Annotated in this window: 43 protein-coding genes; 18 read left to right on the top strand and 25 right to left on the bottom strand. The window is 67.1% G+C overall.

The annotated features are described in order from the left end of the window. Positions 1-187 precede the first annotated feature (187 nt). Both B1964_RS16525 and B1964_RS16530 read right to left on the bottom strand, forming a co-directional pair. Positions 188-418, bottom strand: a complete 231-nt coding sequence (locus B1964_RS16525) for a DUF3107 domain-containing protein (protein ID WP_006368653.1) — start codon at positions 416-418, stop codon at positions 188-190. A gap of 153 nt (positions 419-571) precedes the next feature. Then, on the bottom strand, positions 572-1,261 hold the full coding sequence (locus B1964_RS16530) for a ferritin-like fold-containing protein (RefSeq protein ID WP_006368654.1): 690 nt from the start codon (positions 1,259-1,261) through the stop codon (positions 572-574). Between the two features lie 365 nt (positions 1,262-1,626). Between B1964_RS16530 and B1964_RS16535 the strand changes: the two genes are divergently transcribed. Both B1964_RS16535 and B1964_RS16540 read left to right on the top strand, forming a co-directional pair. After that, positions 1,627-3,288 (top strand): DEAD/DEAH box helicase, encoded by a 1,662-nt coding sequence (locus B1964_RS16535; protein ID WP_079930550.1) that lies wholly within the window; start codon positions 1,627-1,629, stop codon positions 3,286-3,288. Positions 3,289-3,413: 125 nt separating this feature from the next. Continuing rightward, positions 3,414-4,637, top strand: a complete 1,224-nt coding sequence (locus B1964_RS16540; RefSeq protein ID WP_079930551.1) for a PQQ-binding-like beta-propeller repeat protein — start codon at positions 3,414-3,416, stop codon at positions 4,635-4,637. Between the two features lie 28 nt (positions 4,638-4,665). On the opposite strand, the gene B1964_RS16545 is transcribed toward B1964_RS16540, so the two are convergent. Both B1964_RS16545 and B1964_RS16550 read right to left on the bottom strand, forming a co-directional pair. Then, entirely contained in the window at positions 4,666-5,457 is a 792-nt protein-coding gene (locus B1964_RS16545; RefSeq protein ID WP_006368657.1) for an AAA family ATPase, read from the bottom strand. 108 nt (positions 5,458-5,565) lie between these two features. Continuing rightward, a complete protein-coding gene (locus B1964_RS16550; RefSeq protein ID WP_346348429.1) occupies positions 5,566-6,141 on the bottom strand; it encodes a hypothetical protein in 576 nt (191 codons plus the stop codon). An 87-nt stretch (positions 6,142-6,228) separates the two neighbouring features. On the opposite strand from B1964_RS16550, the gene B1964_RS16555 reads away from it, so the two are divergent. Together B1964_RS16555 and B1964_RS16560 are read left to right on the top strand one after the other, a co-directional pair. After that, positions 6,229-7,176 (top strand): diacylglycerol kinase family protein, encoded by a 948-nt coding sequence (locus B1964_RS16555; RefSeq protein ID WP_079930552.1) that lies wholly within the window; start codon positions 6,229-6,231, stop codon positions 7,174-7,176. Between the two features lie 444 nt (positions 7,177-7,620). Beyond that, positions 7,621-7,875 carry a WhiB family transcriptional regulator gene (locus B1964_RS16560; protein ID WP_006330074.1) on the top strand — a complete coding sequence of 85 codons (255 nt, stop codon included), beginning with the start codon at positions 7,621-7,623 and terminating at the stop codon, positions 7,873-7,875. Positions 7,876-7,969: 94 nt separating this feature from the next. Here B1964_RS16560 and B1964_RS16565 read toward each other — a convergent pair whose 3' ends face one another. The 9 genes from B1964_RS16565 to B1964_RS16610 form a co-directional block, all read right to left on the bottom strand. Beyond that, positions 7,970-9,496 carry a sensor histidine kinase gene (locus B1964_RS16565; RefSeq protein ID WP_079930553.1) on the bottom strand — a complete coding sequence of 509 codons (1,527 nt, stop codon included), beginning with the start codon at positions 9,494-9,496 and terminating at the stop codon, positions 7,970-7,972. Positions 9,497-9,532: 36 nt separating this feature from the next. Continuing rightward, the gene (locus tag B1964_RS16570) at positions 9,533-9,754 is read right to left on the bottom strand and encodes a biotin/lipoyl-binding carrier protein (protein WP_020170567.1); all 222 of its coding nucleotides are present in this window, start codon (positions 9,752-9,754) and stop codon (positions 9,533-9,535) included. A 304-nt stretch (positions 9,755-10,058) separates the two neighbouring features. Then, positions 10,059-10,370 carry a mycothiol system anti-sigma-R factor gene (rsrA, locus tag B1964_RS16575; RefSeq protein WP_020170566.1) on the bottom strand — a complete coding sequence of 104 codons (312 nt, stop codon included), beginning with the start codon at positions 10,368-10,370 and terminating at the stop codon, positions 10,059-10,061. After that, complete coding sequence (locus tag B1964_RS16580) at positions 10,367-11,104, bottom strand: sigma-70 family RNA polymerase sigma factor (RefSeq protein ID WP_231386948.1); 738 nt, start codon at positions 11,102-11,104, stop codon at positions 10,367-10,369. The genes rsrA and B1964_RS16580 overlap by 4 nt, the downstream gene beginning before the upstream one ends. Before the next feature lie 408 nt (positions 11,105-11,512). After that, on the bottom strand, positions 11,513-12,580 hold the full coding sequence (locus B1964_RS31085; RefSeq protein WP_253194036.1) for an AraC family transcriptional regulator: 1,068 nt from the start codon (positions 12,578-12,580) through the stop codon (positions 11,513-11,515). Between the two features lie 16 nt (positions 12,581-12,596). Continuing rightward, a complete protein-coding gene (locus tag B1964_RS16595) occupies positions 12,597-13,283 on the bottom strand; it encodes a hypothetical protein (protein WP_253194037.1) in 687 nt (228 codons plus the stop codon). After that, entirely contained in the window at positions 13,283-14,692 is a 1,410-nt protein-coding gene (locus B1964_RS16600) for a glutamate decarboxylase (protein WP_079930555.1), read from the bottom strand. Before B1964_RS16600 ends, B1964_RS16595 begins: the two co-directional genes overlap by 1 nt. A gap of 80 nt (positions 14,693-14,772) precedes the next feature. Next, the gene (locus tag B1964_RS16605) at positions 14,773-16,734 is read right to left on the bottom strand and encodes a YhgE/Pip domain-containing protein (protein ID WP_079930556.1); all 1,962 of its coding nucleotides are present in this window, start codon (positions 16,732-16,734) and stop codon (positions 14,773-14,775) included. Between the two features lie 3 nt (positions 16,735-16,737). Continuing rightward, complete coding sequence (locus B1964_RS16610; RefSeq protein ID WP_172398872.1) at positions 16,738-17,424, bottom strand: ATP-binding cassette domain-containing protein; 687 nt, start codon at positions 17,422-17,424, stop codon at positions 16,738-16,740. A gap of 875 nt (positions 17,425-18,299) precedes the next feature. Here B1964_RS16610 and B1964_RS16615 point away from each other — a divergent pair. From B1964_RS16615 to B1964_RS16625, 3 genes are all read left to right on the top strand, one after another. Beyond that, complete coding sequence (locus tag B1964_RS16615) at positions 18,300-19,334, top strand: linear amide C-N hydrolase (RefSeq protein ID WP_079930557.1); 1,035 nt, start codon at positions 18,300-18,302, stop codon at positions 19,332-19,334. A 125-nt stretch (positions 19,335-19,459) separates the two neighbouring features. Further along, positions 19,460-19,960, top strand: a complete 501-nt coding sequence (locus B1964_RS16620) for an aminoacyl-tRNA deacylase (protein ID WP_079930578.1) — start codon at positions 19,460-19,462, stop codon at positions 19,958-19,960. A 46-nt stretch (positions 19,961-20,006) separates the two neighbouring features. Then, entirely contained in the window at positions 20,007-20,753 is a 747-nt protein-coding gene (locus B1964_RS16625; protein ID WP_079930558.1) for an SOS response-associated peptidase, read from the top strand. A gap of 18 nt (positions 20,754-20,771) precedes the next feature. Here B1964_RS16625 and B1964_RS16630 read toward each other — a convergent pair whose 3' ends face one another. The 3 genes from B1964_RS16630 to B1964_RS16640 form a co-directional block, all read right to left on the bottom strand. Beyond that, complete coding sequence (locus tag B1964_RS16630; protein ID WP_172398869.1) at positions 20,772-21,806, bottom strand: zinc-binding alcohol dehydrogenase family protein; 1,035 nt, start codon at positions 21,804-21,806, stop codon at positions 20,772-20,774. A 2-nt stretch (positions 21,807-21,808) separates the two neighbouring features. Continuing rightward, a complete protein-coding gene (locus tag B1964_RS16635) occupies positions 21,809-23,305 on the bottom strand; it encodes an NAD(P)/FAD-dependent oxidoreductase (protein WP_079930560.1) in 1,497 nt (498 codons plus the stop codon). A gap of 94 nt (positions 23,306-23,399) precedes the next feature. Beyond that, entirely contained in the window at positions 23,400-24,587 is a 1,188-nt protein-coding gene (locus tag B1964_RS16640; protein WP_172398870.1) for an ATP-grasp domain-containing protein, read from the bottom strand. 108 nt (positions 24,588-24,695) lie between these two features. Between B1964_RS16640 and B1964_RS16645 the strand changes: the two genes are divergently transcribed. Further along, positions 24,696-25,961 carry an MFS transporter gene (locus tag B1964_RS16645; protein WP_079930562.1) on the top strand — a complete coding sequence of 422 codons (1,266 nt, stop codon included), beginning with the start codon at positions 24,696-24,698 and terminating at the stop codon, positions 25,959-25,961. 38 nt (positions 25,962-25,999) lie between these two features. Here the strand turns inward: B1964_RS16645 and malQ are convergent, their stop codons facing one another. Beyond that, positions 26,000-28,165, bottom strand: a complete 2,166-nt coding sequence (malQ, locus tag B1964_RS16650) for a 4-alpha-glucanotransferase (RefSeq protein WP_079930563.1) — start codon at positions 28,163-28,165, stop codon at positions 26,000-26,002. Positions 28,166-28,297: 132 nt separating this feature from the next. Here malQ and B1964_RS16655 point away from each other — a divergent pair, with 132 nt between their 5' ends. Then, positions 28,298-28,912, top strand: coding sequence for a cysteine hydrolase (locus B1964_RS16655; RefSeq protein WP_006368674.1), 615 nt, complete (start codon positions 28,298-28,300; stop codon positions 28,910-28,912). 13 nt (positions 28,913-28,925) lie between these two features. Here B1964_RS16655 and B1964_RS16660 read toward each other — a convergent pair whose 3' ends face one another. From B1964_RS16660 to B1964_RS16670, 3 genes are all read right to left on the bottom strand, one after another. Next, positions 28,926-30,251, bottom strand: a complete 1,326-nt coding sequence (locus tag B1964_RS16660; RefSeq protein ID WP_172398871.1) for an MFS transporter — start codon at positions 30,249-30,251, stop codon at positions 28,926-28,928. A gap of 91 nt (positions 30,252-30,342) precedes the next feature. Continuing rightward, positions 30,343-31,713, bottom strand: a complete 1,371-nt coding sequence (locus B1964_RS16665; RefSeq protein WP_079930565.1) for an FAD-binding oxidoreductase — start codon at positions 31,711-31,713, stop codon at positions 30,343-30,345. Positions 31,714-31,728: 15 nt separating this feature from the next. Continuing rightward, on the bottom strand, positions 31,729-32,409 hold the full coding sequence (locus B1964_RS16670; protein WP_079930566.1) for an NAD(P)H-binding protein: 681 nt from the start codon (positions 32,407-32,409) through the stop codon (positions 31,729-31,731). Between the two features lie 225 nt (positions 32,410-32,634). On the opposite strand from B1964_RS16670, the gene B1964_RS16675 reads away from it, so the two are divergent. Beyond that, entirely contained in the window at positions 32,635-33,111 is a 477-nt protein-coding gene (locus tag B1964_RS16675) for a MarR family transcriptional regulator (RefSeq protein ID WP_079930567.1), read from the top strand. Between the two features lie 33 nt (positions 33,112-33,144). On the opposite strand, the gene B1964_RS16680 is transcribed toward B1964_RS16675, so the two are convergent. Then, positions 33,145-33,996, bottom strand: a complete 852-nt coding sequence (locus tag B1964_RS16680; protein ID WP_079930568.1) for a helix-turn-helix transcriptional regulator — start codon at positions 33,994-33,996, stop codon at positions 33,145-33,147. Between the two features lie 103 nt (positions 33,997-34,099). Between B1964_RS16680 and B1964_RS16685 the strand changes: the two genes are divergently transcribed. Continuing rightward, positions 34,100-34,843 carry an SDR family NAD(P)-dependent oxidoreductase gene (locus B1964_RS16685; RefSeq protein ID WP_079930569.1) on the top strand — a complete coding sequence of 248 codons (744 nt, stop codon included), beginning with the start codon at positions 34,100-34,102 and terminating at the stop codon, positions 34,841-34,843. A gap of 29 nt (positions 34,844-34,872) precedes the next feature. On the opposite strand, the gene B1964_RS16690 is transcribed toward B1964_RS16685, so the two are convergent. From B1964_RS16690 to B1964_RS16700, 3 genes are all read right to left on the bottom strand, one after another. After that, entirely contained in the window at positions 34,873-35,730 is an 858-nt protein-coding gene (locus B1964_RS16690) for a ParA family protein (protein WP_079930570.1), read from the bottom strand. Between the two features lie 96 nt (positions 35,731-35,826). Further along, a complete protein-coding gene (locus tag B1964_RS16695) occupies positions 35,827-36,060 on the bottom strand; it encodes a hypothetical protein (protein WP_014360855.1) in 234 nt (77 codons plus the stop codon). Positions 36,061-36,122: 62 nt separating this feature from the next. Continuing rightward, positions 36,123-36,668: a hypothetical protein gene (locus B1964_RS16700; protein WP_014360856.1), complete on the bottom strand. Its 546-nt coding sequence runs from the start codon at positions 36,666-36,668 to the stop codon at positions 36,123-36,125. 183 nt (positions 36,669-36,851) lie between these two features. Here B1964_RS16700 and B1964_RS16705 point away from each other — a divergent pair, with 183 nt between their 5' ends. The 5 genes from B1964_RS16705 to B1964_RS16725 all read left to right on the top strand — a co-directional run bounded on the left by B1964_RS16705 (position 36,852) and on the right by B1964_RS16725 (position 41,797). Continuing rightward, complete coding sequence (locus tag B1964_RS16705; RefSeq protein WP_079930579.1) at positions 36,852-37,325, top strand: NUDIX domain-containing protein; 474 nt, start codon at positions 36,852-36,854, stop codon at positions 37,323-37,325. 96 nt (positions 37,326-37,421) lie between these two features. Next, a complete protein-coding gene (locus B1964_RS16710) occupies positions 37,422-38,423 on the top strand; it encodes a zinc-binding dehydrogenase (RefSeq protein WP_079930571.1) in 1,002 nt (333 codons plus the stop codon). A gap of 61 nt (positions 38,424-38,484) precedes the next feature. Next, the gene (locus B1964_RS16715; RefSeq protein WP_079930572.1) at positions 38,485-39,315 is read left to right on the top strand and encodes an aldo/keto reductase; all 831 of its coding nucleotides are present in this window, start codon (positions 38,485-38,487) and stop codon (positions 39,313-39,315) included. Positions 39,316-39,398: 83 nt separating this feature from the next. Continuing rightward, positions 39,399-40,586, top strand: a complete 1,188-nt coding sequence (locus B1964_RS16720) for an aminotransferase class I/II-fold pyridoxal phosphate-dependent enzyme (RefSeq protein WP_079930573.1) — start codon at positions 39,399-39,401, stop codon at positions 40,584-40,586. 5 nt (positions 40,587-40,591) lie between these two features. Next, entirely contained in the window at positions 40,592-41,797 is a 1,206-nt protein-coding gene (locus B1964_RS16725) for a serine hydrolase domain-containing protein (RefSeq protein WP_079930574.1), read from the top strand. Positions 41,798-41,904: 107 nt separating this feature from the next. On the opposite strand, the gene B1964_RS16730 is transcribed toward B1964_RS16725, so the two are convergent. Beyond that, positions 41,905-42,819, bottom strand: coding sequence for a hypothetical protein (locus tag B1964_RS16730; RefSeq protein WP_079930575.1), 915 nt, complete (start codon positions 42,817-42,819; stop codon positions 41,905-41,907). Positions 42,820-43,105: 286 nt separating this feature from the next. Here B1964_RS16730 and B1964_RS16735 point away from each other — a divergent pair, with 286 nt between their 5' ends. Together B1964_RS16735 and B1964_RS16740 are read left to right on the top strand one after the other, a co-directional pair. Continuing rightward, positions 43,106-44,743 (top strand): aromatic/alkene/methane monooxygenase hydroxylase/oxygenase subunit alpha, encoded by a 1,638-nt coding sequence (locus B1964_RS16735; RefSeq protein ID WP_006370700.1) that lies wholly within the window; start codon positions 43,106-43,108, stop codon positions 44,741-44,743. A 136-nt stretch (positions 44,744-44,879) separates the two neighbouring features. Next, positions 44,880-45,546 (top strand): 2Fe-2S iron-sulfur cluster-binding protein (locus B1964_RS16740; RefSeq protein ID WP_139765765.1); only part of this gene is annotated, 667 nt, incomplete at its 3' end.

A 45,546-nucleotide genomic window follows, 5' to 3' on the forward strand; every position in this document is an offset into this window, starting at 1 on the left:
CTCTGGGGTGGCCTGTCCCATGTGCCGCGTCAGGTCGAGATCGACGCCGCGGCGTCGGCCCGCGCCGCCGCAGGCCCGGATCCGGAGTCGGCCGCCGACGACATGGAGCAGTCGGCCGGTTGAGACGAAAGAACGCACCGAGCCGACCTGCTCGATGCGTTCTTCTCGGGTTGTGCGCGGTAACCGGTCAGGAACCGAAGCCGACCCGTCGGTTCTCCGCGGCGCCGACCTCGACGTAGGCGATTTTGGCAGCCGGCACGAGGTAGCGCGCACCGCGATCGTCGGTGAGCGAGAGCAGCGGCTCCTTGCCGGTCAGCACGGCCTCGACGGCCGCGAACGCCTTGTCACTCTCCAGCGGAGACTGGATCGACAGTTCGCGAGGGCTGTCGGTGATACCGATCTTCACTTCAATGGTCATGGCCACCCTTCTGTGTGGAAACCTCGTGCGTCCACGCCGGCGGAGGAGACGCCGAGTGCCTGCCGCACAAGGCTAGTCCAGCGATCGCGGTGACCCACACCGGCTCCGCTCATAGCGAAAAGCGCCGATCTCCACCTTCGAACCCGAGCCCGATCAGCCCAACCCCATGTCGGACATCCGCTCGGCGTGCCGAGCGGTGATCGAGTCGAAGAAGTCGGCGACACCGTTGAGTGAGGTGGCCCCGGAGAACAGCAGGTCGGTCACGCCCTCCTCGGCCGCGAGCACCCACTGGGCGTGCGTGACGGCCTCACCGAGCAGGCGTCGGCCCCACAGGGTCAACGGCGAACGCAGCGCCGGATCGGCGGCGATCGCCGCCTTGACCTGCTCCCGCGCGAACTGGGAGTTCCCGGTCTCGGCCATCACCTGGGCGACCACCTGCTGGGCGACCGGCGGCATCATCTCGGAGAGCTCGGTGTAGAAGTCGGCGGCCAGCCCGTCGCCGACATAGGCCTTCACCAGGGCCTCGAGCCAGGTCCGTGGGGTGGTTGCGCGGTGGTACTGGTCGAACACGGCGCGATAACGCTCGACCGACTCGGCGGGATCGAGTCCGCGGCGCGACACCTGCTCGGCAAGCAGTTCGAAGTGCGCGATCTCCGAGGCCGCCATCCGCGCGATGGCGATCCCGCTGGGAATGTCGGGGGCCATCGAGGATTCGTCGATCAGCCGGTAGAACGCGGCGTACTCGCCGGCGAGGAGCACCGCGAAGAGCTTGCCGACGGCCCTGTCCTCCTCGTCGTCGGGGGTTGCCGGGAGGGGTTCGGGCGAGGCGGTGGGCGACGACATGCCCCGATGGTAACGGTCGCGCGTGCAGGCGGCCGGTGAGCACCACGTACACTTGTGGACGGTGTGGTCGGCGAACGCCGGTCGTCCATGCACGTGGAGGCAGCCTTCCGGCGCCCTGCGCGCGTGCGACGCCGAGGGGTTCTCACACTCGGAGCCCGTCGGAATTCACCGACTCCTCGCAGACCACCCGGACATTGCGCGCGCACTGCCGAGCCCACCCGCTCGCCCGACGCGACCATGGCGGTCGCGCGGCGAACGCGAACCACCGGGGAGTTCCGAGAACCACTCGACCCGGTGCCACTCGCAGGATTCGTGGAGCCTTTCGTGCGCGCTCGAGCGACACACGAAAGGCACACGCACCACCCATGAGCACTCCCGAACTCCAGACCGACGAGGTCCAGACGACCATCGTCGACGAAGAGCACACCTCGCCGACCTTCGCCGACCTCGGCGTGGACGAGCACATCGTGTCGGCACTCGCCGACGACGGCAAGACCCGCACCTTCGCCATCCAGGAACTGACGTTGCCGCTCGCCCTCGGCGGCAGCGATCTGATCGGTCAGGCCCGCACCGGCATGGGCAAGACCCTCGGTTTCGGCGTTCCGCTGCTCCATCGCCTCGTCCACCCCGAGCAGTCGGGTGTGCGACCCCTGGACAACACCCCGCGCGCGCTGGTGATCGTGCCGACCCGCGAGTTGTGCCTGCAGGTGACCGGCGATCTGGAGGTGGCCGCCAAGAAACTCGTCGTCACCCTGCCGAGCCCTGATCCGGTCGAGGGCGACGACGCGCCCGCCGCGAAGCCACGGCGTCGGCCGCTGAAGATCACCTCGATCTACGGCGGACGCCCGTACGAGTCGCAGATCGCGGATCTACGTGCCGGCGTCGACGTGGTCGTCGGCACCCCGGGTCGTCTGCTCGACCTCGCCCAGCAGGGTCACCTCATTCTCGGCAAGGTCGCGGTACTGGTACTCGACGAGGCCGACGAGATGTTGGATCTTGGCTTCTTGCCCGACATCGAACGCATCATGGCCACGCTGCCCGACCAGAAGCAGACCATGTTGTTCTCGGCGACGATGCCGGGGCCGATCGTGACCCTCGCGCGCACGTTCCTCAAGCAGCCCACCCACATCCGCGCCGAGCACGCCAACGACTCCGCCGTCCACGAGCGGACCACCCAGTACGTCTACCGGGCGCACGCACTCGACAAGGCCGAACTCGTCGCACGCATCCTGCAGGCGGAGGGTCGCGGGGCGACCATGATCTTCACGCGCACCAAGCGGACCGCGCAGAAGGTCGCCGACGACCTCGCCGAGCGCGGGTTCTCCGTCGGCGCGGTCCACGGTGACCTCGGCCAGGTGGCCCGCGAGAAGGCACTGAAGAAGTTCCGCACCGGTGAGATCGACGTGCTCGTCGCCACCGACGTCGCCGCGCGCGGCATCGACATCGACGATGTCACCCACGTCATCAACTATCAGTGCCCCGAGGACGACAAGACCTACGTGCACCGCATCGGCCGGACCGGTCGCGCCGGACGCACCGGGATCGCGGTCACCCTCGTCGACTGGGACGAACTGCACCGGTGGGAGCTGATCAACGCCGCCCTACAACTCGGTGTGCCCGAACCGGCCGAGACCTACTCGACCTCCGAGCACCTGCGCGACGAACTGTCCATCCCGGAGTCGGCGACCGGACGGATCACCGCTCCCCGACGCAGCTCGGCCGACGGCGAGGGCGAACGCACCGAGCGACGCGAGCGCCGGGAGCGACCCACCCGCAGTTCCCGCACGCGCCGCCGGACCCGCGGCGGTCAGGCGGTCGACGCGGACGGCGAGCAGAACACGATTGCCGATGCCGCGACGACGGCCGACACCGACGAGCGCCCGGCCGACAGCAAGGGTTCGGCCAACGCGGAGTCGGCCAACGACGCCGGCGACGCTCCCCGCAAGCGCCGGCGCCGCCGTGGCGGCGCCCGACGTCGTGGTGGGCAGAACGCGCCGGCCACCTCGGACACCGGCGCCTCGGAGTAAAGTCCACCGGACCTGCCGACGCGCAGCCGCGACGAGGAGTATTCGAGATCAGCACGTCGACCCCATCCCGGAAGCCGCCTGCGCGTCGGGTACGCCCGGAGCGACGCACCCGCGTCGACCTCCTGGTGAGCCTGTTCATCGTCGTCGTGCTCGTGGTGGCGGGGGCGATCGTCTGGTGGATCAGTCCCGCCCGGACCACCGACAGCGTCACGGCGAGTACAACTCCCCCGGCGATCACACCGGCCACCGGCGTGCCCGAAGCCTTCGCCTCACGGTGGTCTGCCGAGTCCGCGGCCACCGACGTACCGGCGCTCACGGCGTCGACGATCGTCACCGCCGACGGCGGGACGGTCGCCGGTCACGACCCCACCACCGGCCGGGTCCTGTGGCGATACTCGCGTGACTCCGCACTCTGTACCGCTGCGGCCGCATGGCCCAGCAGCGTCAACGAGGTCCTTGCGGTGTACCGCAATTCGCGCGGCTGCTCGGAGGTGACCGCGCTCGACGGGTCCACCGGTGCCCGCAAGAGCGCCCGCACCAGCGATGCCGACGACACCCTGCACCTGATCACCGACTCCGGCTACGTCCTGGCACAGGGGCCCGGCCGTCTGGAGACGTGGGGATCGAACATGGTGCGCGGCATCGAATACGGACGCGTGACCGCACCGGTCAAACCCGGCGTGCAGCCCGGCCGCACCGACTGCCACCTGTATTCGTCGGCGATCTCGGGCGATCGGGTCGCGGTCATCGAACGATGTGCGGGCGATCCCGGATACCGGCTGACGGTGCTCGGTGCGCTACTCGACAGCAACGAACAGGTCACCCAGTACGGATCGTCACTCATCACCGATCGGGCGTCAGCCGACCCACCCGCACTGATCGCGATGAGCACCTCCGGGATCGCGGTCTACGACGGCGGCACCAACGGCAACGGTCCCACGCCTGCCACCCCGAGGATCCGCCTGTTCACCGCCGACGGCGCCGCCGGCGCATCGAGTGAGGTCAAGGGGTCACCGCAACCCCCGGTCGACAGCGTCGCCACGTTCTCGTCGGGGCTGATCACCTACTACACCGGCCAGGCCACCGTCGTCTTGGACGCGCAGTCGCTGCGCCCGCGCTATCAGATCCCGGCGGCCCTCGGTCCCGGTGAGGTGATGGCCGGTCAGTTGTTGCTGCCGAGTCCGTCGGGGATCACCGTCCGCGATCCCGCCGACGGCGCTGACATCCGCACCATCACCCTGCCGCGGCGCTCTCCGGCCGACGGCACGACGGTGATCCTGCGTGTTCTCGGCGATCTCGTCGTCGAGCAGCGCGGAGCCCAGCTGGAGGTCTTCGGGCCGCAGGCGTGACGCCCGGACCCCGGCGCGGAACGACGGATCAGGCGAGGTCGGCGGTACGCACGTCCCCGCCGCCGTCCCAGTACTTCCAGAGATTCTCGGCGAGCTCGCGATATGCGGTGGCGCCCTTGTTCTTTCGGCCCCGCATCACCGATGCACCGGACGCCGACGCCTCGGCGAAACGCACCGTGCGCGGGATCGGCGGATCGAGGACGGGAAGGCCGTAGCGGTCGGAGACATCCGAGAGCACGTCACGACTGTGGGTGGTGCGCGCGTCGTAGAGGGTCGCCACCGCGCCCAGCATCGTCAGCCCCGGGTTGGTGATCTGCTGGACCTCGGTGACGGTGCGCATCAGTTGACCGACGCCCCGGTGCGCGAGCGTCTCGCACTGCAGGGGCACGATCACCTCGTCGGCGGCAGTGAGCCCGTTGAGGGTCAGCACACCCAGCGACGGCGGGCAATCTATCAGGATCACGTCGAAATCCTCGGCGACCTCCGCGAGCGCCCGTTTCAACGCGTACTCCCGGCCAGGCCGCATCAGCAACAGTGCCTCCGCCCCGGCGAGATCGATCGTCGCGGGCAGCAGGGTGACGTTGTCCTCCGTGTCGAGCAGGACGTCAGCGATCTCCTCGTCGCCGAGCAGCACGTCGTGCACCGACGACTGCACCTGATCCGGATCGTGACCGAGCGAAAACGTAAGGCACCCTTGCGGATCCAGATCCACAACGAGAACCGACGAGTCCAGGTCCGCCAGCGCCGCCCCCAACGACGCGACCGTCGTGGTCTTGGCCACCCCACCCTTTTGGTTCGCAACCGCAAGCAAGCGCGTCATGGGTCCACTGTAAGGCTTTACCCAGGCAAATACTGTGCGCCGACCCGTACCCCACCGCGACGCCCAACCGTGGGCCACTGCGATGCGAGGGGCCGCTGCGATGCGCAGCTACTGATTGCGCCCTCGTTGACGTCGCGTCGTGCGCTCGGCCCGCCGTGCGGGTGCGGGCGTCGGCTCGTCGATCTCCAGATCGCCGGCCAGCCAGCGGATCGACGCCGGCGTGAACAAGCCCACCAGTGTGATGAGTGCGAGGACGGCCAGCGGGACGGCGAACCACGGTTGGTGACTGGTGAACAGGTAATACGACACCGGTAGCAGCAGGATCTGCGCGACCAGCGAGATCGCGCGTCCCCACCGGCGGCCGACGAGTAGCGCCACCCCGCCGGCCAGCACCCCACCGAAGATTATGGCGAGCCACAACGCGGTACCGATGCCGTTGAACGCGTCGTGCCGGTCCTCGGTCAGACCGCGCACCACGAGGACGACGGCGATGACCAGGGCCACCACGCCCTCGAGGGTCGTCAGCGCTCCCGCCACCCGAATGGCGGTCGGCGGCCCATCGGTGTCCGCCGGATCGCGATGGGACACCGACGCGTCCGACTCGCCCGGTTCGGTGACTCGCGGCTGGTCATCGCCGGATCGCCGGCCGCGCTGCCCACCCCCCGGCTCACTGCGTTTGCTCACCTTTCCAGGGTAAGCGGACCGGCCGCGGGGCTCACAGCGCCCGCCCGGCCGACCACGTCGGGCATCGACCCCATATCCTCGGGTGTCGTGCGCGTCATGCTCATCGTCAATCCGTTCGCCACCGCGACCAGCCCCGCGGGCCGCGACGCTCTCGTCAACACCCTGAGCGCGCACTTCCCGGTCGACGTCGAGCACACCACCCATCGCGGACACGCAGGTGAACTCGGTGCGCGAGCGGTGGCCGAGAATTACGACGCGGTGATAGTGCACGGTGGCGACGGGTCGGTCAACGAGACGGTCAACGGACTGCTCGGACCCCCCACACACACCCCGCCGGCCCACCTGCCCGCCCTGGCCGTGATCCCCGGTGGCAGCGCCAATGTATTCTCACGCACACTCGGTATCGATCCCGATCCGTTGCAGGCGACCCGTCAGATCATCGATCTGCTCGACCGTGACAGTCACCGGCGAATCGGCCTGGGCCACTCCGCCGATCGATGGTTCCTGTTCAACGCGGGTATGGGGATGGACGCGATCATCGTGCACGCGATGGAGGACAAGCGGCACGCGGGCAAGCCCGCCACCCCCGGTCGCTACCTCTGGACGACCATCGCCAGCTTCCTTCGAAATGCCGGTGGCACAGCCAGTTTCACGGTCACCGCAGCGGGTCACGACCCGAGGACCGGCGTGCGGTTCGCCTTCGTCTCCAACACCAGCCCGTGGACCTACCTCGGCCGGCGTGAGATCCGGATCAATCCGAGCACCGGCTTCGACACCCGGCTCGGCGTCTTCGCCGCGACGTCGACCGGCGTGCTGCGCAATCTGCCGCTGGCAACGCGTCTACTCACGCAACGCAATCCCAAGGCGCATCACCTCTTCCGCGACGACGACGTGGCGTGGGTCACGTTCGCAGCCACCGAACCGGTGGATGTGCAGATGGACGGCGACTACATCGGGGCCTACACGGACATCCGATTCGATCATCGACGTGACGCGCTCGACGTGGTCGCACCCGTGCCGTCCCCGACGACCTGACGCAACATCCCCGTCACCGTGTCAACACCTGGCCGCAGCACGGCGAGGAGCCTTGACAGCGCGACCCAACCCCTGTGACATGGAGCGTTGTCACGGTCGCCCGGTGGTGCACGTCACCCGGTGGTGTGACGAAGCGGACGATCGAGAACAAGCCGACCTGGGAAAACGCGTGACGCGGCGCGGGATCGAAGCGTAGGATAGATCATCGGAGTTCGAGCTGACGCACGGACCCCCTGCCACCGGGGGTCAGCCGAAGTGATATTGCGACAACAGTGATATTGCCCACGTGTTAACGGAACACCATTGACTTCGGCTGGATTCGTGAAAGTATTCACAAGCAACAGCGCGGAAACAATCGGTGCCTCCGCGTGAACGATCGGTTACAGCCAACACGAACCAACCAACGGTTATCGAGTGGTGCCCCGAGCACCTGAAGGAGAAGGAATGGACTGGCGTCACAAGGCAATCTGTCGCGACGAGGATCCGGAGCTGTTCTTCCCGGTGGGAACCAGCGGTCCGGCCATCGCCCAGGTCGCTGATGCGAAGCTCGTCTGCGCGCGGTGCCCGGTCACCGCCGAGTGCCTGTCGTGGGCTCTGGAATCGGGCCAGGACGCAGGCGTCTGGGGCGGCATGAGCGAGGACGAGCGTCGTGCACTCAAGCGGCGCACCGCACGCACCCGTACCCGCAGCAGCGTCTAACGAGCAGCGAACACGGCCGCCACTGTCCGGCGGCCCACAAGAGACCCGGCCTCGGCCGGGTTTTTTGTTGCCGCCTCCCGGCGAACCGCAGATCTCAGCGCGGGTCCCGACGCAGCGGCACCACCAGGACGACCTCGGCCCCCGGACCGTCGGGATTGGCCCCGGCGCGCACCTCACCGCCGAGTTCGATCGAGACCAGGGTCTGCACGATCCGCAGCCCCAGGCGTTCCGAGGCCGCGAGGTCGAACCCGTCGGGTAGCCCCGAACCGTTGTCGCGCACCGCAATCCGGAGCCGACGCACGTCTCGGTCGGCCCGGATGTCGATGCGCGCATCGGTGCGCGACGGAGCGAATCCGTGCTCGATCGCGTTCTGCACGAGTTCGGTGAGAACCATCACCAGCGGCATCGCGAGATCCGAGGCGAGCACGCCGAGCCGGTCGCGACGGCGCACCATCACCGGCTGCTCCCCCGAGGCGACGTCGACGAGGGTGGGCACGAGGCGATCGACGGCCTCGTCGAGGTCGACCTCTTCATCGACGCTGCCGGAGAGCAATTCGTGGACGAGCGCAATGGACGCCACACGTCGTACCGCCTCGGTGAGTGCGGTGCGTGCCTCGTCGTTGGTGGTGCGCCGCGCCTGCAGGCGCAGCAGCGCCGACACCGACTGCAGGTTGTTCTTGACGCGGTGGTGGATCTCCCGGATCGTCGCGTCCTTGCTGATGAGGGCGAGGTCGCGCCGTTTGACCTCGGTGACGTCGCGGATCAGGACCACCGCCCCGGAGCTGACCCCACGCGGGCGCAGCGCGACAGCACGAATGAGCACGGTGGCACTGCGGGCGTCGGCCTCCATCCGCATCCCGATGTCGCGGTAGGGGCCCGCGGGCGGATCGCTGATCCCACAGGCGGCGTCGATCATCACCGCGGCATCCTGCGACTCGAACGGATCGGTCAGCAGTGTCGCGGTCACCTCCGAGAGCCGGGCGCCACTGAGGTCGGAGGTCCAACCCATGCGATGAAACGCCGACAACGCGTTGGGACTGGAGTAGACGACCATGCCGCGGGCGTCGATCCGCACGAAACCGTCGCCGGCACGCGGGGTCGACAGTCCCTGCGGATTGCCCTCGTACTGCGGGAATGTGCCGTCGGCGACCATCTGGCACAGGTCATTGGCCGAATCCTGGTACGCCAGTTCAAGCGGTGAGGGCAGCCGCGGATGGGTCAGATCGACCGCACGGGTCAGCACCCCGACGATCCGCTCGTCTCCGGCCGGGTCGACGAAACGCACCGGCACCGTCTCGCGCCGGATGGCCATCGCCCCGAGCCACGTCGGGTCCTCGTCCCGCAGGATTCGGCCCTCGGCGAAGGCCCGGGCCACCTGCGGATGCACCGCCGGGTCGACCACGGTGCCGACCTCGTCACTCGGAAAGACCGTCGAGGCGGTGTTGGGCCGGCATTGGGCAACGTTGACGATCTCGCCGGTGTCGGTGCGCACCGACAGGACGAAGTCGGCGAACGACAGATCGGCGAGCAGTTGCCATTCGGCGACGAGCCGCTGCAGATGGCCGGCGGCGCTGTCGGAAAGGGTGGTGTGCTCGGCGAGCAGATCGACCAGGGTGGACATCGGCGATCGGGTCTCAGTACACCGGCACCGGGCCGGTCACGCTCGTTCGTAGACGGCGATGACGTCGCCGGCCTGGATGACGTCGCCCACAGCGACCTTGATCTCGGCGAGGGTGCCCGCGTCCTCGGCGAGCACCGGGATCTCCATCTTCATCGACTCCAGAAGCACCAGGGTGTCGCCGACCTCGACGTGCTGACCCGCCTGGACCAGCACCTCCATCACGCTCGCCACGATCTCTGCCACGACGTCCTCAGCCATGCCCATGAATCTAGGGCATGGGCGACCTCCGGGCAGAAAGCGCCCGAGACCGGAGAGGCCACGACACGAAAAAGCCCGGGCGGGAGCCGATCGTGTCGATCGGCGATCACCGCGCCGGGCGTTTCGCGTTCGCGCTCAGGCGTTGGGACGCTTGCCGTGGTTGGCTGCGTTCTTCTTCCGTGCGCGCTTCTTGCGTCCGCGCTTACCCATGACGGGCCTCCTTCATCCAGATGTGCTCAGCGATTGTCCCACGTGCGGCATCCGATTCGACAATCGCCCATCCGGATCGCCCTGCTCGGGAGACCTAGTCCCCGGTCGAGTAGCGCGTCTCGGTGACGATGACGGACTTGCGGATCTCGATCCGCAGCCGGTCCCGCAGACCCGCCGGTGCCCGCTCGCCACCGCATTTGCGGTTGATGAGCGCTTTGAGTTCGCTCTCGATGCCGTAGTGCGCGAGACACGACGGGCAGTTGTCGAGGTGTCCCTTGAGTCGGGCGCGCGCGTCCGGATCGCATTCGTTGTCGAGCAGCAACCAGACGTCGGCGATCACCGCCGAGCAATCCAGGGAGCTGAATTCCGGGTCGTCGTCGGCCGGTACCTGTGGTTGCTCACTCATCGGGCCACCTCGCTCGTCGTCGCCGAGCGGTTGAATCCGCGCTCCCGGGCGACGTCGGCCAGCAACTCACGAAGTTGGCGGCGTCCGCGGTGCAGGCGGGACATGACCGTTCCGATCGGTGTGTCCATGATCTCGGCGATCTCCTTGTACGGAAGTCCCTCGACGTCGGCGTAATACACCGCCATCCGGAAGTCCTCGGGCAACGCCTGCAGCGCCGCCTTGATCTCGTCGTCGGGGAGGGCGTCGAGGGCCTCGATCTCCGCCGACCGCAGGCCCGTCGACGTGTGCTCGGCGTTCGCAGCCAACTGCCAGTCGGTGATCTCGTCGGTCGGGTATTGCGCGGGCTGCCGCTGCTTCTTGCGGTAGCCGTTGATGTAGGTGTTGGTCAGAATCCGGTACAGCCAGGCCTTGAGGTTGGTGCCCTCGCGGAACGACGCGAATGCGGAGAACGCCTTCACATAGGTCTCCTGCACGAGATCCTCGGCGTCGGCGGGGTTGCGCGTCATCCGCAGGGCGGCGCCGTACATCTGATCGAGCAGCGGCAATGCGTCGCGTTCGAAGCGCTCGGTGAGGTCCTGCGCGGACTCGCCCGGGTCCGCTCGCCGCGGGGCCGCCGAACCGGGTCCGTCGGACGCTCCGGTCGTGGGGCTCGATCCTTCTGAGGGGCTCGACGCTTCTGGACCGGCCTCCGGGGAGCTCTCGCGGCCGTCTGAATCGGGTTCGGTCACTGCGATCCCTTCGGTGGTGACGCCGGTGGACACCGTTGCCGGTGGCCCGATGATGTCGATCAAGTCTACCGATCCGGGGTCGGCCACCGGTGTCCGAGGTTCACTCGATCGGCGTCGGTCGAGCAGCATGTCCGCGCTCACCTACCCACCTGCCCTTCTGCGCTGTCGAACTGCCGACACCGTCGTGTCGGGCGCGGGTTATGGCGCGCCCGCATACCCGAATCATGTGTCCGGCTCGTTCGTCTGTTGGGGCGAGCGCCGTATCGACCATCTCGTTGATGGCGTTGCGTCCGCCCCGGCCACTGCACTCAACAGGACCGACACCACAATTGTTCCGGCGGCATCGCCCACCCCGGTGTGCGGTGATGCCGTCGGCGGGCTATCCAGACGTGCGAGAGGACCGCCGGCGTCGGGTCACGCCGGTCCGCGATCGGCCGATCCGTCACCGGCCACCGGCGGCACCTCCGTCACGTCCACCGGCTCGGTCCAGGCGTTGCGGAACTCGGCGGGTGTCATGCGGTACTGCGCCCGAAACCGGTTGCGAAGTGTTGACACAGAGCCGAATCCGCATGCCGCGGCAACCATGTCCAGGCTCGGGTGCACCCGACGGAGCAGGAGTTCGCGGGCACGCACGAGCCGTCGCTCGGTGATCATCGTCGCGGGGGTCTCCTCGCTGTCGGCGAAGTGCCGATACAGCTGACGACGGCTCATGTGCAGCGACCGGGCTATGGTCTCCGCGCAGAACTCGGGATCCTGGAAGTACTGCTCGACGAGCGCGCGTGTCGCCGCCCTGACGCTTTTCGAGTCGCCGCCGAGCTCCGAGTCGGACCGACCCTGCGTCAGCAAAGCCCGGACGAGGTCGATCGCGGCGAGCTCGGATCCGGGGTCGGTATCGGCGCCACCGGCTGCGATGTCGCACGCGAAGGTACGGAGGAACGCGGCCGCCGCCCGCGCCAGTGGCGTATCGGACTGCACCGGAGACATCGGCCGATGCGCCGGACCCGATTCGTTGCCGAGCAGACGTACCGGAACCGCGACCCCGGCGATGTCGGAGATCCGCTGCGAGGTGCGCGAGTAGGGCTGATCGTTGTCGAAGATCAGCACGCTGTCGCGCGAATCGTCGGTGACGGACCGGTCCCCCTGGAGAAAGCGACCGCCGTCGGGCACGGTCGTGGTGACCACGAGGTAGGGCGAGGGGTGGTCGCCGATGAGCTCCGCCGACCGCGACACGGTGCACGGGGTCCGCAAGATCACGAAGGCGTGCAGGTCGGTCAGCGGGCGCCAGAAGACGATCTCGTCGAAGTCCTCGGCGACATCGGCGGCGACGTGTATGCCCGGGGTCCGGTTGACCAGTCCCTCGCGCCCGGAGCTGCGGACATAGCTGATCGGATTGTTGCCCACCGGGTTGTCGGCCCCGATGCGTCGACGCCACGCCTGAACCAGATCCGTCGGTAGACCCCGCCGGCGGATCTGGTGGCTCACGTGATCACCGAACTCGCTATCGGGGCCCTCGCGCTCGCCACGCCGGCAGCACGATCAGCGAGGCGACGAAGAAGCAGACCGCTCCCACGAAAGTGCCGGTGTTGGCGAGCACGTCGTCGACGGTGGCGCCGTTGGGCGTGATGTAGGCGCCGACCGCCGATACCCCGAAGGCGATGCAGCCCAACAGGTTCACCTGTCCCGCCCACCAATCGACGTCACCTGGATTCCAGATCGGGTTGCTGTGCGAATACGCCACGAGCACGAACACCGCCGACAGGAGGAACGCCACCGAACCGCCCGCATCCGGCGACCAGACCAGATGTTTCTGGGCGGCCAGGGTGTGGGCGGTGACCGCCGAGGTGGTGCTGACGTTGAACAGCACGGTGCCCAGGGATTGCGAGGCGGCGGCGAGCCATTCGGCCCGGACCATCCGACCGGGCGCATAGTCGACCGCCACGCTGACCGGGCCGCTGTTGATCACCTGGATCAGTCCCGCGGCGGTGAAGAACCACGCGCCGATGAAATAGCAGATGTTGGCGTTGGCGGCGCCCATCCAGATGCCCAGCCACGGTGCGGATCCGAGCGCGAACAGCGCCGAGCCGATCATGAAACCCCAACACTGTTTGGTCAGGGTCGGGACCAGTATCGCCTGCATGGCGCTCGGAGTCGCTGCGGCCGAAACACTCTCGGACGTGGAGCTCATCAGTGATGGAAGTGGGAGCCGGTTCCCTCGCGTGGCATCGGCGACTCCAGCTGATCGAGGAACGCGACCTCACTCTCCAGATCGGTCAGCAACGCCGTCGCCAGATCGTGACTCAACCCCGCACGCACCACGATGCGCTGCAGGGTCCAGTCGGCCAACCCGTCGGCCATCGGATACGCCGGCACCAGCCACCCTTTGAGCCGCAACCGATCCGACAGGTCGTACAGCGACCACTTGTCGGTGTAACCGTCCCTCAGTTTCCACGCGAAGACCGGAATCGTGTCGCCCTTGCTGACCAGCTCGAACGGCCCCAACTCGGCGATCGCCGACGACAGGTACGTGGCCACGTCGATCGATCCCTGCTGGATCAACCGATAACCGTCGCGCCCCAGCCGCAGGAAGTTGTAGTACTGCAACAACACCTGCGCGCCCGGACGTGAGAAGTTCAGTGCCAGCGTCGGCATGTCGCCACCGAGGTAGCTGCAGTGGAACACCATGCTCTCCGGCAAGGCCTCGGTGTCACGCCACACGATCCATCCCAGACCCGGATACACCAGCCCGTACTTGTGTCCCGAGGTGTTGATCGACACCACCCGCGAGACCCGGAAATCCCATTCCAGGTCCGGCTGACAGAACGGCGCCACCATCGCACCCGACGCACCGTCGACGTGGATCTTGACGTCGAGCCCGGTGTTCTTCTCGATCTCGTCGAGCTTTGCCGAGATCTGTTGTACCGGTTCGTACAAGCCGTTGTAGGTCACGCCCAGGATCGCGACGACCCCGATGGTGTTCTCGTCGACGTACTTCTCCAATTCGTGCCCGTCGAACACGAAGTGCTCCTGCGAGACCGGCACCCAGCGGGGCTCGACCTCGAAATAGTTGAGGAATTTCTCCCAGCACACCTGCACCGCCGTCGACAACACCAGATTCGGCTTCTCGATCGACTTCCCCTCCGCCTTGCGCCGGGCCTGCCAGTGACGCTTGAGCGCGAGCCCGCCGAGCATCGCCGCCTCCGACGACCCGATTGTCGAGGTCCCGATGGACTTGTCGACATCCGGCACGTGCCAGAGATCGGCGATGATCTTCCAACACCGATCCTCGATCGCCGCGGTCTGCGGGTACTCGTCCTTGTCGATCATGTTCTTGTCGTAGGTTTCCGCATAGAGCCTGCGGGCCTCGTCATCCATCCACGTCGAGACGAACGTCGCCAGATTCAACCGCGCGTTCCCGTCGAGCATCGCCTCGTCGTGAACGATCTGATAGGCCGTCTCGGGCAGACTCATGCCCTCGGGGATGGCGAACTTCGGATACTCGGTGGCCTCACCGGGACGCACGAACACCGGGTTCACCGTCAACGAATCGTTGAGATTGGTGGTGGCGCGGGCATTGGTGTGCTTTCGCGTGGTCATGACTGATGTCCTTCCGACTGACGAGATGGGCGGTGGTGAGTGCACGAATGATGGGGGTCGGGGTCGTCGCCTCGTGAGGACTACACCTCCACCGGCGGATACAGCCGGTCCATGGTGTACTGCCTGTTGCGGCGCGCGGCCAGGGTCGAGACCGCCAGGAAGACCGCGGTCAGCACGAGTATGACCGCTAGGGACCCCCAGAATCTGTAGTCAACGTTCTCGGCGACGGTGAGTTGCCTCAGGCCCGTCACCGTGTAGGTCATGGGATCGACCCAGTGGATGTACTGGAAGGGTTTGGTCGTGGTCGGCACCGGATAGATGCCACCCGCCGAGGTGAGCATGACCATGAGGAAGGCCAGCGTCACCACTCTGCCGACCGCGAGCCCGAACAACGCGTTGAACATCTGGATCATCGCGAGGAACATCGCGACCATCAGCAGCATGAACCCGAAGGTCGCCCACGGGTGCGACGGTCGCAGTCCCACCGCGAACACCACCACCAGGTAGAGGATGGCGGCTTGCAGGAATCCGACGAAGAACGTCGGGGCATACGACGCGAGCACCACCCGAAACGAGTTGAGCCCCTGGGCGATCGGCCGGGCCTGCAGGGGTTTGAACAGCATCCAGGCGATGATGCTGCCGACGAACAACGCCAGGCCGAAGAAGAACGGTGTGAATCCCGTTCCGAAGGTCGACGCCTCGTTGAGGGTGGTCTCCTTCAACGCGACCGGCTGACCGAGCGTCTTCGCGAGTGCATCCTTCTGTGCCTGCGACCACTGGGGTACGGCCTTGATGCCCTCGTCGACGCCGGTCGCCAACTGTTGGGTACCTGCGGTGAGTTGTGTTGTGCCAGAGGCGAGTTGGTTGGCCCCGTCGGACAGTTGCACCAGGCCGCTGCTCAATTGGTCGGCACCCGAGCTCAGCTCACCCGCCGCCGACCTCGCCGCCTGGATGTCGCTGGCGAGTGTTCCACTCTGCAGCAGGCCCATCACGGCGCGCAGCGGGCTGTTGGGGTCGGACAGTTGTGCCGAGAGAAGGTTGGCATCGCCGCGGACCTGGGTGAGCTGATTGCTCGCCGTGGGCCCGAGGCCCTGATTCCCGAGAAAGTCCTGCACCGGCGCCAATGAACCGGCCAGTGCACGGACATTGGGGTCGAGGCTGGTGCGGAGTTGACCGATGACCGCGCCGAGCGCGTTGTAGGCCTGCGACTGGGTCTGTGCGGCCGCGTTCAGCTGGGTGGTCACCGCACCGGTATTGGCCGCGAGCCGGGTCGCGGTGGCACTCAGCTCGGCCGGACTGAGCCCGGAACTTCCGTTGAGCGCGTTGAGGATCGGCGTGGTCGCCGAGTCGACGGCACTGTTCAGCTCACCGAGGCCGGCGGCCAGCTGTCCCGCGCCGTCCTTGGCGGTGACGAGATTGGTCGAGAGTTCGTGCGCCCCGGTGTTCGCCTGTTTCATCCCGGTGTTGAGCTGGTTCACCCCCGATTGCACCTGCGCGAGCTTGGGCATGAGTTTGGTGACGTCCTGCAAAACGATGTCGAAGGTCTGGGCGCCGACCTGGGCGCCCACCTGGTTCACCACCTGTTCGGCGGCGTCCTGCCCCATCACCGTCGCCAGATAGTTGGTGGCGTCGTTGTAGGTGAAGACGAGCTGCGCCGAACGCGCATTGCCGCTCGCGGGCGACGAGACGGCCTCGCTGAAGTCCTCGGGCAAGGTGATCGAGAAGTAATACTTGCCGCCGGCCACCCCGTCGGCCGCTTCCTGCGCCGAAACCTCGTGCAGGTCGAGCTGTTTGGAGTCGACGAGCCCCTGCACCACCTGGTCACCGGCCTTGAGTGGTTGACCTTGCACGGTGGCGCCCTGGTCGGAATTGACCAGGGCGACCGGGATCTTGTTGACCGCGTCGAACGGATTCCAGAACGCCCACAGGTACAGCGCCCCATACATCAGCGGCATCAGGATGATGACGATGAGGGCGAGCCGAGGCATCCGCCCCCGGTAGTAACGCTTGAAATCGCTGCCAGGCGAGAAAGCGGCGAGCATCCTCTAGATCCGATCTTCTTGGTCGAGCTTGACGAATTCGTGGTCGGTGAGGTTGTGCACCTCGATGACATCGCGGAATCCCAGGTCCGAGAAGCCGCCGTTGACGTCGGCGGTGACGACGGTCTGGTGCCGGCCCAGGTCGATCAGCCGCTGCAGCAGCATGTGGGAACTGTTGACCCGATTGAGTCGGTCGACTCCCCCCACCACCAGCAACTCCGGCCTGGCGACGTTGGCCACGGCGATGCGGAACAGCGCCGCGGTCAACTCGGGCAGTTCCTCGACGTAGGCGTCCATCGTCGGTAGCGCGTACGGGCCGAAGACCGGCCGACAGATCCTCTCGAGATCGTCGGCGTCGGCTTGCGGCACCCACTTGTACCAGGGCGCATGCCACCGGATGGTCTCGGTGAGGACGTCGTGGACCCGGATCGTCTGCTCGATGTCGTCGACCTCGTCGATATCGGCGATCGCCGCCCGGGCGAACAGGTGCTGGGCCTTGTTGGTGCGTCCGAAGGCCGTGAGATGACCGGAGGACGGCTTCATCCGGCCGGCCAGCGTCAGCATCAGCGCCGTGCGGCCTCGACCGCCCGAACCGACCAGCACGGTGACGCCGCCCCGCCGAACGGTCAGGGTGGTGGGTCCGTAGATGTGGCCCCATGATGCCCGGACCCCGATGTCCTCGGCGATCAGCAGCGCTTCACCGGCCTCGGACGGGTCTGTCCGTGTGCCGGTCCCGGCGACGGGGATCTGTTCGGTCGGTGCTCCGTCGGCATCGTTGTCGTCCGGTCCGAAGTCGGCTCTCGCCTCTGTCACGGCTACCTTTCTCCCGTGCCCACACGCACGTTGTTGTCCGTGGCGGCCCGCTTTGTTCGCTGACCGAAGAATCCACCATCTCGACACTTCGCACGAATTCTCTGCACGCGGCCGTGAAACCAACGGCGTCATCTAATCTCAGCGTTCGTCGATTCGCCAACAAACTTCCACTTCGCATCCGAGCGACAATCGTCTCGCGAGCAGCCCATCGATTCATCCGTTCGGACCAACGCGGCACCCGGTACCGCGCTCGCGACCTCGCGAGATGCGGCTCTGCCGGGCTCGGGGCGAGCACTTTATCATCGGTATCGCCGCATTGTGGAGAAATCTTGGTGAATGCCACCTCGGCCCGCGCCGATCATCGGTGTCGGCGGTGCACGAATTGTGACACAGATTTGTTGCCCATCTGTCCCGAATCCGATGTCTCGACCTCCGCTAGGGTGACGACGACAAGATCGGCTATCAGTCAGCATGATTCGGCGTCACCGGGGTGATCGGAGTCGGCCCACGAGCGCCGCGGGCACCACATTCGAGGTGCGACATGGACCGATTTGGGACATGATGCCGACGAATCTGCGACAGTTCTCGGCATAACCCGAAGAATCGAGCCGGACACGACGTGGCGACCTATCGGTACCGGGATAATCGGAGTCCGGGGTCGCGCACTTTTCACGGTCGCCCGAAAAGAATTCACCCCTGCAGCAGGACCACCACGCGTGCACCAGGCGCACGCCTTCGAGAAAGCGGACCCAACAATGTGCACTCGCGTGATCTGGCCGGATGCCAACGGCTCGGTTGTCGTCGGTCGTAACATGGATTTCCACAAAGACCTCATGACGAACCTGTGGAAGCAACCCCGGGGAGTGCAGCGCGACGACGGGGTCAAGGGAGAACTCACCTGGACCTCGAAATACGGCAGCGTCATCGCCACCGCATTCGACATCATCTCCGTCGACGGACTCAACGAGGCGGGCCTCGGCGGACACGTCCTGTGGCTGGCCGAGTCGACCTACGGACAACTCGACGAGTCCCGCCCGGCGTTGAGTCAGGCGATCTGGCTGCAGTACTTCCTCGACAATTTCGCCACCGTCGCCGAGGCGGTCGCGTGGATCGAAGAGACGTCGGTGCAGGTCATCCAGATGCCCGATCCGACCGGTGGCAATCCGCCCACCATCCACCTCGCGCTGGACGACGCCACGGGCGACTCGGCGATCATCGAGTACATCGACGGTCGCGCGCAGGTCTATCACAGCGCCGATTACCACGTGATGACCAATTCCCCGACCTACGACCAACAGCTGACGCTGCTGACGCGCTGGGAGGGGCTCGGTGGCGATCAGCCGCTGCCCGGTGACACCGAGGCCGAGCACCGCTTCGCCCGCGCGGCCTACTACGCGAAGCGACTGCCGCAGCCGAGTACCCAGCTCGAATCGATCGCGAGCATGTTCAGCGTGATACGCAATGCCGCCCAGCCGTTCCGGATCCCCGACCCCGGCAAGCCGGATGCGTCGCAGACGATCTGGCAGGTCGTGCTCGACCTGACCAACAAGCGGTACGTGTACGAGTCGACCACCCGACCCAACGTGGTGTGGGTCGACCTCGCCGATCTCGATTTCTCCGAGGGCAGCGGGCAACTCAAGCTCGACCTGCTGAGCAAACTGTCCCTCGAGGGCGGGATCGCGGGCAACGTGGCTTCGGACTTCGCCGACGACGGACCCATGACGTTCCTGTCCTTCGCACTCCTCGAACAACTCGAGAAGGCCCAGGGCGCGAGCGCCGCCAAGTCCTGAGCGCGAGCGCCGCCACGTCCTGAGCGTCCCCCGGCGAGCGACGTCGGCTCGGTGCGATTTGCCGTGACGGTGGCGTACACGACATCGTGGACGCCACCGTACTCATGCAGCGAGAGGACATCGGTGTGGCCGCCACCCCTGCCGTCGCCGCGCTCACCGCGCAGTCGATACCCCATCGCGTGCACCGCTACCGCCACGACCCGCGAACCACCGCCTACGGCGCCGAGGCCGTCGACGTGCTCGGCGCGGCCTTCGGGGTGGCTGCCGAGCAGATCCTCAAGACGTTGGTCATCGAGTTGTCCGGCACCCGTTCGGGTCTCGCGGTGGCCGTAGTGCCCGTGCCGCGCTCGTTGTCGCTGAAGGCAGCGGCCGCCGCGCTCGACGCCGGGCGTGCGGTGATGGCCGACGCCAAGGCGGTCACCCGGAGCACGGGGTATGTCCTCGGCGGGGGCTCCCCCATCGGACAGCGCACCACCCTGCCGACCGTCGTCGACGAGTCGGTTCTGCGGTGGCCACACGTGTGGTGCAGCGCCGGGCGCCGGGGACTCGAGGTGGAGGTGGCCCCCGCGGATCTGATCGCGATCACCTCGGCGGTGACCGCCGACATCTGCGCCGCCGCGAGCTGACGGTCACGCCGCCCGAGCCCTGGCGCACTGCGGTAGACATGACGTCATGTGCGGACGTTATGCGGTGACCACGGACCCGGCGAAACTCGCTGCCGAGATCGACGCGGTGAACGAGGTGCCGGTTCCGCTGGACGCCGCGGCGGGCACACCGGGGTCACCGGGGCCCAACTACAACGTCGCGCCGACCACGACGGTGATGACCGTCGTCAAACGGCACGACCACGATGATCCCGACGACGACCCGCGACTGCGCGTGCGGGCCATGCGGTGGGGGCTCGTCCCGGCGTGGGCCAAGGAGGTCGGCAAGGGACCGCTGCTGTTCAATGCCCGCGCCGAGACCGCCGGGGAGAAGAGTTCGTTCCGGGCGTCGGTGGAGTCGCGACGCTGCCTGGTCCCGATGGACGGTTGGTACGAGTGGAAGAAGGGCCCGCCCGACTCCAAGGGCAAGCCGACCAAGGTGCCGTTCTTCATGTCACCGGTCGACGGAACCCGGTTGTTCATGGCCGGCCTCTGGTCGGTGTGGCACGACCGTACCGACGACGCGGCGCCGCTGCTGAGCTGTTCGATCCTGACGACCGACGCCGTCGGCGATCTGCGCGAGGTCCACGATCGGATGCCGCTGATCATGCCCTACGACAACTGGGACGCGTGGCTCGATCCCGACCACCGTGCGCCGGATACTCTTTTCGCGCCGCCGAGTGCCGACGTCGCGGCCGCGATCGCGATTCGTGAGGTGTCACCGCTGGTGAACCGGGTGGCCAACAATTCCCCGGAGCTCCTGAACCCGGTGTGAGGCCCCACGCCCGGTGGGTCAGTTGTCGGGGACCAGCACCGCCGCGCCGTCGAAACGTCCGGCCTTCAGGTCGGCGAGGGCGGCGTCGGCCCGCGACAGCGGGTAGGTGTGGGTGGTGGCGGTGATCCCGTACTCCTCGACCAGCCGCAGGAATTCGCGACCGTCGCCCCGGGTGTTGGCCGTCACCGAGCGGATCTCCTTCTCGTAGAACAGCTCTCGCTCGTAGTTGAGAGCCGGGATGTCGCTGAGGTGGATGCCGGCGATGGAGAGCACCCCGCCGCGGTCGAGGGCCCGCATCGCCACCGGCACGAGCTCACCCACCGGGGCGAAGGTGATCGCGGCATCGAGCGGTTCGGGCGGGGCGTCGTAGGCATCGACCGCGGAGACCGCACCCAACGACAGTGCCAGCTCGCGCGCCTGCTCCCCCCGCGTCATCACGTGCACCCGCGCACCCTGCGCGATGGCGATCTGCGCGGCGAGATGCGCGCTGCCACCGAATCCGTAGAGCCCCAACCGACCTCCGGGCGGCAGCGACGCCCGCATCAGCGCGCGATAGCCGATGATGCCGGCACACAGCAGCGGGGCAAGGGTCACATCGTCGACGCCGCCGGGCAGATGATAGGCGAAATCGGCAGGTACGGTGGTGAATTCGGCGTAGCCGCCGTCGACATCCCAGCCTGTGTAGGTCGAGTTCGGGCAGAGGTTCTCCGCGCCGCGCACACAGTAGCCGCAGGTGCCGTCGGTGTGGCGGAGCCAGGCGACGCCCACGCGGTCGCCGACCGCGTATCCCTGTGCGCCGGCGCCGAGTCCGACGACCTCGCCGACCACCTCGTGGCCCGGGGTCACCCCGACCCGGTGGACCGGCAGATCACCTTCGCAGACGTGCAGGTCGGTGCGACACACCCCGCACGCACGCATCCGGACGAGCAGCTCACCGACACCGGGTTCGGGGATCGGCTTGTCGACCGGCTGCAGCGGTCCGGGGCGATCCGAACTGTCGTGGTCCGACCCCGGGTCGATCGGCGCAGGTGTGGTGACGGCCCATGCACGCATGCTCACACAGTAGGCGCCATCCGGTACTCGTAGGCGTCGAGCGGAAATCTGCCCATCTCTCGCAGGGTGGTCAGCGTCGACGTGGGGCGCAGCAGTGCCGCCTCCCCCTGGTGGTTGAAGTAGTAGCTCCGTGAACTCGCGCAGTCGCCGCGGTAGAAGACCGACGAATCGAGCTTGTCGGTGACCTCGTCGAGGAACTGCGCATTCGCCTGCTCGGTGACCTCGAAGGTCGTCGCCCCGCGTCGTTTCAGCTCACCGAAGAGCCGCCCGATGTGGATCATCTGGCCCTCGATGGTGGTGAAGTACGACAACCCGCTGTACGAGTAGGGACTGTTGAGCGACAACAGATTCGGGAACTTCGGCATGGTCAGCCCCTGGTACGCCTGGAATCGGCGGGTCCGCCACCAGAGCCCGAGCTCCACACCGTCGCGCCCGAGAACCGGAAAGGCGGGAAAATTGCTGTCCCACAGATCGAATCCGGTGGCGAGAACGAGGGTGTCGATCTCGGTGCGCCGACCGTCGCCCGCGACGATGGCGTCGGGTTCCAGATGGCCGATCCCATTCGTCTCGAGGGTGACATTGTCGCGGATGAACGACCGGAAGTAGCTGTTGGAGAACGTCGGTCGTTTGCATCCGAAGTCGTAGTCGGGAGTGAGCGCGCGGCGCAACGCCGCGTCGGGCACCTGCGCCCGCAGATGCGCCCGTGCGAGCAGGGCGGCGGCCTTGTTGCCCATCTTGGCCTGGCGGAAGTGCAGCACACCGACCACCATGAGCAGTTCCAGCGCTGCCGTGTTCACCAGGCGCGCCGCGCGCTGCACCGGGGGCACCCGGGCGAACAATTGCTGCACCGGCTTCGGGATCGCCATGTCGACCTTGGGCACCACCCAGATGGGAGTGCGCTGGAAGACCGTCAGGTGGCGTGCGACCCGCGCCGCCTCGGGAATCAATTGCACCGCGGTCGCACCGGTTCCGATCACCGCGATGCGCTTGTCGGTGAGGTCGGCGGAGTCGTCCCAGTCGGCGGTGTGCAGGATCGTGCCCTCGAAGGAGTCGATCCCCGGGAAGTCGGGGATGTGGGGTTGGGAGAGGAAGCCGGTGGCGGTCACCAGATACCGGCACGTGCGCGCCATTCCGTCACCGGTGTGCACCACCCAGAACTGCTGCCGCTCATCCCATTCGGCGGACTCGACGCTCACGCCGAACTCCATGTGCCGCTTGAGATCGTAGGTGTCGGCGACGTGCGTCGCGTAGCGTTTGAGTTCGGGGCCCGGCGCGAACAATCGCGACCAGTAGGGGTTCGGCGCGAACGAGTACGAGTAGGTCACCGAGGCGATGTCGACGGCCAGGCCCGGGTAGTGGTTCACATGCCAGGTGCCACCGAGGTCGTCCTCGCGTTCGAGGATCGCGAGGTCGTCGATGCCGAGACGTCGGAATTCGATGGCCGCCCCGAGCCCACCGAATCCGGCGCCCACGATGATCACCTCGTGATGTGGTCGCATGTGCCCTCCTTCGCGAGGTCACGCGCCCGGGAGGTCACCGCGACCATTACCTGTTACCAGGCTTCACAGTAACCCACATCACCCTGGGAGGTCATCAGGGGATCGGCGACCCGTCGTAGAGCACGTCGAAGAACTGGGTGGCCACCAGGGTCTCGCCCTTGACCCGGTTGATGCCGAGCTGTTTGCGATACGCCAGCACATGCTGCAGTGACAACGCCGAATACAGCAGTGGCAGATGATCTTTGCGCTGCTCGTACACGCCCTTCGCGCCGCGCGAGGCGCGCAGGTCCGCACGGGCACGACTCGGGTGCATGAGGGCGTCACGGATGACTGCGGCCCGGATCATCTTCTTGCGGCCCTCGGGCACGACGACGAGCTCACCGGGATCGAACAGCGCGGTGTCGAACTCCTCGGCGGTGGCCAGCGTGCACCCGGCGGTCGGGCGCGGGTTGCACTCGACCATGTGGTGCACCCCGTCGTCGGTCATCAGGTAGTCGAAGCTCAGTTGTCCGTGCCAATTCAGTTCGCGTGCAATGCGTTGCGCGGTTTCCAGCGACTGCGGCGAATCCACCGACCGGAAGACCACGCCCCCGCGGTTGTCGATCGCGAGCGGGTGTTCGTAGCAAGAATGCAGGACGACCTCGCCGTGGTGGACCACACTCCAGCTGCAGCGGTCGACGCCGGCCAGGAATTCCTGGACCAGCCAGGGGTCCTCGGGGGTGGGCGTGATGTCGTCGAGGTCGGTCTCGCCGGCGAGCGGTCCGGTGTTGGTGGCGATGTCGAGACCGCCGCGCCCGAAGGCCGCCCGAGCGAACCAGTGATCCCAACGGCCGGTCGCGGCACGCAGTTCCGCCGGGCTCGTCGCGGTGATCGTCTCGGCGACGGGTAGGCCCAGCCGCGCGCACAGTTCGGTGAAACCAACCTTGTCGTGCACCATGCGCAGGGTGTCGAAGTCGGGGAAGAACAACTCGACGTCGCGGCCGACGGCGAGCTGATCTCGATGCCTGGCGAGATAGAAGACGTCCTCGAACATCGGCAGCAGCCAGTTGATCCGCTCGGAGTCGAGAATCCCCGCGATGGCGTCGACGTAGGCCTGGGTTTCCTGGGTGGGTGCGGGCACCACCATGTGCTTGCTCGCGCCCCGCGAATGGTTGCCCGGGGCCGATCGGAAGGTGTCGGTCGCGACGACGAACCGGCCCGTCTCCCCCAGCTTGTGGATCTCGTCGACGGCGAAGGGCATCCGGGACGTGGTGACGAGGATTCTGGGATCGACAGGCGCCATGCCACGACGGTAGTGCACCGACGGTTCGCCGAGTGAATAATCCGGGCCGACCGCCACCGCGCATCACGCCGGTGTGCGCCCGCCATCGGGGATACGCTGTGGAGCGTCATGGCTTCCCACACACCGACTCCCGGTCCCGGCGGAGGAGATCCGCGTCCCCCGACGCGCCGCACACTCGGTGCGGGGTCGGCGTTCGCGGCCGCCGTCGCCGCGTTCGCGGTGGTGATGATGGGCACCACGCTGCCGACGCCGCTCTATGCGATCTATGGCGCCGAACTGGGCTTCGGCGTCGCGACCACGACGGTGATCTTCGCCGTCTACGCCGCCGGGGTGATCGCGGCGCTCATCGTGTTCGGCCGCTGGTCCGACGTCATCGGCCGACGGCCGCTGTTGCTGGCGGGCGTCGTCATCTCCGCGATCAGTGCCGTCGTCTTCGTCACCGCGGGCGGGCTGGCCGAGCTCCTGGCCGGGCGCGTCATCTCGGGGCTGTCGGCGGGTATCTACACCGGCACCGCCACGGCAGCGGTGATCGAACTGGCCCCGCGATCCTGGCAGTCGCGCGCTCCGGCGATCGCCACCGCCGCGAACATGGGCGGGCTGGGGCTCGGCCCACTGGTGGCGGGCATTCTCGCGCAGTACGTCCCCGCGCCCCTGCACACCGTCTTCCTGGTCGACCTGGCGGCACTCGCCGTGGTCGGGGTGGCGATCTGGTTCGTCGCCGAACCCGCACGGCTGCGGCCGGGGGCCCGGCTGGGCGTGCAACGGCTGTCGGTGCCACCGCAGGTGCGCGAGGTGTTCACCGGGCCGGCGATCGCGGCCTTCGCCGGGTTCGCGGTCCTGGGCACCTTCACCGCGGTGGCGCCGTCGTTTCTCGCCAAGGTGATCGGCATCGACAATCATGCCGCGGCCGGGGCGCTCGTCGCCGTCCTGCTCGCGTCGTCGGCGACCATTCAGATCCTCGGGCGCAACGCGCCCACCGGTGCGGCGCTGATCGCCGGGTGCGCGACGCTCGTCGTCGGGGTGGCTGTCCTGGCCTGGTCACTGGCCGCGGCGTCGCTGACGCTGATGATCGTCGGTGCGGTGATCGCCGGTGCCGGGCAAGGTATTTCGTTCAGCAAGGGCATGGCGGCGGTGGTCGCGGCGAGCCCACTGGACCGGCGCGCGGAGGTGACGTCCACCTATTTCGTCGTCGCCTACATCGCGCTGTCGGTTCCGATCATCGGGCAGGGCATCGCCGCGGCCCACTGGGGTCTGGTGACCGCCGGGATCGCCTTCGACGTCGGGGTCGGGGTGCTGTGTGCGGTCGCGATGGTTCTCATCGCCGTGGCGTTGCGCCGGGGCCGATCGGCCGGGCGGGATTCGGCGACGTCCTAGGTCTCACCTCCGGGACATACCTTCATCGAAGGAAGTCGTCACCAGAGGGAATCGTCCTCGCGAGACCCTCCCCCGACGCCCGCGTCCTCGAGCGCGGCCACCAGCGAGGCGAACCGCGCGTTCGACGGCAGGTCCTCGACGAGCACCGGACGCAGCTCGTCGTCGGCGAGGGGGATACACCAGTTGGGATATTGATCGCCGTCGGTGCCGGGCTGGTTCTGGATGCGCCGTTCCCCGACCGCGTCCACCAGCGCCACCCCCAACAGCAGTGACGGGCTCGCCGCGATGAGTTGGTAGAGAGCGTTGATCGTCCGTGGATCGGTCAGCGGGATGTCCGGTGACCACAGGCCACGCTCGATCGCCAGCGCGAGGATCGCGTCGCGGTCGCGTTCCTCGCGGGCCCGGTCGTCGTCCTCGCTCTCGGTGAGCAGTCCGAGTTCGGCCCGCAGGGTGATGTGGTCGCCGGCGAGATAGCCGACCGTCGGTGGCAGATCGTGGGTGGTGACCGAGGTCAGACACAACTCCCGGTACTCTTCGGGCGGAATGGGCGCGTACTCACCGTGCTCGAACCACAGGATCGAGCAGCCGAGGATGCCGCGCGCGGCCAGCGTGTCCTGCACCGTCTTCTCGAACACGCCGAGGTCTTCGCCGATGACGACGGCCCCGGCGCGTTGTGCCTCCAGCGCGAGGATCCCGATCAACGCGTCGTGGTCGTAGCGGACGTAGGTGCCCTCGGCCGCGGATCGTCCCTCGGGAATCCACCACAGCCGGAACAGACCGAGGATGTGGTCGACGCGCAGACCACCGGCGTGGCGCAGCACGGTGCGCAGCATGTCGCGATAGGCCGCATATCCCGACTCGGCGAGTCGTCGCGGATGCCACGGTGGCTGATTCCAGTTCTGGCCTTGCTGATTGAAGCCGTCCGGCGGTGCGCCGACCGTCGCACCGGTGGCGAGGACCTCGCCGAGGGACCACACGTCGGCGCTGTCGCGACCCACTCCGACGGCGAGGTCGGCGATGATGCCGATACGCATTCCCGCCGCCAGTGCGGCGTGCTGGGCCCGGGCGAGTTGTTCGTCGCAGATCCATTGCAGCCACGTGTGGAACTCGATGCGTCCGGCCAGCCGTCGGCGCTCGGTCTCGACGAAGACCGGATCACCGAGTTTGTCGGACCACGCCGGACTGTCCCGCCCGTATTCCTCGACCAGCGCGCACCAGGTGGCGAAATCACGCAGGCCGGCGCCCTCACGACGACGGAACTGCCGGTACGCTGCGGCACGCGCCGCTCGCAGCGGAACCGCGTGCAGCAGCTCCAGCGCGGTCAGCTTTGCACGGAAGGCCTTGTTGCGCTTGATCTTCTTCGTCGAGACGTCGTCGGCGACAAAACTCTTGGCGAGTTTGTCGACACGTTTGCGGTCGGCCTTGGGCAGATTGACGTACTCCGCGATGTCGGTGATCGCGATGTAGAGGGGATTGACGAATCGGCGGGTCGCCGGCAGATACGGCGAGTTCTCGATCGGGGGCACCGGCTGCGCGGCGTGCAGCGGGTTCACTTGGACGAAGTCGGCGCCGTAGGTGCTGGCCGTCTCGGCGGCGATCTCGGCGAGGTCGGCGAAGTCACCGACTCCCCATGACCGTGCGGAGCGCACCGAATACAGCTGCAGCGCCGTCCCCCAGCGCTGCTCACCGCGCAGGGCGTCGGCGGTTCTCAGTCGCCGGGGCGTCACGATCAACGGCGCCGTCGCCGTGCTCCCGCTGATCTCGTCGGTGACCGAGATCGTGTGATATCCCGGCGAGAGTCCTTCCGGGACTGCGAAACTCGCGCGTCCGGTGAGCACGCCGTCGACGGGGCGCGGTTCCCACCACACGTCGAGTTGTACCGGGCGCACCAGGTCTCCGGCTTCGGTGGTGACCTCGACCTCCACGGGATTGCCGTGGGGCACATGGACCCAGAACACCGCGGCGTCGCCCTCGGTGACCACGGTGACCGGCGGGACCAACGCGCGCCAGTCGGCGATCTCGGCGTCGACGAGGGCGGCGTCGATCTCGGCGTCGGTGTCGGCGGCGATACCCATCGCCCCCAGCACCGCGCGCAGGGTCACCGCACTCACCTCGTGTTCGGCGGAGTCCCATCCCACATAGCTGGTCGCCACACCGGTGCGGCGCGCCAGCTCGGCCAGTCGTTGCCCTACCGAATCGGTCACGACTGCATCGTCTCATCGTCGGGGTCGTGGCGCTCGGGTTGCCGAGGACGCCGCCGAGGACTTGAATCAAGTGTGGCGTAGCTCACCCGGTGAGTTCGCCTGCATCTGTACCGCCCCGAGTGAGGAATCCCCATGTCCGACACGCTCACCCTCGATCCCGCCACCACCGCTCTCGTCCTCATCGAGTTCCAGAACGAGTTCACCTCCGACGGCGGTGTGCTGCATGATGCGGTCGCCGAGGTGATGGACAAGACCGACATGCTCACCAACACCACCTCGCTGGTGCAGGCTGCCCGCGAGGCCGGGGTGACGATCATGCATGCCCCGATCACCTTCGCTCCCGGCTACGGCGAACTCACCCGACACCCGTACGGGATCCTCAAGGGCGTCGTCGACGGCAACGCCTTCGTGAAGGGCACGTGGGGTGCGCAGATCGTCGACGAATTGGCACCCGCCGACGGCGACATCCTCATCGAGGGCAAGCGCGGACTCGACACCTTCGCCTCGACCAACATCGATTTCATCTTGCGCAGCAAGGGAATCGAGACGGTGATCCTCGCCGGATTCCTCACCAACTGCTGTGTGGAATCGACGATGCGTTCGGCGTACGAGAACGGATACCGGGTGATCACGCTCACCGACTGCACCGCGGCGACCTCGGTCGCCGAACACGACAACGCGATCTCCTTCGACTACCCCATGTTCTCGCATCCGGTCGAGTCCGCCGACGTGCGTGCGGCGCTGTGAGCCGCCCGACTCCTCAGAGGTGCAGGTCGCGCTGCCGGATCGCCGCCGTCGCGGCCACGCTGATCAGTCCGGTCGCCACCAGGTAACCCGCCGCCCACCACGGCGAGCCGCCACCGGCACCGATGAGTGCGGTCAGGATCAGCGGTGTCAGACCCGAGGCATAGATGCCGGAGAACTGGTAGACGACCGAGAGTCCGGTGTAACGCACCGGCGTCGGGTAGAGCGAGGCGAACAAGGTGCCCTGGGCGCCGTAGAACAGTGCGTGGACCACACCGAAGACGATCACGAGTCCGACGGTGAACCACACCAGGTTCTCGGTGCCGAACAGTGCGAAGACCGGATAGACCGCGACCGCGTAGGCGATCATGCCGATCAGGTAGATGCGTCGCGGCCCGTAGCGGTCGGTCAGCACCCCCGACATCGGCAGGCCCACCGCCATCACCAGAGCCGCGATGGTGACCGATACCAAGACCGGCACGCGAGGTAGGCCCAGACTGCCGGTGGCGTAGGCGATCGCGAACACCCCCCAGGTGTTGAACGCCGATCCCTCACCCCAGCGCGCGAGCAGACCGAGGACGGTGTTGCGGGTGTTGGGCGGGAGGACGACGTCGCGCAGCGGGGCACTCGACTTCTGCTCGAGCTCGGCGACCTCACGGAAGGCCGGGGTCTCCGAGACCTTCAGCCGCACCACGAATCCGATGACAACCAGCACGATGCTCAGCAGGAACGCGATCCGCCATCCGTAGACCAGGAAGTCGTGATCGTCGAAGGCCACCTGGAGTATCGCGAAGACACCGGTGCCCAGGGCGAGCCCGAGCGCAAGGCCGATCTGCGGGATCGACCCGAACAGACCACGACGCCGCGCGGGGCTGTGTTCGACGGCGAGCAGCACCGCGCCGGCCCATTCGCCGCCGAGGGCGAATCCCTGCAGGATTCGCAGGCACAGCAGCAGTACCGGGGCGAGGAACCCGATCTGCGCGGCGGTCGGCAGGACGCCCATCAGTGCCGTCGCCGCGCCCATCAGGACCATCGTCACCGCGAGGGTGCGTTTGCGGCCGATGCGGTCGCCGATGTGTCCGAACACGACGCCACCGATCGGGCGCACGACGAAGCCGACGGCAAAGGTCGCGAACGACAACAACGTTCCGACGAAGCTGCTCTGGTCGGGAAAGAAGACCTTGGAGAACACCAGGCTTGCGGCGGTCGCGTAGAGGAAGAAGTCGTACCACTCGATGGTGGTACCGAGCAGGCTCGCGGCGACGACCGTGCGTAGCCGGCGCCGCCGTGCGGCGTCGTCCTCGGCGGGAACGTCGGTGATGTCGGTCAGGGTGGAACTCACAAGTGCTCCACCGTAGGGATGCGTTCTGGGCACGACCAGGGTCACGATCACCGTGATCGTAATGTGGCGTGGCCGTGCGGCGCGGCTCGACTCAGCCGAAGAGCACTCCGGGATTGAGCAGACTCTGCGGATCGAGGGCGTCCTTGATGGCGCGCATCGTGGCCAGGTCGGTCGGCGAACGACCGAGTCGGATCCACGCCGTCTTTGCCCGGCCGATCCCGTGTTCGGCGCTGATGCTGCCGCCCAGCCGGGCGACGATCCCGAAGACGGCGTCGGTCACGGCGTCGGTCGCCTCGACCGGCACATCGAGGAGATTCACGTGGATGTTGCCGTCGCCGATGTGCCCGAACAGGATGGGGCGGCAGGCGACGTCGAGATGATTAGGCAGGTCCTGTAATTCGGCAATGGCGTGCGGAAGGGACCGGATCGGGAACGACACGTCGAGTTTGACGACCGGGGTCGTGGTGGCACGCGCGATGGCCTCGGTGTGACTCTCCCGGATCTCCCACAGCGCCCGCGCGGGACCGGGTTCGAGCACGGCGTCGACGATGCCCTCGGCGTCGTCGAGGAGGTCGACGACGGCTGTCTCGGTGTCACCGGCCCCGGAGACCTCGAGCAGAAGATGGTAGGGAGCGGGGGTGGAGACCGGACGTCGGCTGCCGTGTTCGGTAACGAGGTCGACACCCTCGCGGGTCATGAACTCGGCGGCCTCGATCACCAGACCTGCCTCGCGGGCCCGCCCGATCAGGGTGAGCGCATCGGCCACCCGCTCGAGTGCGGCTACGACGACAACGGTGGCGACCGGCGGGCCGACCAACCGGAACAGCACTCGGGTGATGATGGCCAGGGTGCCCTCACTACCCGCGAGCAGACCCGGGATGTCATATCCCACATTGTCTTTCACGAGCGGCGACCAGCGTCGCAGGACGTCGCCATCGGCGCGGACGGCCTCGATGCCACAGATCGCCGCGCGGGTGTTGCCGTGTCGGATCATGCGGATGCCACCGGCGTTGGTGGCGACGACACCGCCTGCGGTGGCGCTGTCCCGGGAGGCGAGGTCGACCGGGAACATCAGTCCGTGGACCGCGGCGTGTGCGTCGATGGCGGCGATCGTCGCTCCGGCCTGCGCGCCCACGCATCGTCCGATCGGGTCGACCTCGTCGAGATCGGTCATCCGCGCGGTGCTGAGAACGATGCGTCGGCGCCCATCCGCGGTCGCCGGTGGCACCGACCCGCCGACGAGGCCGGTGTTGCCCCCTTGAATACAGACCTGAATCTTCGCAGCGGCAGCCACTTTCATCACAGCAGCCACCTCGTCGACGGTGCGCGGCCGGACCACCGCGTCGGCGATGCCGGTATAGCGACCCATCCAGTCGACGAGATATCCGGCCATGGCGTCATCGTCGGTGAGCACGTTGCGCTCACCGACGATCTCCGCCAGAGCCGGCTCGAAACCGCTCATGTCAGTGCGTCTCGCTCAGGCCAGCGCCTTCTCGATCGGCACGTCACCGTCGTTGAACTCGATGACCCGCTTCGCGGTGGCCGGATCGGCGATCACCGCCGCGGCGACCGCGGCGACGTTGTCGCGACTGACCTCGCTCTTGGATGTCGCGCTCTCTGATGTTCCGGACCCGGCGGAGGTGTCCGATCCCCCGACCTCGATGCGACCGGAGCCCGGGTCGTCGCTGAGTCGGCTCGGCCCGAGAATCGTCCAGGCCAGATCGGTGCTCGTGAGATGGGCGTCGGCCGCAGCCTTGGCCTCGGCATAGGCGTAGAACGAATCATCTTCGGGGACACCGTGATCGGGTCCGGCACCGTAGTACGAGACCATGACGTAGCGCGGCACGCCGGCCGCCGCTGCGGCGTCGATGGAGCGGATCGCGGCATCGCGGTCGACCGCGAAGGTGCGCTCGGGGTTGCCGCCACCCGCACCTGCCGACCACACGACGACGTCGGCTCCGGCGAGCACCTCGGCGATGGCCCCGGTGTCGAGGTGCTCCACATCGGCGACGACGGGCGTGGCGCCGGTCGCGATGATGTCGTCACTCTGCGCCTGGTTGCGGATCACCGAGCTGACCGCGTCACCTCGTGCGGTGAGCAGCCGCGCCAGTCGCAGCGCGATCTTCCCGTGTCCCCCGATGATGATCACTCGTGCCACAGTGCACCTCGTTTTCGTGTTGGGTTCTGATTCGTCTTGGGCGGTCGGGTGCGGTTCGTCGCCATCCCGCCCTACTCCACCGTAAGCGCACGTCGACGGCGAGAATTCCCCGCTGTGAAACCGAGCACGCCCGAAGTACACATCAGAGCATCCCAGCTTTACTGTTCGCTTACTTAGCACCAGGAAACTATATTCGGCGGCGTACCTCCCGGAAGGAGCGTTCCGATGTCGACGACCGCACCGGACACCACGACCGCTGTCGAGGCCACCGCCACGCCCGACACCTCTGACGTCGCGGTTCTCTATCACCACCTGGTTCGGATCACGCGATCACTGCGCACCGGCGGCCAGGGCGTGCTCAGCGCGGGTGTGGCCTCGGCGCTGTGGACGATCATCAATCACGGTCCGCTGCGTCTGTCCGAACTCGCCGACCGGGAGTCGGTGACGATGCCGACGATGTCGCGCATCGTAGCCTCCCTGGAACAGCAGGGCTTCGTCGAGCGCGCGCCCGACCCCGACGACGGGCGCGCACGACAGCTCGTCGCGACCATCGCGGGCACCGAACACATCAACCAAGCACGCTCGGCGAGGGCCCAGATCCTCGGTGCGGCCATGGAACGCCTTGACCCGCAGATGCGCTCACATCTGACCGAGGGCGTGGTGGCCCTCGCCGCAGCTCTGGCCGACGACGAGCCCACCTGATCTCGATGAGCACGGGGTCGCACCCCGATGACCTCAGATCGTGACCGCCGAGAGCATCGACAGTTTCTCGTGGCTTTCGCTTCCGGGTATCGCGGTGTACACCAGCAGGGCGTGCGCGCGGTCCGGGTCGAGGAGCGTCTGACAATTCACCTCGATCAGGCCGAGGTCGGGATGCAGGAGACGCTTGACGTCGTCGGCGAGTCGGGTGCCGACGTCGTGCTCGTCCCACAATTCGGCGAACTGCGGACTCTGCGAACATAATTCGTCGGCCACCTGCGCCGCACGCGACCGCGGGCCCTGCATCGTCACCGCTGTCCGCAGGCGCGCGGTGTGCGCTCGCGCGTGATGGTCGTGATCGGCCTCGGGAAACCGTGCGCGTGTCGCCTCATCGGTGAACCACCGGTAGGTGATGCTGCGGCGATACCCGGTGTGAACACTGTCGTCACCGATGAGCGCCACGCACAACGCGTTCTGCCACAACGTTTCTCCCGCACTGTTGACGACCATCGCCGGGGTGTCGGCGAGCCGGTCGACGATCCGCATCATGCCGGGTCCGACGTGATCGTCGTGCGCCATCCGATCCGGTGGATTCAGACCGGCCAGCCGGAACAGGTGGTCGCGTTCGTCGAGCCGCAGGTGCAGCGCCTGGGCGATCGCGGCGATCATCTGCGCCGACGGATGCGGCCCACGCTGCTGTTCGAGCCGGCTGTAGTAGTCGGTCGACATCCCGGCCAACTGCGCCAACTCCTCGCGACGCAGCCCGCGGGTGCGTCGGCGGACTCCGGCGGGCAGCCCGACGTCGGCCGATTGCAGCGCATCGCGCCGGGAACGCAGGAACTGTGCGAGTCCGGCTCGGTCGATGGTGGTTCCGAGGCTGGTGATCATCTGTCCACACCTACTCCGGCCGGCCGGCACGATCCAGGGATCACCGATCCGTGGATGGGTAGGCCCTGGCGGGCAGGGGCACACCGATGGTGAAGTGGCATCCATGAAACTCACCGACAACACCGTCTTCATCCCCGGCGCGACCTCGGGCATCGGCCTGGGGTTGGCACTGCGCCTGCACGAGCTCGGCAACACCGTGATCATCGGTGGACGCCGTACGGCGCTGCTGGACGAGATCGCCACGGCCCACCCCGGCATCCACACCGTCCGCATCGACACCGCCGATGCCGACGACATCACCCGGGTGAGCACCGAAGTGCAGCAACGTTTTCCCGAGACCAACGTGCTCATCGCAATGGCCGGGATCATGCGCCCGGAAGACTTGACCACAAGCGGTTTCCTCGACACCGCGGAGGCCGTGGTGACAACCAACATCCTGGGACCGTTGCGACTGGTCGCCGCGTTCACCGAATTCCTCTCCGGCCGTCCCGACGCCACCATCATCACCGTCTCCTCGGGACTCGCCTTCACCCCGATGGTCGCCACCGCGACCTACAGCGCCTCCAAGGCGGCGATTCACTCATTCACCGACTCGTTGCGAGTGCAGTTGGCGCCCAAGGGGATCGACGTCCTGGAGCTGGTCCCTCCGGCCGTACAAACCGACCTCATGCCCGGACAGGCGCAGGCCGAGTGGGCGATGCCGCTCGAGGAATTCCTCGACGAGGTGCTGAGCCTGCTGCCCGACGCGACCGATGAGATCCTCGTCGAACGGGTCAAGCCGCTGCGCCATTCGGAGGCGCAGGGCACGCGTCGTGAGCTCATCGAGCAACTGGCCCAGCTGAGCTGATCGATGTGTCCGCCGGCGAGTGCCCGCGGTCAGGGGAGTTTGACCAACGCTTCGGTCATGACCGCACGCGTGAGTGCCTCGAACTGCTCGTAGTGGCCATGATGGCCGTACTTGGCGCGCAGCGTCGGCCACGGCTCGAACGCGGCGGCCGCGCCGACGACGTTGCCCTCGTGGATGTAGGCGGGCAGCACGTTCTGGATAGTGGTGTCACGTCGCAGCCGCTTGACCGTGTCCTGGTGCAACACCGACGACGGCCGGTACTTGCTGATGACGACTCCGAGCTCGCGGATGTCGCGTCCGATCTCTTCGGCAAAGTCGGCGACGTGCCGCTGGACATGCGGAATGGCGTAGGTGGACAACACGTCCGGGATGGTCGGGATGAGGAAGCCGTCGGCGCAGGCGAGTCCGTTGAGGGTGAAGGGTCCCATGGTGGGTGGGCAGTCGATCAGGACGAAGTCGTAGTCGTCGGCGACGGGTGCGATGGCGCGGCGCAGGATCTCCACGGCGGCGGCGTGGTCGTCGGCCAGTACCCGCCGCGCACTCAACTCCTCGGCGAGCTCGATCAGGTCCAGCGATGCCGGTAGCAGGTCCACACCGGTGACCTCCGCCACCGACGACACCCCACGCTGTAGCACGGCCTCACGATCGAAATACGCGGTCCCGTCGAGGGCGTCGGAGAACAGCGTGGCAAGGGTCCGGCCCCGATCGTTGAGTTCGAGCCAACGCTCGGGGCCGATCATGACCGTCGTCAGGCTGGTCTGGGCGTCCAGATCGATCAGGAGCACCCGTTTGCCGAATACGGCGGACAAGAATTCGGCGACCCCGGCGGTCACCGTCGTCTTGCCCACCCCGCCCTTCAGACTGATGGTGGCGATCACCCTCGGCATGAGGGGAGGGTAACCGCAGTGGGGTCATCGTCGCAGGTCGACGCTTTCTCTGCGAGTCTGCGTCGGCTGGTCTGCTCCGGCTCCCCCTCTCCGGGATCAGAAGCCGGACGACGTGGGTCCGCCCTTGCTGCGGGAGGCCCGGAACAGCATGATCGCACCGTAGACGGCCAGGCCGATCAGACCGATCCAGAACAGTCCCTTGAGGATTGGTCCGAGCATCGCCAGTGCGATGAGGACGATCGCGATGATGCCCAGGACCTTCCAGAAGTTCGGGCCGTTGCGGCGTGCGCTGCCGTCGTGGGTGGTGGTGGCGTCTGTTGTGGTGTTCATGACTCCACCATGCGCCGTCCGTCGGCCGAATTCACTGGTCAGCACGGTTTCTGGGGGAAAGATCAGGGGTCTCCCCCATCCGAGCCGCGCCCTGCGGCGCGGGCCCGGGGGTCGGGGTCACCGGTGGTGTAGTGGCAACCCAGGACTGCGGGACCACTGATCGCACGGCGGTCCCGAAACCAGGCGACGCACACGTCCGCGACGCAGCCGCGTGAACGGGTGAGCAGATATCCGTGCGTGCAATCACGGAACCGATCCTCGTAGTTCCAGCGGTCGAGCATCGCGCGCGGTACCGCGTATCCGGCAACCGCCGGGATGGTCATCACTGTCGTCGAGAGCCTGACCATGAAGGTTTGGTCACGCAGTACCAGGATCTGAGCACACGGCACGTCGCCGGCATCGTCGGAGTCGTCGTACTCGGCGGGACCGAGGTCGAGGACGCCGCCGGCGGGGATGCCCGCCACCGAGTCGGCGAGCCAGTCACGCATCGCCGTCCAGGCCAGGACCGGATCGGGTTCGCCTGTTTCGGGCGTGACGAGATCGGGTGTGTTGGGGTCGGGTGTGTTGGGGTCGGGAGCATCGAAATCGGGGGTGTGTGGGTCGAACACCGTGGCCTCCTCTGCGTCGGGATGGGCCCAGTGAAGCATCGGCCACCGACAATAACTCGAACGCGAGTGCGAACCGTCGACGGCGGTCGCCTCACCAGCGGGAATGTGAACACGGTCACCGGCGCTGGCGCGGCGCGCCCGCGCGCCCGGCGGTGCGCGGATGCGGAAGGCAAGATCGTCATCATGCCGATCCCCGAATTCATCCGTGATCTTCGTGCGCACGTCGGACATGCCCCGCTGTGGCTGTCGGGGGTCAGCGGGGTCGTGGTCGACGACTCCGGCCGCGTGTTGCTGACCCACCGAGCCGACACCGAGGAGTGGGCAGTGGTCTCGGGGGTCCTCGAGCCCGGCGAAGAACCCGCGCACGCGATCGTTCGGGAGATCGCCGAGGAAACCGGGATCACCGCGGTCGTCGACCGTCTGACGAGTATCGACGTGACACCGATGATCACCTATCCGAACGGGGACCAGACGCAGTATCTCGACGTGTGCTTCCTCGCGCGGCACGTCGACGGCGAACCACGCGTCGGCGACGACGAGAACCTCGCGGTGGCCTGGTTTTCCCCCGACGATCTGCCGGAGCCGCTCGCGGAGACCACCCGCCACCGTGTGGCCCGCGCGCTCGACGGCGACGAACGCGCCTGGTTCCATCGCTGAGGTCGATCTCGCTGAGGTCAATGTCCTGAGGTCAATGTCCCTGAGGTCAACGTCACCGTCGGAATATCGCGCGGCCCGGGTGTCCTTGAACCGAACATGGCCGATTCCCCGAACACCAACACCCCAGACACCAACGACAACACCCTCGACATCGACTCCGCTGCGGTGACCGCCCGTCAGGTCGTCGCCGTGCGGTACGGCGACCCGGTCGAGGCCCTCGAAGTCGTCAAGGCCGAGTTGCCGGTCCCCGATCCGGGGCAGGTCGTGGTGGCGGTCGAGGCGATCGGGGTGAATCCGATCGACGCGAAGATCGTCCGGGGTGTCATGGGCACCGACGAGTCCGCGTTACCGCGACCGATCGGCAACGAACTCTCGGGCACCGTCCGAGCCGTCGGACCAGGCACCAACGATTTCGCCGTCGGCGATCCGGTTATCGGCTATCCGGTCCCCGGCGCGTACGCCGACCACGTCGTGGTCGGCACCGACCGGCTCCATCGCCGACCCGAAAGCCTCGACGTGCAGCGCGCCGCCGGCCTGTTGCTGGCGGGCGTGACGGCCGCTGATGCCGTCGCCACCGCACAGATCGCCGGCGGCGACGTCGTCGTTGTGCACGGCGGCGCGGGTGCGGTCGGTGTCGTCGCCGTCCAGCTCGCGGTGAAGGCCGGGGCGACGGTCATCGCCACCGCCGCGCAGACCAATCACGCATATCTGCGCGGACTCGGGGCGATCCCGGTCACCTACGGCGATGGGCTGATCGAGCGCATCCGTGAGGGCGCACCCGGCGCGGTCACCGCAGCCGTCGACACGGTCGGCACGGACGAGGCGATCGACGTCTCGCTGGAACTTGTCGTCGATCGTTCACGCATCGTGAGCATCGCCGCCTTCGGACGCGCAGCGGAAGGAATCGTGGTGATTGCCGGGCCGAGCGCCGCCAGCAATCGCCACAGGGCCGAGGCGATCGAACCGCTGATCGCCTCGGCCGCCGACGGATCCCTGGTGACCGAGGTCGCCGCGACGTACCCTCTGGACAGGGCCGGTCACGCGTTGGCCGACCTGTCCGGGCGCCACCCCCGGGGCAAGTTCGTCCTCCTCCCGTGAGGCATTCCCCTCGTACGCACCCGGCGGGTCCACACTCCACCATCACAGTGAAAGGTGTTCCATGACAGTCCCTTCCATCACACTCAACAATGGCGTCGAGATTCCTCAGCTCGGTTTCGGTGTCTTCCAGATCAAGCCCGAGGACACCGTCGAGGCCACCCTCTCGGCCCTCGAGGTGGGCTATCGTCACATCGACACCGCGCAGATGTACGGGAACGAAGCCGAAGTCGGTGAGGCAGTACGCAAGTCGGGCATACCGCGCGACGAGGTCTTCATCACCACCAAGCTCAACAACAGCTTTCACGCCTTCGACGACGCCCTCGAGGCCACCGACAAGTCCCTGGAACGGCTCGGTGTCGAGCACGTCGACCTGTATCTGATCCATTGGCCGCTGCCCGAGGTCGGCGATTTCGTCGAGACCTGGAAGGCCATGGAGAAGATCTACGCCGACGGCAAGGCCCGCGCGATCGGTGTCTCCAATTTCCAGAAGCATCACCTCGAGCGCCTGTTCGCCGAGACCGAGGTCGTGCCCGCGGCCAACCAAATCGAAGTACACCCCTACCTGACCCAGAACCCGTTGCGCGCCTTCAATTCCGATCACAACATCGCCACCGAGGCATGGTCGCCGATTGCGCAGGGCGACGTCCTCGATGATCCGGTGCTGAAGAAGATCGCCGAGGATAAGGGCCGCACGGTGGCACAGGTGGTGTTGCGCTGGCACATTCAGCGCGGCGACATCGTCTTCCCCAAGTCGGTGACGCGCTCGCGGGTCGAGGAGAACTTCGCACTCTTCGACTTCGATCTGTCCTCCGAGGACATGGCTGCCGTCGACGGCCTCAACAAGGACAAGCGGCGCGGACCCGATCCCGACACGTTCAATTACGTTCCCTGACCGACCCCGTGTCCTGACCCAACTTTGACCTGACCGGCCCACCCACCGACCCCTCCGGCGCGCGCCGTGAGCAGAATGTGTCCATGCACATCTCGCGGCGCGCGCACCGGGTGGCACCCTTCTACGCGATGGAGTTCGCCAAGAAGGCCGCGGCCGTGGAGGCGGCCGGGCACAGGGTCATCCGACTCAACATCGGCGAACCGGATTTCGGCCCGCCCCCGCAGTTCCTCGCCGCAGCCCGCGACGCCGCCGACGGCCGGCCGATGGCCTACACCGAGGCCCTCGGCACCGTCGAGCTGCGCGAGGCGATCGCCGGGTTCTACGCGACGCACTTTCGCGCCGAGGTCGATCCTCGTCGGGTCGCCGTCACCACCGGCGCCTCGGCGGCGCTGCTGCTGACCTGCGCTGCGCTGATCGACGACGGCGACGGGGTGCTCATCGGCGACCCGTCCTATCCGTGCAATCGGCAGTTCGCCGAGAGCTTCGGAGCGCGGGTGTCGTTGATTCCCACGACACCGGAGACGTATTACCAACTGACACCGGACCTCGTCACACGGTCTTGGCACGAGGAGACACGCGGGGTGATCGTGGCCTCGCCGTCGAATCCGACGGGCACCTCGATCCCCCACGACGACCTGCGTCGGCTGTGTCGCGAGGTCGGCGATCGCGGTGGGTGGAGCATCGTCGACGAAATCTACCTGGGCCTCGCCGATCCCGACGCCGACGGCCATCCGCCGCGCAGTGTGCTCACCGACCCGACCGCAACGGCGTCGACCGTCGTCATCAACAGTTTCTCCAAGTACTTCGGCATGACCGGATGGCGGCTGGGGTGGGCGATCCTGCCCGACGGCCTCGTCGACGTCGTCGAGCGGCTCGCGCAGAACTACTACGTCAGCCCGCCGGCCCCGGCGCAGCACGCGGCATTGAGCTGTTTCACCCCGGAGTCGCTCGGTGTCGCCGAGGATCGTCGACGGGAGTTCGTCAATCGCCGTCGCCTCGTCCTCGACGGCCTCGAGCGCATCGGCCTACCCGTCCCGGTCCCGCCGGACGGCGCGTTCTACGTCTACATCGACGTCTCGCCGACGGGCCTGGGGTCGGCGGAGTTCTGCGACCGTGCCCTGCTCGAGGCGCACGTCGCGCTCACCCCGGGCAAGGATTTCGGCGTCGCCACCGCCGACGACCACATCCGGCTGTCGTATGCGGCCTCGACCGCCGATCTCACCGACGCACTCGAGCGGTTGGAGCGCTTCGTCGGCGACCTGGCAGGGTAGTCGCCATGGCGACACCCACACCACACTCCGCACCACACGCCGCACCGGACGCCGCGACCGACCGCATCGCCCGCGCTGCCGACGACTGGTTGCGTTCCACCGACACCTCGGCCCTGCCCGGCGTCGTCACCGGGGTGAGCACCGCCGAGCAGACCGTCCACCTCGGTTCCGTCGGCCCGATCGCCACCGACTCGGTACTCGCCCTCTACTCGGTCACCAAGTCGCTCACCGCAACCGTCGCGCTGCAACTCGTCGACGACGGCGTCCTCGACCTCGACGCCCCCGCTGCCGAGTACGAGCCCCGTCTGGCCGGACTCACCGTGCTCGACGGATTCGACGACGACGGCACGCCACGCCTGCGGGAACCGGCAAGCATCCCGACCACCCGGCAACTCCTCACCCACACAGCGGGTTTCGCCTACGCCTTCTTCGACGCGGACTTCACCCGGGTGGCCCGGGCCCAGGATCTGCCCGACGTGGCCACCGGCACCGTCGAATCCTTGGGGACGACGCTGATGTTCGATCCCGGCACCCGCTGGGAGTACGGAACCAACCTCGACTGGGTCGGATTGGTGATCGAGGGCATCACCGGCCACCGCCTCGGCGACACGATGACGCAGCGGTTGTTGACGCCACTGGGCATGTCCGACACCGCCTTTGCGCGCGACGGTGCCGCACTGGCCCGCGCCGCCGCACTGCACGCCCGTCTGCCCGACGGCTCCCTCAAGGCGCTGCGCGCCCCGACGGCGCCGGATGCACCACCGGTCGACATGGGCGGGCAGGGCCTCTACTCCACGATCCCCGACGTCCTTCGGTTCCTGCGGCTGTGGCTGCGCGGCGGGCGCACCGAGCACGGCGAGCAACTCCTGCGACCGGAGACGGTCGCCGCGGCCACCGCCGATCAGCTCGGTGACCTGCAGGTCACCGCACTGCCCGGCGTCGATCCGCGACGCACCCGCGACGCGGAATTCTTCCCCGGCATCGCCAAGGGCTGGAATCTTCTCGCGATGACCAACGAGACCGACGCCCCCACCGGGCGCCGCGGCGGCTCCTACGGGTGGGCCGGACTGGCGAACGTGTACTTCTGGATCGATCCGTCGAGCGGGATCGCCGGCGCCTGGGGGACCCAGCTCTTCCCGTTCGCGGACCCGACGGCGATGAGTGCGGCTTTGGATTTCGAGGCCGCGGTGTACCGAGCGCTCGACGACTGAAACGCCGACGACGCAGACCCCGACGACCGGCGCAGACCTGTGTCGACTTCGGGTTTGTGTGTCCTGCAGGACACACAAACCCGAAGTCGACACACATTCACCGCCGGTCAGGCCGCCATCAGCGCGAGGTGAACCAGCCAGTGACGCACCTTGGCGACCACGGTGCCGCGCCGGAGATCGTCCCAGACCCAGCGGATCACCATGATGCCCATCGCGCGGAGCGCGTCTTCGCGTGCCTTCTCGCGCAGCACGACCTCGGTGACGTCCTCTCCGGGCCTCAGTAGCTTCTGGTACTTGACCTTGCCGTCGAACTCCCCGACGAGCAGACCGTCCCAGTCGAAATCGGTCCGGGCGACGAAGATGCCGTGCTTGTCGTAGAACTCATGCTGCAGCCGAGCCGGACGCAGCCCGGCTTCGATCAGTTGGGCGCGACTCCACGACTCCCCCGGGCTCTCGGCATTTCCGTCGGCGAAGCGCAGTGCATGCCGGGCCCGCCCGACCCCGCGACGAGAACCGGCCAGCATCATGGCCATCACCTCACGATCGGCACCCCGCCGGAGCGCGGCGTCGAAGACGGCCAGTGCCCTCGCGAAACCGTCGGCGCCGCAAGCGACATCGACGGCGGTCCGTTCGAGCGAGGTCACCGACACGCCGTCGATCACGACGGTGTGCGCCTCGGACACTTCGCCGACGTGACAGTGCAGCGTCGTGGTCCGAAAGCCCGTCGGCGCGGTGCGGTGTACGCGACGGAAGTTGGGTTCGAGCATGGCGAGGCCGTGGACCGCGGCCGCGCTCTGGTGACTCAACGGCGCGTCGGAGGTCCCAGTGAGCACCGTTGCGATCGCGGTCAGTCGGTGCAGTTCCTCGGGCTCCCGGCGCACCGCCTCGGCGTAGACCCCGCGGACGATCCGCACGATCTGCTTGGTGCGCACCGCTCGGGCGAGATCCTCGTCGGTCAGTCCGACCGCGATCACCGACGCTCGATGGATGAGGCCGTGGGTATCGGCGGGAAAGGTCATCATGCCGAGTTGGACGCGGCACGCCTTGCCGCAGTTCCGCCCGACGTCAGATCTGCCGCGGATGTGTGTCGACTTCGGGTTTGTGCGCCCTGCAGGACACGCAAAGGCGAAGTCGACACACATCCGCGCTGGTCAGCCTGTTCCAGGTCCACCACAACCGCCGATCCACACCAGCGGATATGTGGCCAGTCTCACAGTGAGACGGGTGTGAGACGCGTCACGCGGTTGTATCGGTAGCGCTTCAGCCCGCAGGCCGACACCGCGTCGGCTCTTCTACAGGAGGCGCACATTGAGCAGGCAGAGCTTGACCAAGGCCCATGCGAAGATCACCGAGCTGTCGTGGGAGCCCACCTTCGCCACCCCGGCAACCCGGTTCGGAACCGACTACACGTTCGAGAAGGCACCAAAAAAGGATCCGCTCAAGCAGATCATGCGGTCGTACTTCCCGATGGAAGAGGAGAAGGACAACCGCGTCTACGGCGCCATGGACGGCGCGATCCGCGGCAACATGTTCCGTCAGGTCCAGGAACGCTGGCTCGAATGGCAGAAGCTGTTCTTGTCGATCATCCCGTTCCCCGAGATCTCGGCGGCCCGCGCGATGCCGATGGCCATCGACGCCGTCCCCAACCCGGAGATCCACAACGGTCTCGCGGTACAGATGATCGACGAGGTTCGTCATTCGACGATCCAGATGAACCTCAAGAAGCTGTACATGAACAACTACATCGACCCGGCCGGCTTCGACATCACCGAAAAGGCCTTCGCCAACAACTACGCGGGCACGATCGGCCGGCAGTTCGGCGAGGGATTCATCACCGGTGACGCCATCACCGCCGCGAACATCTACCTGACGGTGGTCGCCGAGACGGCATTCACCAACACCTTGTTCGTGGCGATGCCCGACGAGGCCGCGGCCAACGGCGACTACCTGCTGCCGACGGTCTTCCACTCGGTGCAGTCCGATGAGTCCCGGCACATCTCCAACGGCTACTCCATCCTGCTGATGGCCCTGGCCGACGAGCGCAATCGTCCGCTGCTCGAACGGGATCTGCGCTACGCATGGTGGAACAACCACTGCGTCGTCGACGCCGCGATCGGTACCTTCATCGAGTACGGCACCAAGGACCGCCGCAAGGACCGGGAGTCCTACGCCGAGATGTGGCGTCGGTGGATCTACGACGACTACTACCGCAGTTACCTTCTGCCCCTGGAGAAGTACGGGTTGACCATCCCGCACGATCTCGTCGAGGAGGCCTGGAACCGCATCGTCGACAAGCACTACGTGCACGAGGTCGCCCGCTTCTTCGCCACCGGCTGGCCGGTCAACTACTGGCGGATCGACGCCATGACCGACACCGACTTCGAGTGGTTCGAGGAGAAGTACCCCGGCTGGTACAACAAGTTCGGCAAGTGGTGGGAGAACTACAACCGTCTGGCCTACCCCGGCAAGAACAAGCCGATCGCCTTCGAGGACGTCGACTACGAGTACCCGCACCGCTGCTGGACCTGTATGGTGCCGTGCCTCATCCGCGAGGACATGGTCACCGACAAGGTCGACGGCCAGTGGCGCACCTACTGCTCGGAGACCTGCGCCTGGACCGACAAGGTGGCGTTCCGCCCGGAGTACGAGGGTCGACCGACCCCGAACATGGGGCGCCTCACCGGTTTCCGCGAATGGGAGACGCTGCATCACGGCAAGGATCTCGCCGACATCATCACCGATCTCGGCTACGTCCGCGATGACGGCAAGACCCTGATCCCGCAACCGCATCTGGATCTCGACCCCAAGAAGATGTGGACGCTCGACGATGTGCGCGGCATCCCGTTCGGCAGCCCCAACGTGGCGCTCAACGAAATGAGCGATGACGAGCGTGAAGCTCACATCGCCGCCTACATGGCCAATAAGAACGGGGCCGTCACGGTCTGATCCGTGACGCCCTGATCCGGAAACGCCGGGAGCCCCTGGCGAGGGCGTATCGAGGCCCACCACCGCACGCGTGACCTCGATGCGCCCTGGCCGTTCCGGCCACACCCGCACACCGCCTTGCGCCCCAGGAGACTTCATGGCCGACACCCACAAGATCAGCTTCGAACCCGTCGACATCGAGATGGAGGTCGGCGAGGACGAAACCATCCTCGACGCCGCATTCCGACAGGGAATCCACCTCATGCACGGCTGCCGCGAGGGCCGTTGTTCGGCCTGCAAGTCGTACATGCTCGAGGGCGACGTCCAGATGGACGACTACTCCACCTTCGCCTGCAATGACGCCGAAGAGGCCGAGGGTTACGTACTCCTCTGTCGCACATACGCTTACAGCGACTGCGAGATCGAGCTCCTCAACTTCGACGAGGACGAACTCCTCGGCGGTGCACCCATCCAGGATGTCACCACGAAAGTCGCTGCCATCGAACCGATGACCCCCGACATCGTGTCCCTGAAACTCGATGTCGTCGAACCGGAGTCCGTGGAGTTCAAGTCGGGACAGTATTTCGACCTGTTCATCCCGGGCACCGAGGACAAGCGGTCGTTCTCGATCGCCACCACCCCGGCCACCCCGGATCGGCTCGAGTTCCTGATCAAGAAGTATCCCGGTGGACTGTTCGCCGGCATGCTCACCGACGGCCTGTCGGTGGGTCAGGAGATCAAGCTGAACGGTCCGTACGGGTCGTGCACCCTGCGCAACGGGCACGTCCTGCCGATCGTGGCAATCGGCGGCGGCGCGGGGGTGG

This window comes from Gordonia sp. i37, from assembly GCF_002043085.1.
Taxonomy (GTDB): domain Bacteria; phylum Actinomycetota; class Actinomycetes; order Mycobacteriales; family Mycobacteriaceae; genus Gordonia; species Gordonia polyisoprenivorans.

Bases quoted from the DNA above. Each gene is read 5' to 3' on its own strand.
- B1964_RS16600 (WP_079930555.1), bottom strand. From the start codon at position 14,692: ATGACCACGCGAAAGCACACCAATGCCCGCGCCACCACCAATCTCAAC.
- B1964_RS16640 (WP_172398870.1), bottom strand. From the start codon at position 24,587: ATGGCGCCTGTCGATCCCAGAATCCTCGTCACCACGTCCCGGATGCCC.
- rsrA (WP_020170566.1), bottom strand. From the start codon at position 10,370: ATGAGTGAGCAACCACAGGTACCGGCCGACGACGACCCGGAATTCAGC.
- B1964_RS16545 (WP_006368657.1), bottom strand. From the start codon at position 5,457: ATGACGCGCTTGCTTGCGGTTGCGAACCAAAAGGGTGGGGTGGCCAAG.
- B1964_RS16595 (WP_253194037.1), bottom strand. From the start codon at position 13,283: ATGAGCTCCACGTCCGAGAGTGTTTCGGCCGCAGCGACTCCGAGCGCC.
- B1964_RS16530 (WP_006368654.1), bottom strand. From the start codon at position 1,261: ATGTCGTCGCCCACCGCCTCGCCCGAACCCCTCCCGGCAACCCCCGAC.
- B1964_RS16695 (WP_014360855.1), bottom strand. From the start codon at position 36,060: ATGAACACCACAACAGACGCCACCACCACCCACGACGGCAGCGCACGC.
- B1964_RS16655 (WP_006368674.1), top strand. From the start codon at position 28,298: ATGTCCGACACGCTCACCCTCGATCCCGCCACCACCGCTCTCGTCCTC.
- B1964_RS16625 (WP_079930558.1), top strand. From the start codon at position 20,007: ATGTGCGGACGTTATGCGGTGACCACGGACCCGGCGAAACTCGCTGCC.
- B1964_RS16710 (WP_079930571.1), top strand. From the start codon at position 37,422: ATGGCCGATTCCCCGAACACCAACACCCCAGACACCAACGACAACACC.
- B1964_RS16630 (WP_172398869.1), bottom strand. From the start codon at position 21,806: ATGCGTGCATGGGCCGTCACCACACCTGCGCCGATCGACCCGGGGTCG.
- B1964_RS16680 (WP_079930568.1), bottom strand. From the start codon at position 33,996: ATGATCACCAGCCTCGGAACCACCATCGACCGAGCCGGACTCGCACAG.
- B1964_RS16605 (WP_079930556.1), bottom strand. From the start codon at position 16,734: ATGCTCGCCGCTTTCTCGCCTGGCAGCGATTTCAAGCGTTACTACCGG.
- B1964_RS16570 (WP_020170567.1), bottom strand. From the start codon at position 9,754: ATGGCTGAGGACGTCGTGGCAGAGATCGTGGCGAGCGTGATGGAGGTG.
- B1964_RS16525 (WP_006368653.1), bottom strand. From the start codon at position 418: ATGACCATTGAAGTGAAGATCGGTATCACCGACAGCCCTCGCGAACTG.
- B1964_RS16725 (WP_079930574.1), top strand. From the start codon at position 40,592: ATGGCGACACCCACACCACACTCCGCACCACACGCCGCACCGGACGCC.
- B1964_RS16635 (WP_079930560.1), bottom strand. From the start codon at position 23,305: ATGCGACCACATCACGAGGTGATCATCGTGGGCGCCGGATTCGGTGGG.
- B1964_RS16560 (WP_006330074.1), top strand. From the start codon at position 7,621: ATGGACTGGCGTCACAAGGCAATCTGTCGCGACGAGGATCCGGAGCTG.
- B1964_RS16665 (WP_079930565.1), bottom strand. From the start codon at position 31,713: ATGAGCGGTTTCGAGCCGGCTCTGGCGGAGATCGTCGGTGAGCGCAAC.
- B1964_RS16565 (WP_079930553.1), bottom strand. From the start codon at position 9,496: ATGTCCACCCTGGTCGATCTGCTCGCCGAGCACACCACCCTTTCCGAC.
- B1964_RS16715 (WP_079930572.1), top strand. From the start codon at position 38,485: ATGACAGTCCCTTCCATCACACTCAACAATGGCGTCGAGATTCCTCAG.
- B1964_RS16685 (WP_079930569.1), top strand. From the start codon at position 34,100: ATGAAACTCACCGACAACACCGTCTTCATCCCCGGCGCGACCTCGGGC.
- B1964_RS16615 (WP_079930557.1), top strand. From the start codon at position 18,300: ATGTGCACTCGCGTGATCTGGCCGGATGCCAACGGCTCGGTTGTCGTC.
- B1964_RS16705 (WP_079930579.1), top strand. From the start codon at position 36,852: ATGCCGATCCCCGAATTCATCCGTGATCTTCGTGCGCACGTCGGACAT.
- B1964_RS16720 (WP_079930573.1), top strand. From the start codon at position 39,399: ATGCACATCTCGCGGCGCGCGCACCGGGTGGCACCCTTCTACGCGATG.
- B1964_RS16535 (WP_079930550.1), top strand. From the start codon at position 1,627: ATGAGCACTCCCGAACTCCAGACCGACGAGGTCCAGACGACCATCGTC.
- B1964_RS16690 (WP_079930570.1), bottom strand. From the start codon at position 35,730: ATGCCGAGGGTGATCGCCACCATCAGTCTGAAGGGCGGGGTGGGCAAG.
- B1964_RS16645 (WP_079930562.1), top strand. From the start codon at position 24,696: ATGGCTTCCCACACACCGACTCCCGGTCCCGGCGGAGGAGATCCGCGT.
- B1964_RS16675 (WP_079930567.1), top strand. From the start codon at position 32,635: ATGTCGACGACCGCACCGGACACCACGACCGCTGTCGAGGCCACCGCC.
- B1964_RS16730 (WP_079930575.1), bottom strand. From the start codon at position 42,819: ATGATGACCTTTCCCGCCGATACCCACGGCCTCATCCATCGAGCGTCG.